The sequence below is a fragment of the Pantoea sp. K16 genome, assembly GCF_048452805.1.
Lineage (GTDB): Bacteria > Pseudomonadota > Gammaproteobacteria > Enterobacterales > Enterobacteriaceae > Pantoea > Pantoea agglomerans.
This window is the reverse complement of the sequence record NZ_JBLWNV010000023.1, coordinates 1-40,387: the sequence shown is the minus strand read 5'-3', so window position 1 is coordinate 40,387 and position 40,387 is coordinate 1. Positions and strand designations below refer to the sequence as shown.

The 40,387-nt window shown below is 56.7% G+C and carries 31 protein-coding genes and 1 riboswitch; of the genes, 17 read left to right on the top strand and 14 right to left on the bottom strand.

The genetic code is table 11. The annotated features are described in order from the left end of the window. The first annotated feature begins 266 nt into the window (after positions 1-266). Both nhaA and nhaR read left to right on the top strand, forming a co-directional pair. Positions 267-1,445 carry a Na+/H+ antiporter NhaA gene (nhaA, locus tag ACK13D_RS21565; RefSeq protein WP_010253702.1) on the top strand — a complete coding sequence of 393 codons (1,179 nt, stop codon included), beginning with the start codon at positions 267-269 and terminating at the stop codon, positions 1,443-1,445. A gap of 30 nt (positions 1,446-1,475) precedes the next feature. Next, complete coding sequence (gene nhaR / locus ACK13D_RS21560) at positions 1,476-2,384, top strand: transcriptional activator NhaR (RefSeq protein ID WP_060679443.1); 909 nt, start codon at positions 1,476-1,478, stop codon at positions 2,382-2,384. A 38-nt stretch (positions 2,385-2,422) separates the two neighbouring features. Here nhaR and rpsT read toward each other — a convergent pair whose 3' ends face one another. After that, a complete protein-coding gene (rpsT, locus tag ACK13D_RS21555; RefSeq protein WP_008925553.1) occupies positions 2,423-2,686 on the bottom strand; it encodes a 30S ribosomal protein S20 in 264 nt (87 codons plus the stop codon). Positions 2,687-2,992: 306 nt separating this feature from the next. On the opposite strand from rpsT, the gene ribF reads away from it, so the two are divergent. From ribF to ACK13D_RS21495, 12 genes are all read left to right on the top strand, one after another. Then, positions 2,993-3,922: a bifunctional riboflavin kinase/FAD synthetase gene (gene ribF / locus ACK13D_RS21550; protein WP_010253714.1), complete on the top strand. Its 930-nt coding sequence runs from the start codon at positions 2,993-2,995 to the stop codon at positions 3,920-3,922. A 29-nt stretch (positions 3,923-3,951) separates the two neighbouring features. Continuing rightward, complete coding sequence (gene ileS, locus ACK13D_RS21545) at positions 3,952-6,768, top strand: isoleucine--tRNA ligase (protein WP_010671810.1); 2,817 nt, start codon at positions 3,952-3,954, stop codon at positions 6,766-6,768. Further along, the gene (gene lspA / locus ACK13D_RS21540; protein ID WP_010253719.1) at positions 6,768-7,274 is read left to right on the top strand and encodes a signal peptidase II; all 507 of its coding nucleotides are present in this window, start codon (positions 6,768-6,770) and stop codon (positions 7,272-7,274) included. The genes ileS and lspA overlap by 1 nt, the downstream gene beginning before the upstream one ends. 3 nt (positions 7,275-7,277) lie before the next feature. Then, complete coding sequence (fkpB, locus tag ACK13D_RS21535; protein WP_010253720.1) at positions 7,278-7,748, top strand: FKBP-type peptidyl-prolyl cis-trans isomerase; 471 nt, start codon at positions 7,278-7,280, stop codon at positions 7,746-7,748. Further along, positions 7,729-8,682 (top strand): 4-hydroxy-3-methylbut-2-enyl diphosphate reductase, encoded by a 954-nt coding sequence (gene ispH, locus ACK13D_RS21530; protein ID WP_010253724.1) that lies wholly within the window; start codon positions 7,729-7,731, stop codon positions 8,680-8,682. The genes fkpB and ispH overlap by 20 nt, the downstream gene beginning before the upstream one ends. A 223-nt stretch (positions 8,683-8,905) precedes the next feature. Beyond that, the gene (gene dapB, locus ACK13D_RS21525; protein ID WP_010253726.1) at positions 8,906-9,721 is read left to right on the top strand and encodes a 4-hydroxy-tetrahydrodipicolinate reductase; all 816 of its coding nucleotides are present in this window, start codon (positions 8,906-8,908) and stop codon (positions 9,719-9,721) included. A 61-nt stretch (positions 9,722-9,782) separates the two neighbouring features. After that, positions 9,783-10,127 (top strand): hypothetical protein, encoded by a 345-nt coding sequence (locus ACK13D_RS21520; protein WP_418797025.1) that lies wholly within the window; start codon positions 9,783-9,785, stop codon positions 10,125-10,127. Positions 10,128-10,189: 62 nt separating this feature from the next. Continuing rightward, positions 10,190-11,338 (top strand): glutamine-hydrolyzing carbamoyl-phosphate synthase small subunit, encoded by a 1,149-nt coding sequence (gene carA / locus ACK13D_RS21515; protein ID WP_010253731.1) that lies wholly within the window; start codon positions 10,190-10,192, stop codon positions 11,336-11,338. A 14-nt stretch (positions 11,339-11,352) separates the two neighbouring features. Continuing rightward, positions 11,353-14,580, top strand: a complete 3,228-nt coding sequence (gene carB, locus ACK13D_RS21510) for a carbamoyl-phosphate synthase large subunit (protein ID WP_010253739.1) — start codon at positions 11,353-11,355, stop codon at positions 14,578-14,580. A gap of 253 nt (positions 14,581-14,833) precedes the next feature. Then, complete coding sequence (locus tag ACK13D_RS21505) at positions 14,834-15,973, top strand: porin (protein ID WP_010253747.1); 1,140 nt, start codon at positions 14,834-14,836, stop codon at positions 15,971-15,973. Between the two features lie 234 nt (positions 15,974-16,207). Then, positions 16,208-16,690 carry a type 3 dihydrofolate reductase gene (folA, locus tag ACK13D_RS21500; RefSeq protein ID WP_418797024.1) on the top strand — a complete coding sequence of 161 codons (483 nt, stop codon included), beginning with the start codon at positions 16,208-16,210 and terminating at the stop codon, positions 16,688-16,690. A gap of 90 nt (positions 16,691-16,780) precedes the next feature. Next, positions 16,781-18,664, top strand: coding sequence for a PhoX family protein (locus ACK13D_RS21495; RefSeq protein ID WP_418797023.1), 1,884 nt, complete (start codon positions 16,781-16,783; stop codon positions 18,662-18,664). 33 nt (positions 18,665-18,697) lie between these two features. Here the strand turns inward: ACK13D_RS21495 and apaH are convergent, their stop codons facing one another. The 6 genes from apaH to lptD are packed head-to-tail and all read right to left on the bottom strand — an operon-like array spanning position 18,698 to position 25,511. Next, positions 18,698-19,555, bottom strand: coding sequence for a bis(5'-nucleosyl)-tetraphosphatase (symmetrical) ApaH (apaH, locus tag ACK13D_RS21490; protein WP_033787393.1), 858 nt, complete (start codon positions 19,553-19,555; stop codon positions 18,698-18,700). A gap of 53 nt (positions 19,556-19,608) precedes the next feature. Beyond that, positions 19,609-19,986, bottom strand: coding sequence for a Co2+/Mg2+ efflux protein ApaG (gene apaG, locus ACK13D_RS21485; RefSeq protein WP_003854807.1), 378 nt, complete (start codon positions 19,984-19,986; stop codon positions 19,609-19,611). A 3-nt stretch (positions 19,987-19,989) separates the two neighbouring features. After that, complete coding sequence (rsmA, locus tag ACK13D_RS21480) at positions 19,990-20,811, bottom strand: 16S rRNA (adenine(1518)-N(6)/adenine(1519)-N(6))-dimethyltransferase RsmA (protein WP_003854805.1); 822 nt, start codon at positions 20,809-20,811, stop codon at positions 19,990-19,992. After that, positions 20,804-21,796, bottom strand: a complete 993-nt coding sequence (gene pdxA / locus ACK13D_RS21475; protein WP_418797022.1) for a 4-hydroxythreonine-4-phosphate dehydrogenase PdxA — start codon at positions 21,794-21,796, stop codon at positions 20,804-20,806. Before pdxA ends, rsmA begins: the two co-directional genes overlap by 8 nt. Further along, entirely contained in the window at positions 21,786-23,081 is a 1,296-nt protein-coding gene (gene surA / locus ACK13D_RS21470) for a peptidylprolyl isomerase SurA (RefSeq protein ID WP_010253800.1), read from the bottom strand. The genes pdxA and surA overlap by 11 nt, the downstream gene beginning before the upstream one ends. A gap of 54 nt (positions 23,082-23,135) precedes the next feature. After that, the gene (gene lptD / locus ACK13D_RS21465) at positions 23,136-25,511 is read right to left on the bottom strand and encodes an LPS assembly protein LptD (RefSeq protein WP_010671814.1); all 2,376 of its coding nucleotides are present in this window, start codon (positions 25,509-25,511) and stop codon (positions 23,136-23,138) included. Between the two features lie 182 nt (positions 25,512-25,693). Here lptD and djlA point away from each other — a divergent pair, with 182 nt between their 5' ends. Next, positions 25,694-26,503 (top strand): co-chaperone DjlA, encoded by an 810-nt coding sequence (gene djlA, locus ACK13D_RS21460; RefSeq protein WP_010253811.1) that lies wholly within the window; start codon positions 25,694-25,696, stop codon positions 26,501-26,503. 63 nt (positions 26,504-26,566) lie between these two features. Here the strand turns inward: djlA and rluA are convergent, their stop codons facing one another. The 3 genes from rluA to polB form a co-directional block, all read right to left on the bottom strand. After that, positions 26,567-27,220 (bottom strand): bifunctional tRNA pseudouridine(32) synthase/23S rRNA pseudouridine(746) synthase RluA, encoded by a 654-nt coding sequence (gene rluA / locus ACK13D_RS21455; protein WP_010253813.1) that lies wholly within the window; start codon positions 27,218-27,220, stop codon positions 26,567-26,569. A gap of 39 nt (positions 27,221-27,259) precedes the next feature. Then, positions 27,260-30,166 carry an RNA polymerase-associated protein RapA gene (gene rapA, locus ACK13D_RS21450; protein ID WP_010253817.1) on the bottom strand — a complete coding sequence of 969 codons (2,907 nt, stop codon included), beginning with the start codon at positions 30,164-30,166 and terminating at the stop codon, positions 27,260-27,262. 152 nt (positions 30,167-30,318) lie between these two features. Further along, on the bottom strand, positions 30,319-32,679 hold the full coding sequence (gene polB, locus ACK13D_RS21445; protein WP_095522737.1) for a DNA polymerase II: 2,361 nt from the start codon (positions 32,677-32,679) through the stop codon (positions 30,319-30,321). A gap of 168 nt (positions 32,680-32,847) precedes the next feature. Here polB and ACK13D_RS21440 point away from each other — a divergent pair, with 168 nt between their 5' ends. Beyond that, positions 32,848-33,612, top strand: coding sequence for a DedA family protein (locus ACK13D_RS21440; protein ID WP_010253821.1), 765 nt, complete (start codon positions 32,848-32,850; stop codon positions 33,610-33,612). Positions 33,613-33,617: 5 nt separating this feature from the next. On the opposite strand, the gene thiQ is transcribed toward ACK13D_RS21440, so the two are convergent. From thiQ to sgrR, 4 genes are all read right to left on the bottom strand, one after another. Then, positions 33,618-34,319, bottom strand: a complete 702-nt coding sequence (thiQ, locus tag ACK13D_RS21435; protein WP_031594583.1) for a thiamine ABC transporter ATP-binding protein ThiQ — start codon at positions 34,317-34,319, stop codon at positions 33,618-33,620. After that, positions 34,303-35,913 (bottom strand): thiamine/thiamine pyrophosphate ABC transporter permease ThiP, encoded by a 1,611-nt coding sequence (gene thiP / locus ACK13D_RS21430; RefSeq protein WP_033787387.1) that lies wholly within the window; start codon positions 35,911-35,913, stop codon positions 34,303-34,305. Before thiP ends, thiQ begins: the two co-directional genes overlap by 17 nt. After that, a complete protein-coding gene (thiB, locus tag ACK13D_RS21425; RefSeq protein ID WP_122889270.1) occupies positions 35,889-36,875 on the bottom strand; it encodes a thiamine ABC transporter substrate binding subunit in 987 nt (328 codons plus the stop codon). The genes thiP and thiB overlap by 25 nt, the downstream gene beginning before the upstream one ends. 46 nt (positions 36,876-36,921) lie before the next feature. Further along, positions 36,922-37,024: riboswitch (TPP riboswitch) on the bottom strand. Positions 37,025-37,059: 35 nt separating this feature from the next. Continuing rightward, a complete protein-coding gene (sgrR, locus tag ACK13D_RS21420) occupies positions 37,060-38,721 on the bottom strand; it encodes an HTH-type transcriptional regulator SgrR (protein ID WP_033770955.1) in 1,662 nt (553 codons plus the stop codon). A 253-nt stretch (positions 38,722-38,974) separates the two neighbouring features. Between sgrR and ACK13D_RS21415 the strand changes: the two genes are divergently transcribed. Further along, positions 38,975-40,153, top strand: coding sequence for an MFS transporter (locus ACK13D_RS21415; protein ID WP_010253833.1), 1,179 nt, complete (start codon positions 38,975-38,977; stop codon positions 40,151-40,153). The last annotated feature ends 234 nt before the right edge of the window (positions 40,154-40,387 follow it).

Sequence of the window (40,387 nt, the reverse complement as noted above, 5' to 3'; positions counted from 1 at the left end):
CTGCCACGTTTGACCGTGACAGCCTTTACAAATCTAATCTTAACTGACCAGCATTGGAGCCCCGGCTCCGCTTTTTTTTACTTTAAATCCCCTGCCTGTGATGGCTGCATTATCTCTCCCTCACCGCAGCACTCATAAAAATGTCGACGTTTACTGCTATTACTGCTCGGCGAAACCGAGCATATAGCGCGGTATAAGCTGCTTTTAACGAACTATATGAATCGTTACACTGTTTAACATTCTGTCTCTGCTCAGGAAGATGAACGTTGAACAAGCCGCGCAAATTAAAAAATCTGCTAAAAAGTTTTATTGAAAGTGATGCCAGCAATGGCGTGATGTTGATCGTGGCGGCGGTCGCGGCGATGATCCTCGCCAATACTGCCGCTACCGCCCAGGGTTACCAGGCGTTGCTGAATGAACCGGTACAAATCCGCTTCGGAGCGCTGGATATCAGCAAAAACTTGCTGTTGTGGATCAACGATGCGCTGATGGCACTTTTCTTTCTGGTTATTGGCCTGGAAGTAAAGCGTGAGTTGATGGTCGGCGAACTTGCCAGCCGTGACAAGGCGATCTTCCCGGTCATCGCGGCAATAGGCGGCATGGCGTTACCCGCCCTGATCTTCCTGCTTTTCAACCATGGTGATGAGATTGCACGTAACGGCTGGGCCATTCCCACCGCAACCGATATCGCTTTTGCGCTGGGTGTGCTGGCCCTTCTGGGCAGCCGTGTTCCCGTTGCGCTGAAAGTCTTTCTGATGGCACTGGCGATTATTGATGACCTGGGTGCCATTGTGATTATCGCTCTGTTCTATACCAGTGACCTCTCAGTGCTCTCCCTGTGCGTGGCTGCAGGCGCAATTGTCGTGCTGGCACTCCTGAACCGCTTTAACGTCCGTAGAATCTCAGTCTACATACTGGTGGGTATCGTACTCTGGACCGCCGTGCTGAAGTCGGGCGTCCACGCAACCCTGGCTGGCGTCATTGTGGGCTTCTTCGTGCCTCTGGAGAAGAAAGAGGGGCACTCTCCAGCGGAACATCTGGCGCATGGTCTGATGCCGTGGGTGAACTGGATGATTCTGCCGCTGTTTGCCTTTGCTAATGCCGGTATCTCACTTGCTGGCATTACGCTGAGTGATGTCCTCTCGCCTGAACCGTCAGGCATCATCTTCGGCCTGTTAATCGGTAAGCCATTAGGCATTACGCTCTTCTGCTGGCTGGCGGTAAAACTGCGGCTGGCAGTATTACCCAACGGCACAACCATACGCGATATTATGGCGATTGGTGTGCTGTGCGGAATTGGCTTCACTATGTCAATTTTTATCAGTTCGCTGGCCTTTGATGCCGCGCATGAACAGCTGGTGACCTTTTCTAAACTGGGCATTCTGACCGGCTCTCTGCTTTCAGCCGTCATCGGCTATACGCTGCTGCGAATTAAACTGCGCTAATGGAGAGGAAGCGTAAGCCTCCTTTTTTCTATGAATCAGCTCAATTTCAATCATCTCTACTACTTCTGGCACGCCTGCCGTGCGGGATCGATAGCTGGCGCAGCAGAGGCACTCTCCCTGACGCCACAGACCATTACCGGGCAAATTAAGGCACTGGAGGAGCGCCTGCAGGGCAAGCTGTTCCGGCGTCAGGGACGGGGCCTGGTACCGACGGAGCTGGGGCAGCTGGTTTTTCGCTATGCTGACCGCATGTTTATGCTGAGTCAGGAGATGCTGGATATTGTGAATTACCGCAAAGAGTCCCATCTGCTGCTGGATGTTGGCGTGGCAGATGCGCTCTCAAAGCAGCTGGTCAGCAAGGTGCTGGAGACGGCGGTGGTCGCAGAGGAGAAAATTCATCTGCGCTGTTTTGAATCGACCCACGAAATGCTGCTGGAGCAGCTCAGTCAGCATAAGCTGGATATGATTATCTCTGACTGCTCCATCGACCCCACCCAACAGGAAGGGCTGTTTTCGGTGAAGCTGGGGGAATGCCCGATCAGCTTCTGGTCAACCCAGCCGCTCAGCGATCTCTCTTTTCCGGCCTGCCTGGAGACGCGTCCCCTGCTGATTCCGGGGCGCCGCTCCATGCTGGGGCGCAAAATCCTCAACTGGATCAGCACCCAGGGAGTGCAGGTGGAGATTCTCGGTGAGTTTGATGATGCGGCACTGATGACGGCGTTTGGTGCGCGACAGAATGCGATTTTTGTCGCGCCTTTGCTGGAGATGGGTCAACGTGAGGGGATATATGAAGTCGGGCGGCTCGACGCGGTATCAGAGGAGTATCACATACTCTTCGCGGAGCGGATGATTCAGCATCCGGCGGTGCAGCGACTCTGTCACGCAGACTTCAGCGAACTCTTTCCCCGCCAGGGGACAGACGAAAAAAAACCGGCGTAAGCGCCGGCTTTTTTAACAAAGCGATTAACAACAGGCGATTAAGCCAGTTTGTTGATCTGTGCAGTCAGGTTAGACTTATAACGTGCAGCTTTGTTCTTGTGGATCAGACCTTTAGCAGCCTGACGGTCCACGAGTGGTTGCATTTCATTGAATGCGTTCTGCGCAGCAGCTTTGTCGCCTGAAGCGATCGCCGCGTATACTTTCTTAACGAAGGTACGCATCATAGAGCGGCGGCTAGCGTTATGCTTACGGCGTTTCTCAGATGTTACGGCGCGTTTCTTAGCTGATTTGATATTAGCCAAGGTACAACTCCCAAATGTGTTCTATAGAGACAAATCAAAGGCCGAGGACTATGCCCTTCTAACCTGATTTTGTCAATGGATTTGTGCAAATAAGCGTCGCCCTGAGAGCGGCACTCGGTTACGTATTTGATGGCGCAGGATTCTACCAGCTTCCCCTCGCTGAATACAGTATTTCGCGACAAAATTCTTAACATGCGCTTCTGCAACAGGAAATGCAGCGCCTAAAGCATGAAAGGCGTGCTGACGGGTTAACCTGAGTCGCTTTCAAGGGTATAATCCGCCGATTTCCACCGGTTTGGGCCAGCCATGAAGTTTATCCGCGGTATTCATAATCTTAACGAGCAGCATCGCGGCTGCGTTCTGACCATTGGTAATTTCGATGGCGTGCACCGTGGGCATCAGGCGCTGATGTCGCGGCTGTGTGAAGAGGGACGTAAGCGCAATCTGCCGGTGGTGGTCATGGTTTTTGAGCCACAGCCGCTGGAGCTGTTTGCCGGTGACAAAGCGCCGGCTCGTCTGACGCGTCTGCGTGAAAAACTGCGATATATGGCGGAAGCCGGCGTCGATAAAGTGTTGTGCGTGCGGTTCGACCGTCGCTTTGCGGCCTTGTCCGCCCAGCGTTTTATCAGTGACCTGTTAGTCGAAAAGCTGGACGTAAAGTACCTTGCGGTAGGCGATGATTTCCGCTTCGGCGCTGGTCGCCAGGGTGATTTCCTGTTATTACAGAAAGCCGGTGCGGAGTACGGCTTTGAGGTCGTAAGCACCGAAACCTTCTGTGATGGCGGTAAGCGAATCAGCAGTACTGCCGTGCGTCAGGCGCTGGCCGTGGATGATTTAGCGCTGGCGCAGTCGCTGCTTGGTCACCCTTTCACTATTTCCGGCCGCGTTGTGCACGGTGATGCACTGGGACGCACGCTGGGTTTCCCCACGGCGAACCTCCCTTTACGCCGCAGCGTCTCGCCGGTGAAAGGGGTTTATGCGGTGGAGGTACGGGGTCTGACGCCCGAGCCACTGCCAGGTGTCGCCAATATCGGCACCCGTCCGACTGTAAAAGGTTTACGCCAGCAGCTTGAAGTTCACCTGCTCGACATCAATATGGATCTCTATGGTCGTCACATTGATGTGGTGCTGAAACAGAAAATACGAAACGAGCAGCGCTTTGCCTCACTGGAGGCGTTGAAAGAACAAATTGCGAACGATGTGGTAACGGCCCGGCAGTTCTTTGGGCTGCTTTAACCTGAGCGAAAAACGGAATCGAGAATCTGATGAGTGACTATAAATCTACCCTGAATTTGCCGGAAACGGGATTCCCGATGCGTGGCGATCTGGCCAAACGCGAACCGGGAATGTTGCAACGCTGGTATGCCGACAACCTGTACGGCATCATCCGCGAAGCCAAAAAAGGGAAAAAAACCTTTATCCTGCATGATGGCCCTCCGTATGCGAACGGCAGCATTCATATTGGTCACTCCGTTAACAAGATTCTGAAAGACATTATCGTTAAGTCGAAAGGCATGGCGGGTTATGACTCGCCGTATGTGCCGGGCTGGGACTGTCACGGTCTGCCAATCGAACACAAAGTTGAGCAGATGATCGGCAAGCCAGGCGAGAAAGTCACCGCTGCTGAATTCCGCGAAGCGTGCCGCAAATACGCCGCGGAACAGGTTGAAGGCCAGAAGGCGGACTTTATCCGTCTGGGTGTGCTGGGCGACTGGGATCGCCCTTACCTGACCATGGATTTCGGTACCGAAGCCAACATCATTCGTGCGCTGAGTAAAATCATCGGCAACGGCCACCTGCACAAAGGCGCGAAGCCCGTGCACTGGTGTCTGGATTGCCGTTCTGCCTTAGCAGAAGCGGAAGTGGAGTATTACGACAAAACGTCACCGTCGATTGATGTGATGTTCAACGCCATTGATGCCGACGCGGTGCGTCAGGCGTTTGGTGTGGCACAGGTTAATGGTCCGATTTCACTGGTGATCTGGACGACGACACCGTGGACGCTGCCGGCTAACCGCGCCATCTCGTTAAACGCGGAATTTGAGTATCAGTTGCTGCAGATCGACGGTCGCGCGCTGATCCTGGCAAAAGATCTGGTCGAGAGCGTCATGAAGCGCGCCGGTGTCAGCGAATGGCAGGTACTGGGCGAATGCAAAGGCGCGGCGCTGGAGCTGCAGAAATTCCAGCATCCGTTCCTGGCGCTTGAGTCGCTGGTGGTGCTGGGCGATCACGTCACCCTGGAAGCGGGTACCGGTGCAGTCCACACGGCACCTGGCCACGGTCCGGATGACTATGTTATCGGTCAGAAATATGGCATCGAAACCGCCAATCCGGTCGGACCGGATGGCCGCTATCTGCCAGGCACCTATCCGACGCTGGATGGGGTCAATGTCTTTAAAGCCAACGACATGATCGTTGAGCTGCTGAAAGAGAAGGGCGCGCTGCTGCACGTTGAGAAACTGCTGCACAGCTACCCGCACTGCTGGCGCCATAAAACGCCGATCATCTTCCGCGCCACGCCGCAATGGTTCATCAGCATGGATCAGAAAGGATTACGTGCGCAGTCGCTGAAGGAGATCAAAGGCGTGCAGTGGATCCCGGACTGGGGCCAGGCGCGTATCGAATCGATGGTGGCGAACCGTCCTGACTGGTGTATCTCTCGTCAGCGTACCTGGGGCGTACCGATGGCGCTGTTCGTTCATAAAGAGAGCGAAGAGCTGCACCCGGACACGCTGGCGCTGATGGAAAAAGTGGCGCAACGCGTTGAGCAGGAGGGGATTCAGGCCTGGTGGGATCTCGATCCGCGCGAACTGATGGGCGACGATGCCGATCATTACGTAAAAGTGCCGGATACGCTGGATGTCTGGTTTGACTCCGGTTCAACCAGCTATTCCGTGGTTGATGCGCGTCCGGAATTTGGCGGACATGCGCCTGACCTTTATCTGGAAGGGTCCGATCAGCATCGCGGCTGGTTTATGTCCTCGCTGATGATCTCCACGGCGATGAAGGGCAAAGCGCCTTATCGTCAGGTACTGACGCACGGTTTCACCGTGGATGGTCAGGGCCGCAAGATGTCGAAATCGATCGGTAACACGGTTGCGCCGCAGGATGTGATGAACAAACTGGGCGCCGATATTCTGCGCCTGTGGGTGGCATCAACCGATTACTCGGGCGAAATGGCGGTCTCCGATGAGATCCTTAAACGTTCTGCCGATGCCTATCGCCGCATCCGTAACACCGCGCGTTTCCTGCTGGCTAACCTCAGCGGCTTTAACCCGGCGACCGATCTGGTGAAACCGGAAGAGATGGTGGTGGTGGATCGCTGGGCCGTTGGTCGCGCTCAGGCGGCACAGGCCGATATCGTTGCCTCTTACGAGAACTACGATTTCCACGAAGTGATCCAGCGTCTGATGCAGTTCTGCTCAATTGAGATGGGCAGCTTCTATCTCGACATCATCAAGGATCGTCAGTACACCGCGAAAGGCGATGGCCTTGCGCGTCGCAGCTGCCAGACCGCACTGTGGCATATCGTCGAAGCGCTGGTACGCTGGATGGCACCGATCATGTCCTTTACGGCGGATGAGATCTGGGGCTACCTGCCGGGCGAACGTGCGCAGTATGTCTTCACCGAAGAGTGGTATCAGGGGCTGTTTGGCCTGGCTGAAGATGAAGCGCTGAATGACGCCTACTGGGCTGAGCTGCTGAAAGTGCGTGGCGAAGTGAACAAGGTGATCGAGCAGGCGCGTGCGGATAAACGTATCGGTGGCGCACTGGAAGCAACGGTTACGCTCTATGCCGATCCGGAGCTGGCGGCTAAACTGCAGGCGCTGGGTAATGAGCTGCGCTTTGTGCTGCTGACCTCTGGCGCACAGGTGGCTGATTACGCCCTGGCGAACGACGAAGCGCAGCAGAGTGAGCTGCTGAAAGGTCTGAAAATCGCGCTGCACAAGGCGGAAGGCGAGAAATGTCAGCGCTGCTGGCATTACACTACCGACGTCGGACAGAATCCTGAGCATGCTGAGGTCTGTGGTCGTTGTTACACTAACGTAGCCGGTGACGGCGAACAGCGTGAATTTGCCTGATGCGTAAACCTATTTTATCAACCGGATTGCGCTGGCTGTGGCTGGTGCTGGTGGTGATTGTTGTCGACTTCGCCAGCAAGCAGTGGGTGATGAACAACATGATGCTGCATGAAACCCAGCCACTGATGCCCTACCTGAACCTGTTCTACGCGCACAACTACGGCGCGGCGTTCAGTTTCCTGGCGGACAAAGGCGGCTGGCAGCGCTGGTTCTTTGCCGGTATTGCGCTGGCTATCGTGATCTCACTGGTCGTGATGATGTATCGTAATCATGCCAGTCAGAAGATCGCTAACATCGCGTATGCCCTGATCATCGGCGGCGCGATAGGCAATCTGTTTGATCGCTCATACCATGGCTTTGTGGTCGATTTTATCGATTTCTATGTCGGTAACTGGCACTTCGCTACATTTAATATCGCTGACTGCGGCATCTGTATCGGTGCTGCATTGGTGGTGCTGGAGGGCTTTTTCAGCCCGAACGGCAAACAGGCTAAACAGAAAGGGTAAGTGATGACTGAGTCCGTACAGCGCGAAAGCGCGGTGTTGGTGCATTTTACGCTGAAGCTGGAAGATGGCTCGACGGCGGAATCGACCCGTGCAAACGGCAAGCCCGCGCTGTTCCGTCTCGGTGATGGCAGCCTCTCTGCGGCACTTGAGCAGGCACTGCTGGGGCTGAAAGCGGGTGAAACTAAACAGTTTACCCTGGAACCGGACGACGCCTTTGGCGGCGTCAGCCCTGACCTGATCCAGTATTTCTCGCGTCGGGACTTTATCGATGCGGGTGAGCCGGAAGTGGGAGCCATCATGCTGTTCAGCGGCATGGGCGGCAGTGAAATGCCTGGCGTGATCCGTGAAATCTCCGGTGACTCTATCACTGTGGATTTCAACCATCCGCTGGCAGGTCGTCGTATTCAGTTTGATGTAGAGGTGCTGGAAATCGATCCCGCACTGGAGGCCAACGATGCAAATCCTGTTAGCTAATCCGCGCGGCTTCTGCGCTGGCGTTGATCGTGCCATCAGTATTGTTGAGCGCGCGCTGGAGATGTATGGCGCGCCAATCTATGTCCGTCACGAAGTGGTGCATAACCGTTACGTGGTAAACAGCCTGCGTGAGCGCGGTGCCATCTTCATTGAAGAGATCAGTGAAGTGCCGGATAACGCGATTCTGATCTTCTCCGCGCACGGCGTTTCTCAGGCGGTGCGTGCCGAAGCCAAAGCGCGCAATCTGACTATGCTGTTTGACGCCACCTGTCCGCTGGTGACTAAGGTGCATATGGAAGTGGCTCGCGCCAGCCGTAAAGGCGTTGAGGCAATACTGATTGGTCATGCAGGTCATCCGGAAGTCGAAGGCACCATGGGGCAGTACAACAACCCTAATGGCGGCATGTATCTGGTGGAGTCACCGGAAGATGTCTTCAGACTGACAGTGAAAGACGAAAACAATCTGAGCTTCATGACGCAGACCACGCTCTCTGTGGACGACACCTCTGACATCATTGATGCTCTGCGCCAGCGCTTCCCGGCGATTATCGGGCCGCGTAAAGATGATATCTGCTACGCCACCACCAACCGTCAGGAAGCGGTTCGTACTCTGGCTAAAGATGCGGAAGTGGTGCTGGTGGTGGGGTCGAAGAACTCCTCTAACTCTAACCGTCTGGCTGAGCTGGCTCAGCGTGCCGGTAAGCTGGCGAAGCTGATCGACTCTGCGGATGATATTCAGGAAGAGTGGGTAAAAGGCGTGGCCTGCATCGGCGTCACCGCAGGCGCGTCAGCGCCCGATATTCTGGTGCAGCAGGTGATCCAGCGGCTGCGTGAACTGGGCGGCGAAGCGGCAATTGAGCTGATTGGCCGTGAAGAGAATATTGTCTTCGAAGTGCCCAAAGAGCTGCGTGTCGAAGTGCGTAACGTGCAGTAACTCTGCGATATTACTGATAAAAAGGCCGACTCTGTTCGGCCTTTTTTGTTTTTTGAATCTGACAAAAAAAGTCGTTATTTGCTGCGGTGATTGCTTTTACTGATAATCACGGGCGGCTGGCATAAAATTCTTATTATCACGGATTAATAGTGGCGTGACTGTTAACTCATCGTTAACCTGATGACGCTTTGGATGCATAGTTTTGTTTTAGGAATGAATAAATATGAACACAATCCGCATTGCTATTGTGGGCGCGCCGGGCCGTATGGGCCGTAATCTGATTCAGGCAACGCAGCAGGCAGAAGGCGCTGAACTGGGTGCGGCACTGGCTCGCCCGGGCTCATCGCTGACCGGCAGCGACGCTGGTGAATTAGCGGGCATCGGAAAAAATGGCATCATCATCGCTGACGATTTACGCGCGGTGATTAACGATTTTGATGTGCTGGTCGACTTCACCCGCCCGGAAGGCACGCTGGAGTATATGGCGATCTGCCGTGAGCAGGGCAAAGCGATGGTGATCGGCACCACCGGTTTTGATGAAGCAGGCAAAGCGGCCATTCGCGCCGCGGCGGAAGATATCCCCATTGTGTTCGCCGCTAACTTCAGCGTGGGGGTTAACCTGGTGCTGAAGCTGCTGGAGAAGGCTGCCAAGGTGATGGGAGAGTACGCGGATATTGAGATCGTTGAAGCGCACCACCGCCATAAAGTGGATGCGCCCTCCGGAACCGCGCTGGCGATGGGTGAGGCGATTGCCGATGCGATGCAGTGGAAACTGGATGAGCATGCGGTCTATACGCGTGAGGGCCACACCGGCGAACGCCAGCCGCAGAGCATCGGTTTTGCGACAGTACGCGCGGGTGACATCGTCGGTGAGCATACTGCGATGTTTGCAGATATCGGCGAGCGCGTAGAGATAACCCACAAGGCTTCAAGCCGTATGACCTTTGCAAATGGCGCGGTTAAGTCCGCTTTATGGTTGAAAGATAAGAAATCTGGCCTGTTTGATATGCGGGATGTGCTGGATTTGTCGATGTTGTAAGTGTTGTGAACCATCGTGATGTGGTTGTTTCAATCGATAATCGCTTGATTGAAAAGGGGCAATGTTTTCATTGCCCTTAATTTTATCTGAAATATGCCTTCCAGATATAAATTTACCTCTGAATTCTGTTTTTGCCTGTTTTCTTCGTTTATTTGCTCTGCCGGATGCTATTTTTGACCATTTGGTCAAAAATAAAGGCCGCGCTGCTTCTGTTTTGCTTTTACGCTGCCTGGCAAACGATTATTCCGCCGAGTTTTCCTCTCTTTTTGCTGCTTATGCCCGTTATTTTCCTCAGAAGGCAGATAAGGGTGAAAAAATCCCGCCGCAGGGTAGACAATGGCCAGGGCGATCATTAGAATGCGCGCAATTTGCCAAAAATCGACAATTCAGGCGGTTTTTGCATTGATTCAGGCGGCTATTTTGAATTAATATGCAGATATTGTGACTGTTTATTCCCTGGAGGATGTTTTGATTAAGTCAGCGCTCTTGGTTCTGGAAGACGGAACCCAATTCCACGGTCGGGCCATCGGGGCAACAGGGTCGGCAGTGGGAGAAGTCGTTTTCAATACCTCAATGACCGGTTATCAAGAAATCCTCACTGATCCTTCCTATTCCCGCCAAATCGTTACTCTCACTTATCCCCATATCGGTAATGTCGGAACCAATGCCGCCGACGAAGAATCCAGCCAGATTCATGCGCAGGGCCTGGTTATCCGTGACCTGCCGCTGATTGCCAGCAACTTCCGTAGTGAAGAGGGCTTATCCGCCTACCTGCAGCGCAACAACATCGTGGCGATTGCCGATATCGATACCCGCAAGCTGACGCGCTTGCTGCGTGAGAAAGGTGCACAAAACGGCTGCATCATTGCGGGCGATAATCCGGATGCCGCGCTGGCGCTGCAAAAAGCTCAGGCGTTCCCGGGACTGAAAGGGATGGATTTGGCGAAAGAGGTCTGCACCACTGAGACCTACAGCTGGCAGCAGGGCAGCTGGACGCTGGAGGGAGGGCTGCCAGAGCAGGCCGACGCTGAATCACTGCCTTACCATGTGGTGGCTTACGATTACGGTGCCAAGCGCAACATTCTGCGGATGCTGGTCGATCGCGGCTGTCGTCTGACCGTCGTTCCGGCACAGACGCCTGCCGAAGAAGTACTGAAGCTTAATCCGGATGGCATCTTCCTCTCCAACGGTCCTGGCGACCCGGAGCCGTGCGACTACGCTATCAGCGCAATTCAGGCCTTCCTGAAAACAGAGATCCCGGTGTTCGGAATCTGTCTGGGTCATCAGCTGCTGGCGCTGGCCAGCGGGGCTAAGACCGTGAAGATGAAGCTGGGCCACCACGGCGGCAACCATCCGGTGAAAGATCTCGATAACAATCGCGTGATGATCACCGCGCAGAACCACGGTTTTGCGGTCGATGAGAACAATCTTCCCGCTAACCTGCGTGTTACACACATTTCGTTGTTCGATAAAACCGTGCAGGGCATTCACCGCACCGACAAGCCCGCATTCAGCTTCCAGGGACACCCGGAAGCCAGCCCGGGCCCAGGCGATGCTGCGCCGCTGTTCGACCACTTTATTGAATTGATTGACGCATTCCGTCTGCAAGCGAAGTAATCAGGAGCTAATTCATGCCAAAACGTACAGACCTAAAATCCATCCTGATTCTTGGTGCCGGTCCGATTGTGATCGGCCAGGCCTGCGAATTTGACTATTCCGGTGCGCAGGCGTGTAAAGCGCTGCGTGAAGAGGGTTACCGCGTCATTCTGGTGAACTCCAACCCGGCGACGATCATGACCGACCCGGAAATGGCTGATGCGACTTACATTGAGCCGATTCACTGGGAAGTGGTGCGCAAAATCATCGAAAAAGAGCGCCCGGACGCGGTACTGCCGACCATGGGCGGTCAGACAGCGCTGAACTGTGCGCTGGAGCTGGAACGTCATGGCGTGCTGGAAGAGTTTGGCGTCACCATGATCGGCGCAACGGCTGATGCGATCGACAAAGCAGAAGATCGTCGTCGTTTCGACGTGGCGATGAAAAGCATCGGTCTGGATACCGCGCGCTCCGGCATTGCGCACACCATGGAAGAAGCGCTGGCCGTGGCTGAAGATGTCGGTTTCCCCTGCATTATCCGTCCCTCATTTACTATGGGCGGAACCGGTGGCGGCATCGCCTACAACCGCGAAGAGTTTGAAGAGATTTGCGAACGCGGTCTCGACCTTTCACCGACCAATGAGCTGCTGATTGATGAGTCGCTGATTGGCTGGAAAGAGTATGAGATGGAAGTGGTGCGCGATAAAAACGACAACTGCATCATCGTCTGCTCAATTGAAAACTTCGATGCGATGGGGATCCACACCGGTGACTCCATCACGGTGGCACCTGCCCAGACGCTGACCGACAAAGAGTATCAGATCATGCGTAACGCCTCGCTGGCGGTACTGCGTGAGATCGGTGTTGAAACCGGTGGCTCCAACGTGCAGTTCTCGGTTAACCCGAAAGATGGCCGACTGATTGTCATTGAGATGAACCCGCGCGTGTCACGCTCCTCGGCGCTGGCCTCCAAAGCGACCGGTTTCCCGATTGCTAAAGTGGCGGCCAAACTGGCGGTCGGCTATACCCTCGACGAGCTGATGAATGATATCACCGGCGGTTTAACGCCAGCCTCGTTCGAGCCTTCCATCGACTACGTTGTCACCAAGATCCCGCGTTTCAACTTCGAAAAATTTGCCGGTGCCAACGATCGCCTGACCACGCAGATGAAGTCGGTCGGGGAAGTGATGGCAATTGGTCGTACTTTCCAGGAATCCATGCAGAAAGCGCTGCGCGGCCTGGAAGTAGGCGCTAACGGCTTCGACCCGAAAGTCCACCTCGACGACCCGGAAGCATTAACCCGCATCCGCCGTGAGCTGAAAGATGCCGGTTCAGACCGCATCTGGTACATCGCGGACGCCTTCCGTGCCGGCATGTCAGTGGATGGCGTGTTCAACCTGACCAATATTGACCGCTGGTTCCTGGTGCAGATCGAAGAGCTGGTGCGGCTGGAAGAGCAGGTTGCCCGTGAAGGGGTTAATAGTCTGGATGAGACGTTCCTGCGCGCCCTGAAGCGTAAAGGCTTTGCTGATGCACGGCTGGCGACACTGGCGGGCGTGGCAGAGAGCGAAATCCGCAAGCTGCGTCAGCAGTTTAACCTGCACCCGGTTTATAAGCGCGTGGATACCTGCGCCGCAGAGTTCGCGACAGACACCGCCTATATGTACTCCACCTATGAGGAGGAGTGCGAAGCCAATCCAAGTCCGGATCGCGAAAAAATCATGATTCTGGGCGGTGGACCAAACCGTATCGGTCAGGGTATCGAATTCGACTATTGCTGCGTTCACGCCGCCCTGGCGCTGCGTGAAGATGGTTACCAGACCATTATGGTCAACTGTAACCCGGAAACAGTCTCGACCGATTACGACACCTCTGATCGCCTCTACTTCGAGCCGGTCACGCTGGAAGATGTGCTGGAGATTGTGCGCATTGAGCAGCCAAAAGGTGTGATTGTGCAGTATGGCGGTCAGACTCCGCTGAAACTGGCGCGTGCACTGGAAGCCGCAGGCGTACCGGTTATCGGCACCAGCCCGGATTCCATCGACCGTGCTGAAGACCGTGAACGTTTCCAGCAGGCGGTTGATCGCCTGAACCTGAAGCAACCCGCCAACGCCACGGTGGCCACACTGGAGCAGGCGGTTGAGAAAGCCGCGGGCCTGGGTTATCCGCTGGTGGTGCGTCCTTCTTATGTGCTGGGTGGCCGTGCCATGGAGATCGTCTACGACGAGATCGACCTCAAGCGCTACTTCCAGACGGCGGTTTCGGTTTCCAACGATGCACCGGTGCTGCTGGATCGCTTCCTGGATGATGCGGTCGAAGTGGATGTTGATGCGATTTGCGACGGTGAGCGGGTGCTGATTGGCGGCATCATGGAACACATCGAGCAGGCTGGCGTTCACTCCGGTGACTCCGCCTGTTCACTGCCGGCCTACACCCTGAGTCAGGAGATTCAGAATGTGATGCGCCAGCAGGTTGAGAAGCTGGCGTTTGAGCTGAATGTTCGTGGCCTGATGAACGTCCAGTTCGCGGTGAAAGACAACGAAGTCTACCTGATCGAAGTTAACCCTCGTGCGGCGCGTACCGTGCCGTTCGTCTCTAAAGCGACCGGTGTCCCGCTGGCGAAAGTTGCCGCGCGCGTGATGGCAGGCAAAACGCTGGCAGAGCAGGGCGTCACTGAAGAGGTGATTCCGCCTTACTACTCTGTCAAAGAAGTGGTGCTGCCGTTTAACAAGTTCCAGGGCGTTGACCCGATTCTGGGGCCAGAAATGCGCTCTACCGGTGAAGTCATGGGCGTGGGCCGCACCTTCGCTGAGGCGTTTTCTAAAGCGATGCTGGGCGCACAGAGCAACATGAAGAAGTCGGGCCGTGCGCTGCTGTCGGTGCGTGAAGGCGACAAGAAACGTATTGTCGACCTGGCCGCTAAGCTGCAGAAGTTTGGTTTCGAACTGGATGCGACTCACGGCACGGCGGTTGTGCTGGGCGAAGCGGGCATCAATCCGCGCCTGGTGAACAAGGTGCACGAAGGGCGTCCGCACATTCAGGACCGTCTGAAGAACGGCGAGTATAGCTACATCGTTAATACCACGGCGGGTCGTCAGGCGATTGAAGATTCGAAACTGATTCGCCGCAGTGCTCTGCAGTATAAAGTGCACTACGACACCACGCTGAACGGCGGCTTCGCCACCGCGATGGCGCTGAATGCTGACCCGACGGAACAGGTTATCTCCGTTCAGGAGATGCATGCCCAGATCAAGGCGATGTAAGTCGATGTAATGTGAAAAACGGCTCCTGCGGGAGCCGTTTTTTTTGACCATCTTATTGGCGATAATCCGAAAACAGGGTCCAAAGAAAGCAAAGAGTTTGCGTTAAAGTGACTGATTTGGCTTAATTTTTTAGCTATAGGTGCGAATAAGGCCGGTTCGCACAAATTTATAATATAAACACTTCCTGTGCGGATTTTTCGTCAGTACTATGCCTGCCGCTCATCACTGGAGCGTATCAGGACATAAATAAAAAATGAAAATGCGTACTTTTTCTCTGAGTGCAGTGGCTGCACTGATGGCAATTCTTCCTTTCGCCAGCCAGGCGGAAATTACCCTGTTAAAACAGGATCCGCAGGCAGGCGATCCGCTTAGCCGTCTTAACTTTACTTTTGGCGGCAGCATTCGTGCTCAGTTCAATCATCAGACCGGCGTGGATGATAAATCCTACAAGCGCGACGGTTTTGATGGCGGCACCCGTTTCCGTTTCGGCGCTGACTACTACCTGTTTGATGACGTCAGCTGGATCAGCTACTACGAGCTGGGCGTTAACGTCCCGGCGGTCTTCAGCTGGGATCGTCACTATGCGGACGGTGCCAATAACACCACGCGTCGTCAGCTCTACACCGGTCTGAAAAGCAAAACCTGGGGCCAGCTTACCTTCGGTCAGCAGAACAGCGTCTATTACGATACCGTGGGCGCCAAGACCGATATCTGGGATTACGACATGGTCGGCCAGGCTCCGGGTAACGGGATCAACGGCGACTACGACGGATCTTACCGCTCACGCAAACAGCTGAAGTATAAAAACAGCTTCGGCGATGCGGATCTTTACGCCTCTTATCTGTTCGAAGATAACGAGTATCTGCCAGGCAACGGCCTGCGCTATAAGCGCAAAGGCGGCGGCTCGCTGGGTGTGGACTACCACATCACGGACGATCTGAGCTGGGGCACGGCGTGGAACTACACCCGCGCGGCGATGCGTAACCCGAACAACGGCGACAGCCGCGATTACGATCAGAACATTTACGGCACCGCGCTGAGCTGGACTCCAGGTAACTGGACGTTGTCAGCCGGCGGTGGCTGGTATGAGAACTTCATGACCACCAAACGCAAAGATGTGCATGACTACTTTGCCGGCGACGCATGGGGCATTGAATATTTCGCCGGTTACAAGATTCCGGTGGGGCAGTATGGTCTGAAAGCGGTACAGCCGTATGTCATGGGCGATCGCATTGAGTATGCGACAGGCCGTGATTATCAGCGCATCGACAACGGTCTGGGTGTGGTGCTGTTCCTCGACTACGGTTTCCGTGTCGATTACGAACATGTGTTTACCTCCAGCACCGATAACCTGGGTGATATGAATCTGGTGCGTCTGCGCTACGACTTCTGATAACCCTGACGGCTCCTCCGGGAGCCGTTTTCTTTTGCGCACGACTTTTGTGCCAGCCTGAGGCCGATCGCTGGCGAGCTGCGGCAAACTGACGCGATTAGGCGGTGAAAAACGCTGCACAGGCCGTGAAAAACGACGTCATGAAAAGCTTTACGCAATTAGACCTTTCCCCCTATCGACGAAAGTTTCACCTTTACGTATCATGGCGCCAATTTTTTTCAGTGAGTGGTTAACATGATTAGTCTTATCGCGGCATTAGCAGCAGATCGCATTATTGGAATGGAGAACGCCATGCCGTGGGACCTGCCTGCAGATCTGGCGTGGTTCAAGCGCCATACGCTGAAGAAACCGGTGATTATGGGCCGACTGACCTTTGAATCTATTGGCCGTCCGTTACCTGGCCGACTGAATATCGTGGTCAGCAGCCAGCCGGGCACCACCGAAGGCGTTACCTGGGTCACTTCGCTGGATGAGGCGTTACAGGCAGCCGGTGACGCTGAAGAGATCATGGTGATTGGCGGTGGCCGCGTCTATGAGCAGATGCTGAAGCGTGCCGATCGTCTCTATCTGACGCACATTGATGCGGAAGTCGAAGGTGATACGCAGTTCCCGGATTACGAGCCGGATGAGTGGCGGTCAACGTTCAGCGAATTCCACGACGCTGACGAGCAAAATTCCCACAGCTACTGCTTTGAGATCCTTGACCGTCGTCGCTAATCCCACCCCTGCCGGGCTGTAACCTGGCTGTCATCTTTATTCATTAGCATTGCTTCTTTTCTGGGATCGACACAAAGGAAGCAATCACTAATGAAAATCGAACTCTCCGCATTAAGCACTGACCGCCTGCCTGATCCACTGCGTCGTAAATTCCTTGCCGGTTCCGGTGCTATCGGCCTGACCGGCTTTCTCAGCGGCGGCCTGACGCTCTCGGGCAGTGCACTGGCGCAGGAGAAGCCTGCGGGCAGTCTACTGCTGGGCTTTCAGGCGATTGCCGCGTCCACGGCCGATGAGATTGTGGTGGCCCCCGGCTATCGCGCCGACGTGTTGATCTCCTGGGGTGATCCGCTGGTGAATGGCGCAGCCGCGTTTGATCCGCAGGGCAATAACAGCGCCGAAGATCAGGAAAAGCAGTTCGGTGACAACAACGACGGTATGAGCTTCTTCGCGATTAATGACCAACGCGGCGTGATGGCGATTAACAATGAATATGTGAATGAGCCGACGCTGTTCGCCCACGGCGGCAGTAAAGCGACCAGCCTGGAAGATGTCAAAAAGTCGCAGGCGGCGCACGGTATCTCCATCGTTGAAGTCAAACGAGGTGAGGACAATCGCTGGCAGGTGGTACGTCCTTCTGACTATAACCGCCGCATTACCGCCAATACCCCGATGCGCTTCTCCGGTCCGGCAGCGGGGGATAAAGCGCTGCAGACTGCCGCCGATCCGCAGGGAATGCATGTCCTGGGCACCTTTGGTAACTGCGCCAACGGCAAAACGCCGTGGGGCACCTATCTAACCTGTGAAGAGAACTACGACACCTACTTTGGCACCCATCAGGCGGACTTTACGCCGACCCCACAGCAGAAGCGCTATACCCTGAATGCCGCTGAGCCGGAGCGCAACTGGGCCGACTTTGATCCCCGCTTCGATATCGCTAAGAATCCCAACGAATTCAACCGTCACGGCTGGATTGTCGAAATCGATCCTTTCGATCCTCACTCCGTGCCGGTAAAGCGGACCGCGCTGGGCCGCTTCAAGCACGAGAATGCCGCCGTGACGGTCGCGAAAACCGGCCAGCTGGTGGTTTATATGGGCGACGATGAGCGCGGCGAGTATATCTATAAATTTGTCTCAGATGACAAGGTCACTCCGGATGATGCTAAAGCCAATCACGGACTGCTTGATAAGGGCACGCTCTATGTGGCGCAGTTCAACGGCGATGCGCAGGGCACGCCGCTTAAAGGCACCGGGCGCTGGCTGGCGCTGACGTGGGGCGAAAATGGACTCACCGCTGAAAAGGGATTCAATAGCCAGGCAGATGTTTTGATCAATGCGCGTGCCGCGGCAGATGTGGTCAACGCAACGCGAATGGACCGGCCGGAGTGGATTGCGGTTAACCCGCATGACGGCCGTGCCTACTGCACTCTGACCAACAACAACAAGCGCGGAAATGAAGGCATGCCGGTCAATGCAGCGAATCCGCGGCCAAAAAATATCTACGGTCAGATTATCCGCTGGGATGAGAAGGGCGATGCAACCGCGCAGACGTTTGAGTGGGATATCTATGCGCTGTGTGGCAACCCGATAGCGCATCCTGAGGGGATCTATCGTGGCACACCGAACATCACCGCTGAGAATACCTTTAACAGTCCGGATGGGCTGGGGTTTGATGCGCAGGGGCGGTTATGGATCCTGACCGATGGCAAGTACAGCAACAAAGAGGATTATCAGGGGCAGGGGAATAATCAGATGCTGGTGGGTGATCCTGATAGTGGCGAGATCCGCCGGTTTATGGTCGGTCCAAAATCGTGCGAGCTGACCGGTATTACCTTCACGCCCGATTACAAAACGCTGTTCGTGAATGTGCAGCATCCCGGCGAAGAGGGTGACTCGCACTTCCCAGACAACAGTCCGCGTCCGCGGTCGTCGGTGATTATGATCACCCGTGAAGATGGCGGCATTATCGGCGCATAAAACAGGATGCTGGCCTGATGGCCAGCATCGCCGTTATAGCGTGGGCGGTGCCAGACTTTCGCTGGAGGCCAGGGCTTTTTCGCGATTAGAGGGCTGCACCACATAGCGCTGCGTCTCCCAGTGCAACAGGGTCAGCGTTCCGCCCCAGCAGCAGCCGGTATCCAGCCCGATAATGCCCTCTGGCGTGCCTTTGCCTTCCAGCGAGGCCCAGTGACCAAAGACGATGGTGTAGTCACGTGCGACCGGCCCCTCAATGTTAAACCAGGGTTTCAGCGGCGGAAGCGCCGATTCCGGGGCATCTTTGCAGATCATGTCCAGCTGGCCGTTGGGGAAGCAGTAGCGCATGCGGGTGAGGGCGTTGGTGCTGAAGCGCAGACGCGCCAGGCCGGTCAGATCCTCACTCCAGTTGTTCGGCATGTCGCCATACATGGCATCCAGGAACAGCGGATAACTGTCGCTGGCGAGAACCGCTTCAACTTCACGCGCGCACTTTTTCGCGGTCTCAATATCCCACTGCGGCGTGATACCGGCGTGTCCCATCACCAGCTTTTTCTCTTCATCAACCTGTAACAGCGGCTGACGACGCAGCCAGTTGATCAGCTCATCCGCATCATCCGCTTCCAGCAACGGGGTCAGGCGATCTTTAGGCTTGTTACGGCTGATGCCGGCGTAGACCGCCAGCAGATGCAAGTCGTGATTGCCCAGCACCAGACGCACCGCATCGCCCAGCGATTTTACGTAGCGTAAGACTTCCAGTGAGCCAGGACCGCGCGCCACTAAGTCGCCGGTCAGCCACAGGGTATCCTGCTCAGGATTGAAGTCGACCTGTTGCAGCAATGCACGTAATTCATCGTAGCAACCGTGAACGTCGCCAATCAGGTATGTGCTCATAACGTTTTATCCATCAGGAAGGTGCCCGACTTAACGGGCAAAAAGCGTGTGAATCAATGAATGTGGGTCTGAATGGCGAGGCGGAACACCGGGATCTCTACGTGAAAGGTGTCGCCCTGTTCGTCGACCATCACATAGTGCCCCTGCATGGTGCCCATCGGGGTTTCGATCACGGCACCGCTGGTATACTGAAATTCATTGCCTGGCGCGATAAGCGGCTGTTCACCGACCACACCTTCACCCTGAACTTCCGTTTCGCGGCCATTACCGTTGGTAATCAACCAGTAGCGTCCCAGCAGTTGCACTGAGGAACGGCCCAGATTGCGTATCGTAATGGTATAGGCGAAGACGTAGCGATCATCATCCGGTGAGGATTGTGAGGCGACGTACTGGCTTTGCACATGGACGGAGACGCGGGCCGTTTCACTCATGACTTACTCCTGCGATTTTCCCTGATGATTCGCCAGCCAGTTCGCCAGCTGACAATATTGCGCCACCGAGACGTTCTCGGCACGCAGGGTTGGATCTATGGATAACTCTTCCAGCGCACCGGCGGCCACCATGTGGCTCAGGCTGTTGCGCAGCGTTTTACGACGCTGGCCGAACGCTTCAGTGGTAATACGGCTCAGGATACGCACATCGCTGACCGGATACGGCGGCTCGGCATACGGCACCAGACGCACCACGGCAGAGTCCACTTTCGGTGGTGGCGTGAAAGAGTGCGGAGGCACTTCCAGCACCGGAATGATCTGGCAGTAGTACTGTGCCATCACCGTCAGGCGACCATAAGTCTTGTTACCCGGACCGGCAACCAGACGATTAACCACCTCTTTCTGCAGCATGAAGTGCATATCTTTGATCGAACCAGTATAGCTGAAAAGGTGGAACATCAGCGGGGTCGAAATATTGTACGGCAGGTTACCGAATACCCGCAGCGGCTGGCCTCTCTCCTGCGCCAGCGCGGCGAAGTCGAAGGTCATGGCATCCTGCTGGAAGATAGTCAGTTTCGGGCCAAGGAACGGATGCGTTTCCAGACGCGCAGCGAGATCGCGGTCCAGCTCTATCACCGTTAATTTATCGAGGCGTTCGCCTACCGGCTCGGTTAAGGCACCCAGGCCTGGGCCGATCTCCACCAGCGCTTCGTCGCGCTGAGGATGGATGGCGGAGACAATGCTGTCGATAATGTACTGATCGTTCAGGAAGTTCTGCCCGAAACGTTTACGGGCGTAGTGCCCCTGATGGACGCGATTATTCATTACTGCTCTTGATCATAGTGATGGCGAGGTTAAGCGCCGTGATGAAGCTGCCCGGTTCAGCCTGACCCAGGCCAGCGAGTTCAAGCGCGGTGCCGTGGTCAACTGAAGTCCGGATAAAGGGCAGGCCCAGGGTGATATTTACCGCCCGGCCAAACCCCTGAAATTTGAGTACCGGCAGGCCCTGGTCGTGATACATCGCCAGCACCGCATCGGCGTATTGCAGATATTTGGGCTGGAAAAGGGTATCCGCAGGCAGCGGGCCGGTCAGATTAATGCCCTGCTGACGCAGTTCATTGAGTGCCGGCGTGATGGTCTCGATCTCTTCCCGACCCATGTGACCGCTTTCGCCGGCATGAGGGTTAAGACCACAGACATAAATATGCGGCTCGGCAATCGCAAACTTCTGCTGCAGATCACGATGCAGAATCGTAATCACTTCATGCAGACATTCACGGGTTACCGCAGCGGGCACATCTTTCAGCGGCAGATGGGTGGTGGCCAGTGCGACTCGTAGCTCTTCTGTCGCCAGCATCATGACCACCCGATGGCCGCCTGCGCGATCGGCGAAGAATTCGGTATGGCCGGTAAAGGCGATGCCGGCATCGTTAATCACGCCTTTATGCACCGGGCCGGTAATCAGGGCAGCGAATTCACCGTCGAGACAACCGTCGCAGGCGCGCGTCAGCGTGGCCAGCACATAGTCGCTGTTGGCGACGCAAAGCTCGCCGGGTGTGACCGGCGCTGCCGTTTCAATTGGCAGGATAGTCAGTGTACCCGCCTGCTGTGGCTCTGCTGCCACACCAGGCTGGTAGGGCTGCAGGGTCAGCGGCAGACCGAGTTGCGCCGCACGCTGCTGCAACAGGGCAGGCGAGGCGCAGACCACCAGTTCAACCGGCCACGACTGCTGGGCCAGCTGAACGGTAAGATCGGGACCAATCCCGGCAGGTTCGCCGGGCGTGATCACCACACGGGCATTACTGCGCATTGCCATCCAGAATCTTCACGTAGGCACTGGCACGTTGTTCCTGCATCCAGGTCTGCGCTTCTTCCGCGAACTTACGGTTAAACAGCATACGGTAAGCACGCTCTTTCTGGGCCGCATCGGTTTTATCCACCTGACGGGTATCCAGCAACTGAATCAGATGCCAGCCGAAAGAGGAGTGAACCGGCTGGCTGGTCTGGCCTTTCTGCAGGCGCAGCAGCGCGTCACGGAACGCCGGGTCAAAGACTTCCGGAGAGGTCCAGCCGAGGTCGCCGCCCTGGTTCGCCGAACCCGGATCGTCAGAATACTGTTTAGCCGCCGCCGCAAAGGTGGTTTTGCCACTGCGGATATCGTTAGCAATCTGCTCCAGCTGTGCGCGTGCCTGATCGTCTGTCAGGATCGGCGATGGCTTCAGCAGAATGTGACGCGAATGGACTTCGGTGACCGAGACATTTTTGCTCTCGCCACGCAGGTCGTTCACTTTCAGGATGTGGAAGCCCACACCAGAGCGCACCGGCCCGACGATATCGCCTTTTTTGGCGCTTGAGAGTGCCTGAGCAAACAGGGTCGGTAACTCTTCGATTTTACCCCAGCCCATGTTGCCGCCTTTCAGCGCCTGGGAGTCGGCAGAGTAGGTCACGGCCATCTTGCCAAAGTCAGCGCCATTTTTCAGTTCGCCAACCAGCTGTTTCGCCAGCGTTTCCTGCTCATCAACCTGCTGTTGCGTCGGGTTTTCCGGCAGCGGCAGCAGAATATGACTGACGTTCAGTTCAGTACCCTGGCTGTTCTGAGAGCCGATCTGGGTAGCAAGCGTATCCACTTCCTGCGGCAGAATCGTGACACGACGACGCACTTCGTTGTTGCGCACTTCGGCGATAGTCATCTCTTTGCGGATCTGAGAACGATACACGCTGTAGTTCATGCCGTCATAAGCCAGACGGCTACGCAGCTGATCAAGGCTCATCTTGTTCTGCGCAGCGATGTTCTGAATAGCCTGGTCCAGCTGCTCGTCGCTGATCTGAATTCCCGCTTTATCACCCATCTGCAGGATGATGTTGTCCATGATCTGACGTTCCAGAATCTGATGGCGCAACGTTTTATCATCCGGCAACTGCTGACCAGCCTGCTGGGCCTGAGATTTAACGGTGCTCATCATGCCATCCACGTCACTCTCAAGAACCACGCCGTTATTGACCACGGCTGCAACTTTATCAACGACTTGTGGTGCTGCGAACGCGGTGTTGGCACTGATTGCCACACCAAGAATCAGCATTCTCCAGTTCTTCATACTTTATCCATTGTTGGTTCCGCACTGCGGGATTGCCTGTCAAACATCACAACATCAGAAAGCAGGCTGGTAAGGGATAATGCCCTGACGCAGCATATCGTTGGTGCCTAAGCCATAGTTCGGACTCAGACCACGCAGCTCAATGTTGAATGAGATTTGGTTGTCGTACTTACTGTCGTTGTTTTCCCAACCGTTAATTTTGCGTTCGTAACCGACCCGGATAGCGTAACAGCATGAGCTGTATTGCAGGCCAACCAGTTGTGAAGCCGGACGCGTGTTGCGGGTATCGTAGTAGTAAGCGCCTACCACAGACCATGCGTCGGCAATCGGCCAGCTGGCCGTAGTACCTACCTGTGAAATCCCATTTTTGTAGATAGGATTTGTGACCAGGCTGCTATCGTTCAGCGCGGTCGCAACATACTCCGGGCTGCTGTAACGGTAGCTCAGCTGCACCATGCGGTCGGCATCACGACGGTATTCCAGTACGGTATTGCCCTGGGAGACGTTGTCGAGTTTGGTGTCATATTGCAGCCCACCACGGACGCCCCAGCGATCGCTGATTTTCCAGTATGTATCGCCAGCCCAGATCAGGCTGCCGGTATCATCTTCTTTACTGGTTTGATTCACACCAGTACGAGAAGGGGTAAACGAGTAGATTTGACCTACAGAAACGTTAAAACGTTCAACCAGATCGTTATCATAAATACGCGAGGTGACGCCGGTAGCCACTTCATTGGCGGAAGCGATGCGATCCAGGCCGCTATAAGTACGATCGCGGAACAGACCGGTGTAGTCGGTTTGCAGCAGCGTTGAGTCGTACGGATAGATATTGCTCTGATTACGATACGGGATATAAAGGTACTGCACGCGCGGTTCCAGCGTCTGGGTATAACCCACCGCCGAGTTCATATCGCGGTCAAACACCAGACGACCATCAACTTTAAATTGCGGCAGGGTGCGGTTGACTGACTCATCCAGTTCGCCGCTCTTATCACCCCTGAGACCATTGGCTGCGTTGTTATAGAAATCAACGTCAGTCTGCTGATAGTGGGTCGCCAGGAACTTCGCTTCGGTATCCAGGCTGGCCCAGCCGTTTGACAGCGGCAGGTTCAGCGTTGGCTCAACATGTAAACGGGTCGCTTCGGGATAGCGGCTGCTGACGTTGGTGAACTTCACCGCCTGGGCATAAACCCGGCCATCAAACGGGCCGATATCGTTCTGATAGAGATTGACGTCCAGCTGCGGCATGGCGCGGTAGACGTTATTGCTGGTGGTATCGCCGAACACCTGGAAATCTTTGGTGGAGAGCGTGGCATCCCAGTTGGTGTCCGCATAGCCGATGCTGAATTTCTGCGTGGCGTAGTTGTCGGTCGAGCTGTAGTACTTCGAGTCGAGATCGTTGAAGTAGTACTTATCGCTGACCTTGGTGTAGTCCGCGTTGAAACGCCAGTTCTGGTCATAGACACCGGCATGACGCCAGTAGAACAGCCAGCGATCGGAGCTGTCATTTTCGGCGATGCCACGCACCGCTTTGTCGTTATCGTACTGTTTGTCCGAGCCGAGGTAGTCGAATTCAACCAGACCCGCACCCAGCGTGGTCAGATAACGAAATTCGTTTTCAAACTGCATGCCGCGCTTACTCATGTAGTGCGGCGTGATGGTCGCATCGGCCTGCGGCGCGATGTTCCAGTAATAGGGCAGCGTGAACTCAAAGCCATTGTTGCTGCCATATTTTGCATTCGGGATCAGGAAACCGGAGCGGCGACGATCGCCAATCGGTAACTGCAGATAGGGGCTGTAGAACACCGGAACGGAACCGATTTTAAAGCGGGCGTTCCAGATTTCCGCCACTTCCTCTTCGCGATCCTGGATGACCTCTGAACCCACCACGCTCCAGCTGTTGGAGCCGGGCAGACAGGAGGTAAAGGTACCGTTTTCCAGAATGGTGTAGCGGTTATCGCCGCGCAGCTTCATCTGATCTGCGACGCCGCGTCCCTGACGATCTACCATCTGGTACTGACCATTCCAGACGTTGGTATCTTTGCTGTTGAGGTTTGACCAGGCTTTCGGACCTTTCAGGATGACCTGATTGTCATCGTAGTGCACATTACCCAGCGCATCGACGGTACGTACGGGCGCGGTCTGGCCTTCCTGCTGACGCTGATGAAGCTGGACTTCATCCGCCTGCATACGGCTGTTGCCCTGCTCAATATTCACATTACCGGTGAATACCGCATCGTTGGGATAGTTCCCTTTGGCGGCGTCGGAGTGAATGGTGACGGGCATCTGATTCGTATCGCCATTCACCAGCGGGCGGTTATAACTCGGCACGCCTAACATACACTGCGACATCAAATCGTCGGCAAAGGCTTGCTGGCTAATGGCTGCGCCGATCAGTGTGGCCAGCAGGGTAGGTATATGTTTTTTCATACGCGGTATCGAGAATTCCATGAAAACTGGCATCATGCCGACAATCGGGTCAGAGACTAACTTACTGCCCGGCGTTGCGCCAGTGTTAATCCTGGTCAGTCAGCGTTGCCGTTAGGCGCTGAGATAAATGACAGGTATGATAATGCAATTTTCAGCCGCAAGCATGGCGAATTGAGGAGTTTATGCGCTACTGGGGAAAAGTTGTGGGTCTGGCGGTGGGATTACTTTCCGGCGCAGGCTTTTGGGGTATTGTGATCGGTTTGATCATTGGCCATATGATTGACAAAGTACGCGGCGCGCAAGGCAAGGCTTACTTCTCAAATAATCAGACCCGACAGACGCTGTTTTTCAGCACCACCTTTCAGGTGATGGGCCATCTGACCAAGTCAAAAGGGCGCGTCACGGAAGCGGATATTCAGATTGCTTCGCTGTTAATGGAGCGGATGCAGCTGCACGGTGACTCTCGCACGGCTGCCCAGCGCGCGTTCCGCGAAGGCAAGCAGGCGGATTATCCGTTACGCAGCAAACTGCGTGAACTGCGCAGCGCCTGTTTTGGCCGGTTTGATCTGATTCGGATGTTCCTGGAGATCCAGATTCAGGCCGCCTTTGCCGACGGTTCACTGCATCCCAATGAGCGACAGGTGCTCTATGTGATTGCCGAAGAGTTGGGCATTTCGCGCGGTCAGTTCGATCAGTTCCTGCGCATGATGGAAGGTGGCCAGCAGTTTGGCGGTGGTCAGCGCAGTTCAGGCGGTTTTCAGCAGGCGCAACGCGGGCCAACGCTGGAAGATGCCTGTAGCGTGCTGGGTGTGAAGAGTAGCGATGACGCCACCACCATCAAACGCGCCTACCGCAAACTCATGAGCGAACATCATCCTGACAAGCTGGTAGCGAAAGGGTTACCACCAGAGATGATGGAGATGGCGAAGCAGAAAGCGCAGGAAATTCAGGCGGCGTACGATCTGATTCGCAAAGAGAAAGGCTTTAAGTAAACACCATGTTCCGTGGCCGCTTCTGCAACAGAGGAGGCCACGGTGACAGGCGAGCAGTAAACCTTAAAAATCGGCGGGCTGACGAAATGTCATGGCATTACCAAATGCCGGATGGGTAATGGTCAGTGACTCCGCATGCAGCAGTAAACGGGGCGCCATCGCTTTGGCCTCCGGATGCGCATAGAAGTTATCCCCCAGAATCGGATGGCCCAGCGCCAGCATATGCACCCGCAGCTGATGTGAGCGGCCGGTAATCGGTTTCAGCGAAACACGCGCACTGTTATCCGCACGATATTCCAGCACCTGATATTCCGTCTGCGCGGCTTTGCCGGTCTCGAAGCAGACCATCTGCTTCGGACGATTTGGCCAGTCGCAAATCAGCGGCAGGTCAACCAATCCCTCTTCCTTCGCCGGATGACCCCAGATGCAGGCCACGTAAGTCTTGGAAGGCTCCCGCTCACGGAACTGTCGTTTCAGCTCGCGCTCAGCAGCCTTAGTCAGCGCCACGACCATCACGCCGCTGGTCGCCATATCCAGTCGGTGGACAGATTCAGCCTGCGGAAAATCACGCTGAACCCGCGTCATCACGCTATCTTTATGTTCGTCCAGCCGACCGGGTACCGAGAGCAGACCGCTGGGTTTGTTCACCACCATGATGTGCGCATCCTGATAAAGGATGTGCAGCCAGGGTTCACGCGGTGGATTGTAAGGTTCCATGGGGCTTTCCAAAAATAAGGGGCCATGCGGCCCCTGAGCTTACTGGTGTGTAACCACAATCAGGCGCAGCGCGTCGAGACGCCAGTTGGCCTGATCGAGACTTTCCAGCACCTGTTCACGGTTGCTTTCCAGCGCCTCGACTTCATCGTCACGGATGTTCGGGTTCACCGCTTTCAGCGCGTTGAGACGGGAGAGTTCTGCGCCCAGCTTCTCGTTCGCTTCGGCACGTGCTGCATCAATCACCGCACGCGCTTCGCTGACCACGCTCTCTTCGCCCTGGGTCAGAATCGCATGCACATCCTGCTGCACCGCATTCACCAGTTTACTGGCGGTATGACGGTTAACCGCATTCAGCTGACGGTTAAAGCTTTCGAACTCCACTTTGTCCGCCAGGTTAGTGCCTTTGGTATCCATCAGCAGACGGATTGGCGTTGGCGGCAGGAACCGGGTCAGTTGCAGATGCTTCGGTGCCTGTGCTTCAACCACATAGATCAGCTCGACCAGCAGCGTCCCCACCGGCAGCGCCTTGTTCTTCAGCAGTGACAGTGCGCTGCTGCCGGTATCGCCCGACAGAATCAGATCCAGACCGTTGCGGATCAGCGGATGTTCCCAGGTAATGAACTGGGTATCTTCGCGCGACAGCGCCTGATCGCGGTTGAAGGTGATGGTGCAGCCATCTTCCGGCAGGCCAGGGAAATCGGGCACCAGCATGTGGTCGGAAGGGGTCAGCACAATCAGGTTATCGCTGCGATCTTCCTGATTGATACCGACGATATCAAACAGGTTGAGCGCGAAGTTCACCAGGCCGGTGTCGTTATCCTGCTCGCTGATGGCATTGGCCAGTAGCTGAGCCGATTCGCCGCCGTTGGAGTTCAGCTCCAGCAGGCGATCGCGACCCTGTTCCAGCTGCAGTTTCAGCGCGTCATGCTGTTTACGGCAGTCGGTGATAAACGCATCAAAACCTTCGCTGTTTTCCGGCGCGGCCAGATAGCCGATCAGTTGCGAATGGACGCTGTCATAGATTGTCCGGCCGGTCGGGCAGGTGTGTTCAAACGCGTCCAGCCCTTCGTGATACCAGCGCAGCAGCACCGCCTGTGCGGTCTGCTCCAGCCACGGCACCAGAATCTGGATGTCGTGCGCCTGGCCAATACGATCCAGACGACCGATACGCTGCTCCAGCAGGTCCGGGTTAAACGGCAGGTCGAACATCACCAGACGGCTGGCAAACTGGAAGTTACGGCCTTCAGAACCGATCTCGGAGCACAACAGCACCTGCGCGCCATTCTCTTCTGAGGCGAACCAGGCGGCAGCACGGTCACGTTCAATGATCGACAGACCTTCGTGGAACACCGCTGCACGGATACCTTCGCGTTCACGCAGTACCTGCTCCAGTTGCAGCGCGGTGGCCGCTTTGGCGCAGATCACCAGCACTTTCTCTTTGCGGTTGGTGGTGAGATAGCCCATCAGCCATTCCACGCGCGGATCGAAGTTCCACCAGGTGCCGCTGTCGCCTTCAAATTCCTGATAAATCTGCTCCGGATAGAGCAGGTCACGCGCCCGCTCTTCTGCACTTTTGCGCGCGCCCATAATGCCGGAGACTTTAATCGCCGTCTGATACTGCGCAGGCAGCGGCAGGCGGATCTGGTGCAGTTCGCGTTTCGGGAAGCCTTTAACCCCGTTACGGGTGTTACGGAACAGCACGCGGCTGGTGCCGTGGCGGTCCATCAGCATGGAGATCAGCTCCTGACGCGCCTCCAGCTTGCCGTCACGGTCGCTGTTGGCGACCTGCAGCAGTGGCTCAATATCCTGCTCGCCGACCAGATCGTTGATCCGGTTCATCTCCTCCTGGGAGATCGCTTTATCGGCCAGCAGCGCGGTGACGGCATCGGCAATCGGACGGAAATGCTGCTGCTCTTCAACAAAGGCGGCAAAGTCATGGAAACGATTAGGGTCGAGCAGACGCAGACGGGCGAAGTGACTCTCCATGCCCAGCTGCTCCGGCGTTGCGGTCAGCAGCAGAACCCCGGCGGTTTTCTCAGCCAGCTGTTCGATAACCTGATATTCACGGCTGGGCTCGCCTTCTGACCAGGCCAGATGGTGCGCTTCATCGACCACCAGCAGATCCCATTCGGCATCGGCCAGCATCTCAAGACGCTGCTTGTTACGGCGCACGAAGTCCAGTGAGCAGATAATCAGCTGCTCCGTTTCAAACGGGTTATCGCTGTCGTGCTGCGCTTCGGTATAGCGATCGTCATCAAACAGCGCAAAGCGCAGGTTGAAGCGGCGCAGCATCTCGACCAGCCACTGATGCTGTAAAGTTTCAGGTACCACGATCAGGACGCGGTCGGCACGGCCAGCCAGCAGCTGCTGCTGGATGATCATCCCGGCTTCAATAGTTTTACCCAGGCCAACTTCATCGGCCAGCAGGACGCGCGGCGCATGGCGACGGCCGACATCGTGGGCGATATGCAGCTGGTGAGGGATCAGGTTGGTGCGCATGCCGCGTAAGCCGCTGATTGGCAGGCGATATTGCTCACTCTGGTATTTACGGGCGCGGAAGCGCAGGGCAAAACGATCCATCCGGTCGAGCTGGCCGGCAAACAGGCGATCCTGCGGCTTACTGAACACCAGCTTGCTGTCGAGCATGACTTCGCGCAGCATCACTTCGCTCTCTTCGGTATCCAGACGGGTACCGATATAGGTCATCAGGTCATTTTCGTTGCGTACTTCATCGACGCGCATCTGCCAGCCTTCGTGGCTGGTGATGGTATCACCCGGATTAAAGATGACGCGGGTAACTGGCGAATCGTTGCGGGCGTAGAGGCGGTTTTCCCCCGTGGCCGGAAACAGCAGGGTGATCATGCGGGTATCGATCGCCACCACGGTGCCCAGTCCCAGTTCACTTTCCGTATCACTAATCCAGCGCTGACCTAATGTAAAAACCATATATTTTTTGCTCGAATTTTAACGTTTTTAGAGGTGTTCCCAAAGCTCAGGCAATAGCGTTACCGCCAGACAACAAGGCCTGGAGCGTACTTAAGAGCGGTGAGTTTCAGGAAGGGCGCTATGGTACTGGATGGCAGGACGTTCGTCACCTGTCAAAAAAGCCCCAGCTGTCCGGTAATAAGTGTAGCAAAGTCCCCCTCGACAAAGGGCAGAATCCCCTCTGCAACCGGCTGAAGTTGCTTCGTCACGTAGTGGTCATAGTCCAGCGGCGTGCTGCGCGCCTCCAGTGGCTCGGGGCCTGCGGTGGCGATGACATAACGGATCCGGCCACCATTCTGGTACTGCAAGGGCCGGTTTAATTTACGATTGTGCTCATCGGCCAGCCTGGCAGCGCGCACGTGCGGGGGCACGTTTCGTTCATATTCTTTCAGCGGACGCCGCAGCCGCTTTTTGTAGATCAGCTGATCGTCGAGTTCACCCGCCAGCAACTGCGCCACGGTTGTACGGATATAATCCTGCCACGGCTGACGGTGGAAGATACGGTGGTAGAGCTGCTGCTGGAATGCTTTTGCCAGCGGCGTCCAGTCTGTTCGCACCGACTCCAGCCCCTTAAAGACCATGCGCTCACCGGCGGCGTCACGAATCAGTCCGGCGTAGCGTTTCTTGCTGCCCTGTTCCGCGCCGCGAATAGTGGGCATCAGAAAACGGCAGAAGTGATTTTCATACTCCAGTTCCAGTGTGCTGGTCAGCCCCTGCGTCTGCTGCAGATGGTCGCGCCACCAGGCGTTCACTTTCTGCACCAGCTGCTGACCAATCGCGGCGGCATCTTCTTCACTGTGCGCCGACTTCAGCCAGACAAAGGTGGAGTCGGTGTCGCCATAGATGACGTCGTAGCCTTCCGCCTCAATCAGCGTGCGGGTCTGCTGCATGATGGCGTGACCGCGCAGCGTAATAGAGGAGGCGAGCCGCGGATCAAAGAAGCGGCAGGCGCTGGTGCCCAGCACGCCGTAAAAGGCGTTCATGATGATTTTCAGCGCCTGGGACAGCGGCTGATTATTCTGCTTTTTCGCCGCTTCGCGACCCAGCCAGATCTGTTCAACTATCGCAGGCAGGCAGTGGGTATGCCGCGAAAAACGCGCTTCACGGAAACCTTCAATCGAATCGGCATCATCAGGATGGGCCAGCCCTTCCACCAGACCCACCGGGTCAATCAGGAAGGTGCGGATAATCGACGGGTAGAGGCTTTTGTAATCCAGCACCAGCACTGAGTCATACAGGCCGGGGCGCGAATCCATCACATAACCGCCAGGACTGGCTTCCGGGGCCACATCACCCATGTTCGGGGCGACAAACCCGGCGCGATGCATCCGCGGAATATAGAGATGACCAAAGGCCGCTACCGAACCGCCGTGGCGATCCACCGCCAGTCCATTGACCGCCGCGCGTTCCAGCAGAAACGGCATAATCGCCGTTTTGTGAAAAATGCGCGTCACCAGCTCGCAGTCTTTCAGGTTGTAGCGCGCCAGCGCCGGTTTATCGTTGGCAAAACGCCAGTTGATCTCCTCCATACGCTGCCAGGGATTATCAATCGCTTTCCCTTCTCCCAGCAGTTGCTGCGACACTGACTCCAGGCTGAATGAGGGAAAATCCCAGAACGCTGATTTCAGCGCGTCAATGCCATCGATAATCAACCGGCCACTGGCCTGAGCGAAAAATACGCCGGGTTTGAAGCCATGTTCACGCCACTCCAGCGCGGCCTGCTGGCGTCCCAGGCGCAGCGGAATGCCGTAACGATCGGCATGCTTTTGTAATACCCGCAGGTCAAACTGCACGACGTTCCAGCCAATTAAGACATCCGGATCATGCTCTGCAAACCACTGGTTCAGGGCTTCAAGTAACTGCGGCCGGCTGTCGAGATAGATCAGCTCGAAATCCAGCGTGCTGGCATCACCGTTGGCCGGGCCGAGCATAAAGACCTGGCGCTGACCGCATCCCTCCAGCCCGATGCAGTAAAGCTCGCCATGCTGTGTGGTTTCAATGTCCAGCGAGACCCATTTCAGCGGCGGGCGATAGTCGGGATGGGGTTTGAGCCGCGCATTGACCACGCTGTCACCGCGCTGCTCGCCGTCAAACCAGACCGGCGCGGTAATAAAACGCTCCATCAGGTAGCGCTCCGGCGGACGGATATCGGCTTCATAGACCGGAATACCCTCTTCGCGCAGCCGTTTTTCAATGCGCTGTAGCTGGCGGTTCTGCTGGCAGTAGAGGCCGAAAACCGGGCGACGCCGAAAATCTTTCAGCGCCAGCGACTGAATCCGAAACTGACGTTCATCTTTCAGTAATTCGCTGACCTGCGCCTGAAATTCCTCAGGAATAAACGCGACGGACTCCTGCACCGGCAGCACCACGCGCTGCGCGCCCGCATCGGTCGCGAGCCAGAGGATAATTTCGGTGCCATGCGGGCTGTCGCGCCAGTGGCGGGTGAGCAGAAAACCTGCGCGGGGCATATTCAGATGTTCTCCGGACTCAGCATTTCAGGATGAGAAAACCGCTTCAGTATAACATGGATATTTATACAGTTCCCGCCACCCGCTTTTGTCAACATTGTCCTACAATTCTTGCCTTGACGCTGTGTGGCTGGCTCAGGACAATCCAGCCTTCTGCTTTTACTTAGGATGATTATGGAAGCCTGGATTCAACAACTGATTACGCAGTCCCTGGAGTGGGCGCTGTTTGCCGTTGCGCTGGTGACGTTTCTGGAGTCGCTGGCGCTGGTCGGGCTGTTGCTGCCAGGTACGGTGATGATGGCCAGTCTGGGCGCGCTGGTCGGCAGTGGCGAACTTGGCCTTTATCCGGCCTGGGCGGCGGGCTTTGCGGGCTGCCTGATTGGTGACTGGGTTTCCTACGGCATCGGCTGGAAATTTCAGGGGCCGCTGCATCGCTGGAAGTATCTGCAAAAGTATAAAGGCCTGCTGGATAAAACTGAGCACGCCCTGCATCAGCACAGCATGTTTACGATTCTGGTCGGACGCTTTGTTGGCCCCACGCGTCCGCTGATCCCGCTGGCGGCCGGTATGCTGGAGCTGCCGGTGCGTAAATTCCTGCCGCCGAACATTATCGGCTGCATTCTCTGGCCGCCGCTCTATCTGCTGCCCGGTATTCTGGCGGGTGTGGCGATCGATGTGCCCAAAGCCGCGCAGGGCGGCAGCTTTAAATGGCTGTTACTCGGCGCAGCACTGCTGATCTGGCTGGGTGTCTGGTTATGCTGGCGCTGGTGGCGCAGCGGCAAGAGTCGCGACTGGGCATCGGCCTGGCTGCCGCCTGAGCGCCTGCGCTGGGCAGGGCCGCTGGGGCTGGTGATTGCCGTCGCGGCTTTCGTCGGTATTCAGTTCCATCCGATGATGCCCATTTTCCGTCATCTGCTGTGGCAGGTTTTCTTCGCCTGAATCGCTTAACGACGCGGGATGCCGAGCACGTCGGCCTCCCGCGTGTCGCCCGACAGTAACTGTCGGGTCTCGCCATCCCAGTAAACCCGGCCATCCACAATCACCACGCTGCGCGGCGCAATCTGCTGGGCATCTTCCAGACTGTGCGACACCATCAGCAGCGTGATGCTGCGCGCTTCACACACCGAACGCACCAGTTGCAGCATCTCTCCACGCAGCGCGGGATCCAGCGCAGAAAAAGGCTCATCCAGCAGCAGCACCGGACGGTCACGCAGCAGACAGCGTGCCAGCGCCACGCGCTGTCGCTGTCCGCCTGACAGCTCGCCCGGCAGCCGCGTCAGCAGATCGCCTAATCCCACCTGATCGGCCAGCGCTGCAAGCTGCTGGCGCTGTCCGGCGCTCAGCTTCAGTCCGGGGTGCAATCCCAGCGCCATGTTCTGCTGCACGCTGAGGTGCGGAAACAGGTTGTTCTCCTGAAACAGCATCGAAACCGGCCGTCTGGCCGGCACGCTGTGGGTGTGCTCCTGGCCGTCAATCATCAGGGTGCCCTGTTTCACCGGCAGGAAACCGGCAATCAGGCTCAGCAGGGTGCTTTTACCGGCCCCGCTGGGGCCGAGGATCGCGATGCGCTCGCCGCGGGTGGCGTTGAGACTAAAGCGCATCGGCAGATGCTGATAAAGGTACGTGAGGTTATTCAGTGTCAGCATGGCGGCCTGGTAATTTTTCCATCAGGGTGAACAGCAACAAACAGAGCAGCAGCAGCAGCAGCGCGGTCACTGCACCGTCAGCACCGCGATAGGCACCGATCTGTTGATAAAGGTAGAACGGCAGGGTGCGGAAATCGGCAGTACCAAACAGCGCCACCACGCCAAAATCACCGATCGACAGCACGCAGGCAAAGGCCAGCGCCTGGGCCAGCGGACGTTTCAGCGCCCGCAGTTCAATCAGCCGCAGCCGGTTCCAGCCATGAATATCCAGCGAATCACAGAGTCTGCCGTAACGCTCCGCGACGTCACGCATCGGGTTCTCCAGCACTTTCAGCGCATAGGGAATGGCGATCAGCGCATTGGTGAAGATCACCAGCCCGTCCGCCGACGCCGGCAGACCAATGGTGGCGTTAAACAGCAGGAAAAAGCCGGTGGCGAGCACGATGCCTGGCATCGCCAGAATCAGCATGCCGCTGGTGTCGATAAGGGTTGCCGCCGCCGGGCGCTGACGCAGGCGCAGCTCGCGACTGCTCCACAGCAGCATCATGGTCAGCACCACACAGAGCAGACCGGCGCCGGTGGCGATGCGCAGTGAGGTAAACGTCGCCTGCCAGAGAGCAGGCTGCGCCAGCGCGCCGCGCAGTCCGCCGTGCAGACCATCGATGATGACCGCCGCCAGCGGGGGCAGCAGCAGGATCAGCGCCAGCAGGATCAGCAGCGCATCAACCAGCTGCGCCCCGCGCGAATCCTGCGGATCGCGCCAGCCGTTCAGCTGGCTGGTTCCGGCGGGAATGGCCTTGCTGAAGCGCTGGCTGAGCAGCACCAGCGTCACGCAGCAGCCAAGCTGGATCAGCGCCAGCAGTGCAGCGCGTCCCGGATCATAGTCATAACTCAGCGCCTGGAAAATCGCCAGCTCGATGGTCGTCGCCTGCGGGCCGCCGCCCAGCGAGAGCACGGTGGCAAAGCTGGCGAAACAGAGCATGAAGATCAGCGCGCCGGTCGGCAGCAGCTGACGCCGCAGCCAGGGCCACTCCAGCAGACGAAAATGGTGCCAGCCGCGCAGGTCGAGCTGTGCCGCCAGCTGACGCTGTTCCGCCGGAATGCTCTCCAGCGCCTGCAGCATCAGGCGGGTCGCCAGCGGCAGGTTGAAGAAGACGTGCGCCAGCAAAATGCCCGATAGACCGTAGGGAGAGAAGTGGTAATCAATCCCTGCCAGCTGGCACAGCTGCGCCAGCCAGCCGACACGACCATAGACGGTGAGCAGACCAAATACCGCCACCAGCACCGGCAGCACCAGGGTCATGGCGCACAGACGCAGCAGCAGCTGACGGCCAGGAAAACGGCGTCGATAGAGCGCGCGCGCCAGCGGCACCGCTGGCAGCAGCGACAACAGCGCGGAGAGCAGCGCCTGACCAAAAGAGAAGGCGATAACGTGATGCAGGTAATCATCCTGCAGCACGCTGCGCCAGTCATTCTCTGGCGCGGCGCTCCAGAGTGCACCGAAGGCCAGCAGCGCCACGCTGATTAACAGCAGCGTGGCGAGCGAACCGGGGATAAGCCAGCGCGGCATCAGCGGCTGACGGCGCGTTGCCACTGGCTGATCCAGCCTGAACGCTGGCTGGCAACCTCTTCCGGCGAGAACTGCAGGGCGGTGGCGGGCACAGTGAGCGCGCTAAAACCGGCAGGCAGCGGCGTGTCGATTACCGGGTACATCCAGTTACCGGTCGGGATAGTGCGCTGGAAGTCGGGTGACACCATAAACTTCATAAACTGCTGTGCCAGCGCCGGCTGCTTGCTGCTGGCTAACTGCGCGGCAACTTCAACCTGCAGATAGTGGCCCTCTGCAAACGGCGCGGCGGCATAGTTCTCTTTTTTCTCTTCGATGATGTGGTAAGCCGGTGAGGTGGTGTAGCTCAGCACCAGATCGCCTTCGCCCTTGAGGAACAGGCCATAGGCTTCACTCCAGCCTTTGGTCACCGTCACGGTTTTCTGCGCCAGCTTCTGCCACGCCTGCGGTGCCTGATCGCCATAGACTTTCTGCATCCACAACAGCAGGCCTAAGCCGGGGGTGCTGGTACGGGGATCTTCGTAGATCACCCGCCACTTCTCCGGGCTGTCGACCAGTTCTTTCAGGCTTTTTGGCGGATTCTTCAGCCGGGTTTTGTCATAGACAAACGCGAAGTAGCCATAATCAAACGGCACGAAGGTGGTGTTGTGCCAGCCGCCGGGCAGTTTTAATGTCGAGGTATCGACCTGACTTTCGGCAAACAGACCGGTTTTCTGCGCCGCCTGTACCAGATTGTTATCCAGCCCCAGTACCAGATCGGCTTTGCTGTTTTTCCCTTCCATGCGCACGCGGTTCAGCAGCGACACGCCATCTTCCAGCGTGACGAATTTCAGCTCGCAGTTGCACTGCGCCTCGAAGGCTTTTTTAACCGCCGGGCCAGGGCCCCAGTCAGCGGAGAAGGAGTCGTAGGTGTAGACCGTGAGAACCGGCTTAGCCGCCAGAACGGGGGCGGAGAGTAACAGCAGCACCGGCAGAACTTTGTTTAACACTTTGCGCTCCTTCAGGAGAATAGGGGATGAGTCGCAAAGGATCTGAGCACAGAGGCCTCCCAAATCCCTACGTCGGTATTAACCGAATCAGGTTCGACGGGTATCTCTCAGCTGCTTGCTGGCGGCAGGCGGCACCCCGTTGAGAACGTCACATTCTAGTCATTTCAGCGCCGGGGCGAAAGCCTCACAGCGCGGGTGGCGCGAACCAGGCGGATTTAAAATCAAACCAGCCCAGCGTATTCATCCGAACGCCGCGCATGCTGCGCTGACCTTCAAGCAGCAGCCAGTGGTGAAACAGCGGATGAAGACCCGCTTCTTCGACTAACTGTTTACTCCATTCGGCCAGCGGCAGCGTTTTCTCGCGCCAGCGGGCCGCATCGCTGTGCCAGTCGATCGGCAGACAGTGATGCAGCAACGGGATCTCATAAAGCTGCGCAAACAGAGAGTAATTCAGCGGCAGGGTAAAGTTCACGCTGCCAAGCCAGATATCACTTTCCGCTTCGCCCTGATACCAGCTTTCGTAGCTGATCTCGCGGGTCTCCAGCGTGACGCCATGTTCTGCCAGTAGCGGACGCAGCGCGTTAGCGATGCCTTCATGCTCCACGTGCTGGCTGTACCAGGTCAGCGTAAGGTGGGTTAAGCCGGGCGGTTTTTCCACTGGCGTCAGGTCGCGCCGGTGATGCCAGCGCGGCAGCAGGCCATACGCCGGAAACCAGTAGCGCTGGTAGCCGACACCGGCGTGATTGAGCAGGGCGATAGGATTAAACAGGTAGCTGACCCATCGCCGGACCGCCTCGTTGCGTCCCTGCTCTGAACGCTGGTCGAACAGCAGATAGTAGCAGCCCTCTTCAAGACGGCTCTCCTCCTGAATCTCATCGGCTCCATCGCCCTGCAGGCGGACACCGGCATAAACCAGCTCATCGCTGATGTCGGGCAGTACCCAGATAGAGACATCATCAATCAGGGCGCGAAAACCAAAATAGTCATCAAACGCTTCGATCTTCAGCTGACTCTCCTGATTGCGGATCACCCGGTAAGGACCGGTGCCAACGGGCTGGCGGGCAAAATCGTGCAGCGTCGGCCATTCGCGCGGCAGGATCATCGCACTGACGCTGCCCAGCAGCCAGGGCAACCCTTCATCGGGCTGGCTTAAGCGGATATCCAGCGTCCAGGGCGCGGGCGAGTCGATCTGCTCGATATGGGAAAAGAGTGGGTGGGGGCGCTGACGCTCAAGCGTGGCCAGCACATCCTCCATCTCCAGTTCTCTGCCGTGATGAAAGCGAATCGCCGGACGCAGAAAGAAGCGCCAGTGAAGCGGGGAAGTCTGCTGCCAGTGGTGCGCAATATCGGGCTCGATTTCCCCGTTTTCCTCATTTATCCGCGTCAGGCCGTTGAAAATCTGTCGCGCAATGTGGGTTTCGGAGCGCCGCAGCGGCGAACCGGGCAGCAGATTGAGCAGCGGACGATAGTAGAGCACCCGCAGGATATGCTTGCCCTGACGGAAACTGCGTCCCAGATGCGCGGCGATCATCTGCCGTACCTGATTTTTATCGCCCACCAGTTGGACCAGCTGATCGATGCGATCCTGCTCCAGCAAATCCTCGGCACGTTGCTGCTGCAGGGCCAGTCCGGTATAGCAGAAGGTAAGCTGTGAACGCTTGCCGCGTCCGGCTTCCGCCTGCCAGATTAGCCAGCCCGCGGCCTGCATCCGGTTGAGCAGATTGCGCATATGGCGGCGCGAGCAGTGCAGCAGGTCAGCCAGTTCGCTGAGGGTAATCTCCTGCGTTTGCCCCTGACAGCTCTGCCACAGGCGAATGAACTGCTGCTTCAGACGTGATGAGGACATAAAAGAGGAACTCCCGGTGAAAAGCGCTCTGTTTTTCTTGCCCTATTTTAAGAGCAAACTTTGCGTTATGGGAAGAGCGGGAGGCATTCAGCACTGAATGGCGTTCGACCCTGACTTCGCTGTACAGCGGAGTGCTTTTCTGAGTAGGGTGCATTTACACCGCCAGCAGATGATCTCTGCTGGCTTTTTTCATGTTGCGCGGTATCGTCTACCCTTCTTTTTCCCCTCTGTTTGTTCTGTAAGGGATTTCGGTATGAAATCGCTGTTAACGCGGCAGCGCCGCATCAATCCGGTTTACCTCGCTTTTATGGTCGCCTCGTTCATGCTGGGCATCGCGGGCGCACTGCAGGCGCCGACGCTCAGCCTGTTTCTGACGCGCGAGGTGCAGGCGCGGCCCTTCTGGGTCGGACTGTTTTTCACCATCAATGCGGTGGCCGGTATCGTGGTGAGCATGCTGGTGGCAAAGCGCTCTGACAGCGTCGGCGATCGTCGTCATATCATTCTCTTCTGCTGCCTGATGGCGCTGGTCAATGCGCTGCTGTTTGCCTTTACCCGCCACTATCTGACCTTGCTGACGCTGGGCGTGCTGCTGTCGGCGCTGGCCAGCGTCTCGATGCCTCAGCTGTTTGCGCTGGCGCGGGAATATGCCGATCAGTCGGCGCGTGAAGCGGTGATGTTCAGTTCGGTGATGCGTGCACAGCTGTCGCTGGCGTGGGTGATTGGGCCGCCGCTCTCCTTCGCGCTGGCGCTGAACTACGGCTTTGTGACGCTATTTATGGTGGCCGCCGCACTGTTTCTGATCTGTATCCTGCTGGTCTGGTTCACCGTGCCGTCGGTGCCACGTTCGCAGCCCCTGATGCAAAGCGGCGGGCTGCCGCTAAGTGGCTGGCGCGATCGGGATGTGCGTTTACTGTTCCTGGCCTCAGTCGCGATGTGGACCTGCAACACTATGTATATCATCGATATGCCGCTCTATATCAGCACCACGCTGGGGCTGCCTGAGAAGCTGGCCGGTCTGCTGATGGGAACGGCTGCGGGGCTGGAGATCCCGGTGATGCTGCTGGCTGGACATTACGCGCGGCGTATCGGCAAGCGCCGGTTAATGCTGATCGCGGTGGCGGCTGGCGTACTGTTTTATCTGGGGCTGGTGCTGTTCAATTCCCGCACGTCGCTGATGGTGTTGCAGCTGTTTAACGCGGTGTTTGTCGGGATTATTGCTGGCATAGGGATGCTGTGGTTTCAGGATCTGATGCCAGGACGGCCTGGTGCAGCGACCACCATGTTCACCAACTCGATCTCGACCGGCATGATTCTGGCTGGGGTGATTCAGGGAACGCTCAGTGAGCGACTGGGACATGAGGCGGTTTACTGGCTGGCATTCGGGCTGGCGATTGTAGCGCTGGTGATGTCGGCACGAGTGCGCGACGTATAAAGAAGAAGGGCGTAATGCCAGTCAGTTAAGCGACAGGTGATAACGCAGTCTGGTGCCGCGCAGGGGCTGGCGGTCCTCGCGCCGCTGCGCGGTTCCTTCACTTCATTCCTCTGCCTGACGGACCGCCGGGGATGGCACATCCTGTGCCGCCCCGCCTTTCGCCCGCGTCCTGCGGGCTCTCCTGGCAGACTCATTCTGTTCAGCGCTGCGGATTGCCTGCCCCTGCCCGGCACC

Coding starts and splice junctions, on each gene's coding strand:
- apaG (WP_003854807.1), bottom strand. CDS start 19,986: ATGAGTGAAACGGCCCGCGTCTCCGTCCATGTGCAAAGCCAGTACGTC.
- ispH (WP_010253724.1), top strand. CDS start 7,729: ATGCAAATCCTGTTAGCTAATCCGCGCGGCTTCTGCGCTGGCGTTGAT.
- nhaR (WP_060679443.1), top strand. CDS start 1,476: ATGAATCAGCTCAATTTCAATCATCTCTACTACTTCTGGCACGCCTGC.
- ACK13D_RS21495 (WP_418797023.1), top strand. CDS start 16,781: ATGAAAATCGAACTCTCCGCATTAAGCACTGACCGCCTGCCTGATCCA.
- rluA (WP_010253813.1), bottom strand. CDS start 27,220: ATGGAACCTTACAATCCACCGCGTGAACCCTGGCTGCACATCCTTTAT.
- rsmA (WP_003854805.1), bottom strand. CDS start 20,811: ATGAATAATCGCGTCCATCAGGGGCACTACGCCCGTAAACGTTTCGGG.
- thiQ (WP_031594583.1), bottom strand. CDS start 34,319: ATGCTGACACTGAATAACCTCACGTACCTTTATCAGCATCTGCCGATG.
- ribF (WP_010253714.1), top strand. CDS start 2,993: ATGAAGTTTATCCGCGGTATTCATAATCTTAACGAGCAGCATCGCGGC.
- ACK13D_RS21440 (WP_010253821.1), top strand. CDS start 32,848: ATGGAAGCCTGGATTCAACAACTGATTACGCAGTCCCTGGAGTGGGCG.
- ACK13D_RS21505 (WP_010253747.1), top strand. CDS start 14,834: ATGAAAATGCGTACTTTTTCTCTGAGTGCAGTGGCTGCACTGATGGCA.
- lspA (WP_010253719.1), top strand. CDS start 6,768: ATGCGTAAACCTATTTTATCAACCGGATTGCGCTGGCTGTGGCTGGTG.
- ACK13D_RS21520 (WP_418797025.1), top strand. CDS start 9,783: ATGTTTTCATTGCCCTTAATTTTATCTGAAATATGCCTTCCAGATATA.
- carB (WP_010253739.1), top strand. CDS start 11,353: ATGCCAAAACGTACAGACCTAAAATCCATCCTGATTCTTGGTGCCGGT.
- fkpB (WP_010253720.1), top strand. CDS start 7,278: ATGACTGAGTCCGTACAGCGCGAAAGCGCGGTGTTGGTGCATTTTACG.
- pdxA (WP_418797022.1), bottom strand. CDS start 21,796: ATGCGCAGTAATGCCCGTGTGGTGATCACGCCCGGCGAACCTGCCGGG.
- djlA (WP_010253811.1), top strand. CDS start 25,694: ATGCGCTACTGGGGAAAAGTTGTGGGTCTGGCGGTGGGATTACTTTCC.
- dapB (WP_010253726.1), top strand. CDS start 8,906: ATGAACACAATCCGCATTGCTATTGTGGGCGCGCCGGGCCGTATGGGC.
- ileS (WP_010671810.1), top strand. CDS start 3,952: ATGAGTGACTATAAATCTACCCTGAATTTGCCGGAAACGGGATTCCCG.
- surA (WP_010253800.1), bottom strand. CDS start 23,081: ATGAAGAACTGGAGAATGCTGATTCTTGGTGTGGCAATCAGTGCCAAC.
- ACK13D_RS21415 (WP_010253833.1), top strand. CDS start 38,975: ATGAAATCGCTGTTAACGCGGCAGCGCCGCATCAATCCGGTTTACCTC.
- apaH (WP_033787393.1), bottom strand. CDS start 19,555: ATGAGCACATACCTGATTGGCGACGTTCACGGTTGCTACGATGAATTA.
- rapA (WP_010253817.1), bottom strand. CDS start 30,166: ATGGTTTTTACATTAGGTCAGCGCTGGATTAGTGATACGGAAAGTGAA.
- lptD (WP_010671814.1), bottom strand. CDS start 25,511: ATGAAAAAACATATACCTACCCTGCTGGCCACACTGATCGGCGCAGCC.
- folA (WP_418797024.1), top strand. CDS start 16,208: ATGATTAGTCTTATCGCGGCATTAGCAGCAGATCGCATTATTGGAATG.
- sgrR (WP_033770955.1), bottom strand. CDS start 38,721: ATGTCCTCATCACGTCTGAAGCAGCAGTTCATTCGCCTGTGGCAGAGC.